The sequence below is a fragment of the Allochromatium vinosum DSM 180 genome, assembly GCF_000025485.1.
Taxonomy (GTDB): Bacteria; Pseudomonadota; Gammaproteobacteria; order Chromatiales; family Chromatiaceae; genus Thermochromatium; species Thermochromatium vinosum.
The window spans coordinates 2,772,018-2,828,943 of record NC_013851.1; the positions used below are offsets into that span (position 1 = coordinate 2,772,018).

Below are 56,926 nucleotides of genomic sequence, written 5' to 3' on the forward strand. Positions count from 1 at the left end.
GGAAGACCCGCGCCCCTGGCACGCGATCCTCGACCAATGGCGTCTGACACATCCACTCATGGGCCAACTGCCGCGCAAGTTCAAGATCGGCATCCACGGGGCGCGCACCGATCGCGTCACCCTGGCGGCGCAGGATCTGGGGCTGGAACTGGTGCGCGATGCGCGCGGTGAGCTGGGCTTCCGGGTGCTGGTCGGCGGCGGACTGGGACGCGGACCGCGATTGGCCCAGGAGCTGACGCCCTTCGTTCACTGGCCGCATCTGCTGACCTGGATCGAGGCGATCCTGCGCGTCTATGCGCGCGACGGGCGGCAGCCCGATCCCTACAAGTCCAGGCTCAAGAATCTGGTCCAGCGGCTGGGTCTGGTCGAGTTCCGCGCTCAGGTCGAATCCGAATGGGCACACCTGCGCGATGGACCGGCCACGTTGACCAAAGCCCAGGTCGAGCGCGCCGCGCGCCCGTTCGTCGAAGCCCCAACGGACGATACGGTATTCGCCGCAACGACGGTTCCGGCCCCCGCGCCCAATGAACCACCTGAATATCTGCTGTGGCGGCATCAGAACGTGCAGCCCCACAAGCGCGCCGGTCACGCCATCGTCACCCTCTCGACCAAGCGCCTCGGCACGGCGCCCGGCAATCTGAGTCCGGAACAGCTGGAGCGGATCGCCGACTGGGCGGCGACCGAGAGCCGCGACGCGGTGCGTCTGACGCCCAATCAGAACCTGGTGCTGACACAGGTGCGTGAGGACCGTCTGTTCGCCCTCTGGGAGGACGTGCGCGCCTTCGGTCTGGACGGTCCCAATCGCGGTCTGCTCACCGATCTGGTCGCCTGCCCCGGCGCGCGCGAGTGCGATCTGGCGCACGGCGATTCGCTGGGACTGGCCGCCGCCATCCAGGCCCGCTTCGCCGACGCCGATGACGTGCGCGATATCGGCCCGCTCGATCTGCGGATCTCGGGCTGCGTGAACGCCTGCGCCCATCACAACCTCGCCGCCATCGGCATCCGGGGGCTGCGCAAGCAGGGCGAATCCCGCTACCAGATCCTCATCGGCGGGCGCTCGGGCCGCGAAGCACGGCTGGCCGAGCCGCTCGGCCCCTCGTTCGCCGCAGACGAGGTGCCCGAGGCGGTCGCAGGTCTGATCGCGCTCTATCGCCGACACCGGCAGACGGGTGAGACCTTCGACGCCGCCGTGCAGCGACTGGGCGCCGAACCCTTCAGAACCATCGTGACCAGGGCGGCGGACGCCGCCCCTCAGGAGACACCCCATGACTGAACGACGTCAGCCTTCCCTATCGACCGACACCCTGCCGACCCGTGAAGCCGCCGCGATCGAACTCCTGTCCCAGGTCTGCCGCGAGCTGGATTCCATCGTGTTCGCCACCAGCCTCGGCGCCGAAGACATGGTGCTGACCGAGATCATCCGGCGCGAACGCCTGCCGATCCGCATCTTCACTCTCGACACCGGACGGCTGCCGACCGAGACCCTGGAACTCATCGAGGTGGTCGAACGCCACTACGGGACGCGGATCGAGCGCTACGCGCCGCACCCGGACGCCATCGCCGATTATGTGAGCCGCTACGGTCTCGACGGTTTCTACGACTCGGTGCCCGCGCGTCAGGCCTGCTGCCGGGTGCGCAAGCTCGAACCCCTGAAGCGTGCCCTGGCCGGTCAGTCGGCCTGGGTCACGGGTCTGCGCGCCGAGCAGTCCGTCACCCGCGCCGAGCTGCCGGCGCGCGAATGGGATGCCGCCAACGGTCTGGAGAAGATCAACCCGCTCGCCGACTGGAGCGAGCACGAGGTCTGGGCCTTCATCCGGCACCATCGGGTGCCCTACAACCCGCTGCACAACCAGGGTTATCCCAGCATCGGCTGCGCCCCCTGCACCCGCGCCATCACGGTCGGCGAGGACGTGCGCGCCGGGCGCTGGTGGTGGGAAAACCCCGAGACCAAGGAATGCGGACTACACCGGCGTGAGTTCGCGCCGCGCCAGCCGTCCGCCCATCCAGCGATCGAACGCGACAGGAGCGCCGCATGACCCGACTCGACACCCTCAGCCATCTCGACTGGCTGGAGGCCGACGCCATCCACATCCTGCGCGAGGTCGTCGGCCAGTGCGCCAACCCGGCGCTGCTGTTCTCGGGCGGCAAGGATTCGGTGTGCCTGCTGCGGCTGGCTGAGAAGGCGTTTCGTCCCGGCGCCCTGCCCTTTCCGCTGCTGCACATCGACACCGGGCACAACTATCCCGAGGTGATCGCGTTCCGCGACCGGCGCGCCGTCGAGCTGGACGCACGCCTCATCGTGCGCTCGGTGGAGGACTCGATGGCGCGCGGCTCGGTGGTGCTCAGGCATCCGCACGAATCGCGCAACCGGCATCAGTCGGTGACGCTGCTGGAGGCGATCGCCGAATTCGGTTTCGACGCCTGCATCGGCGGGGCGCGGCGCGACGAGGAGAAGGCGCGCGCCAAGGAGCGGATCATGAGCTTTCGCGACGCCTTCGGGCAGTGGGATCCCAAGCACCAGCGCCCGGAGCTGTGGAACCTCTACAACGCCCGCGTCCATCCGGGCGAGAACATCCGCGCCTTCCCGATCAGCGACTGGACCGAGCTGGATGTCTGGCACTACATCCAGCGCGAGGGTCTGGAGCTGCCGTCGATCTATTTCGCCCATCGCCGTCCGGTGGTGCGCGCCAACGGCCTGCTGCGCCCGGTCACGCCCCTGACCCCGGCCCGGCCGGGCGAGACGGTCGAGGACGTGCGGGTGCGTTTTCGCACCGTCGGCGACATCACCTGCACCGCGCCGGTCGAGTCCGAAGCCGACACACTCGACGCCATCCTGGCCGAGACGGCGCTCACGACGCTCAGCGAGCGCGGCGCCACCCGGCTCGACGACCACGCCAGCGAGTCCTCGATGGAGGACCGCAAGAAAGCCGGTTATTTCTGAGAGGACAGGCCCATGTCATCGCTACACGAATTCCCCGCCATCGATCATGGCCTGCTGCGGTTCCTCACCTGCGGCAGCGTCGACGACGGCAAGAGCACCCTGATCGGGCGTCTGCTCTACGACACCAAGGCGATCCTTGCCGACACCCTGCACGCCATCGCCGCGACCTCGCAGCGCCGGGGTCTGAGCGAGCTGGATCTGTCGCTCCTGACCGACGGACTCCAGGCCGAGCGCGAACAGGGCATCACCATCGATGTCGCCTACCGCTATTTCTCGACCGGCACGCGCAAGTACATCATCGCCGACGCGCCCGGGCACGAGCAGTACACGCGCAACATGGTCACGGCCGCCTCGACCGCCCATCTGGCGATCATCCTGGTCGACGCGCGTCGGGGCGTGCAGACCCAGACGCGCCGGCATTCCTATCTGGCCCATCTGGTCGGCCTCCCGCATCTGGTGGTGGCTGTCAACAAGATGGATCTGGTGGACTACGATCAGGCGGTGTTCGAGCGCATCCGCGCCGAATATCTCGACTTCGCCGCGCGGCTCGGGATCGAGGACGTGCGGTTCATCCCGCTCTCGGCGCTCCACGGCGACAACGTGGTCGAGCGCGGCGAGCGGCTCGACTGGTACGACGGCCCGACCCTGCTGGAACTCCTGGAGACGACGCCGGCCGCCCACACCGAGCGTCCCGAGTCCTTCCGCTTTCCGGTGCAGTACGTGCGCCGTCCGCGCGACGCGGCCAATCCCGATCTGCACGACTATCGCGGCTACATGGGGCGGGTGGAGTCGGGCGAGATCGCCATCGGTGATCCGGTGCTGGTGCTGCCCTCGGGACGCCGTAGCCGGGTGCGCGACATCCAGGTCGGCGGCGTCAGCCAGCCGAGCGCCATGCACGAGCAGTCGGTGACGCTGCTGCTGGAGGACGAACTCGACATCTCGCGCGGCGATCTGCTGGTCCGCCCGGACGAGGCGCCGCCGACCGTGCGCGAGCTGGAGGCGCATGTCTGCTGGCTCGCGGAGACACCGCTCTCACCCGCGCGCACCTATGTGCTGCGCCATACCACGCGCGAGGTCCGGGCCAGGGTCAAGCGCATCGCGTATCGGCTGGATCTCAACCGGCTGGAACGCGAATCCGCCGTCCAGCTCGACATGAACGACATCGCCCGCGTCAGCCTGTCGCTCGCCCAGCCGATCTGCCCCGATCCCTATGCGCTCAACCGCGCCACCGGCGCTTTCATCCTCATCGACGAGAGCACCAACGATACGGTCGGGGCCGGGATGATCGTCGAAGCTAGCGCGTCACCATCACCCTGATCCCCGTCTCGTCCGGCTCCAGCATCCGCCCGATGTGACGGGCCACAATGCCCTGAGCGCTGAGTTCGGCCAGGGCCGCGTCCAGCCGCTCGGGCGGAAAGGCGATCAGCAGACCACCCGAGGTCTGCGGATCGGCGAGCAGGAGCGACTGCCATTCGGCGAGCGCCGGATCGATCCGGGTCTGTTCCAGACAGGCTTTGAGGTTGTTGCGTGCACCGCCCGGAAAGACACCGGCCTCGGCCAGTGTCCGGGCCTCGTCCAGGATCGGGATGGCCGGCCAGTGCAGTTCGGCGCTCAGATCCGCCCCGCGCGCCATCTCCAGCAGATGACCCAGCAGACCGAAGCCGGTGATGTCGGTGGCCGCGTGGACACCATGACGGACCATGACTGCCGCCGCGCGGTCGTTGGGCGTCAGCATCAGCTCGGTGACGCGCGCGACTCCCTCGGGCGCGAGCCGTTCGTTCTTGAGCGCCGTGGTCAGCACCCCGATGCCGAGCGGCTTGGTCAGCACCAGCACATCCCCTGCCCGCGCGCCGCCCTTGATCACCAGTCGATCCGGATGGGCGATGCCGGTCACGGCCAGCCCGAACAGCGGCTCGGGACTCTTCACCGTATGCCCGCCCACCACAGGCACCCCACAATCCGCCGCCCCGGCGATCAGTCCGCGCAGGATCTCGGTCAGCACCGCGAGCGGCAGGCGCGTATCCGGAAAGGCCGCGACCGAGACCGCCGAGACCGGGCGCGCGCCCATGGCATAGATATCCGACAGACTGTTGATCGCCGCGATGCGTCCATAATCGAAGGGCGAGTCGACCACGGGCGTGAAGACATCCACGGTGCTGACCACCGCCAGCTCGTCCGACAGGCGCACGACGCCGCAGTCGTCCGGGTGTTCCAGGCCGACGATGACATCCGGATGCTGGGTCAGCGGCAGTTCGCGCAGAACCTGCGACAGCTCGGCGGGGCCGAGTTTCGCCGCTCAACCCGCACAGGCGGCGAGCTGGGTGAGTCTGATGTCCATGAGGCACCGAGTGGAAATGGAACGATGGGGGTCGATCTTAGCCATCCGAAGGGAAAAAGGCGACCACTGATCGTGCGGTAATGGACATTTCATCCAGTCTGCGTTATCAGTGTCGCGTCGATCGAATGATCGGCCAAGTGATTGATTCGCATATCAGAATAAAGGTGTTTCAGCGATTTCTGATGGAAGATCGCCGAATCGCCACGGCGACGCGATCGCCATCGACCACCCGGAGCAAAGGAGCGGATGATGACTCTATCCAGACGGCAATTCTTCAAGGTCTGCGCCGCCGGCGCGGGCACCACCAGCCTGGCGCTGCTGGGCTTCTCGCCGGATCAGGCGCTCGCCGAGGTGCGCGCCTTCAAGCTGGCGCAAGCGACCGAGACCCGCAACACCTGCCCCTATTGCTCGGTGGGCTGCGGCGTCCTCATCTACACGCTCGGCGACGGCTCCAAGAACGTCCGTTCCGAGGTCATCCATGTCGAGGGCGACCCGGATCATCCGGTCAATCGCGGCACGCTCTGCCCCAAGGGCGCGGGCCTCAAGGACTTCATCCAAAGCGAGGGCCGGCTGCTCTATCCCGAATACCGCGCGCCCAACTCGCGCGAATGGCAGCGGATCTCCTGGGATGAGGCTTTCACCCGCATCGCCCAACTGATGAAGGAGGACCGCGACGCCAACTTCATCGCCGTCAACGAGGCCGGTCAGACCGTCAACCGCTGGCTGACCACCGGGATGCTCGCCGCCTCGGCCTCCAGCAACGAGACCGGCTATCTGACCCACAAGTTCGCCCGTAGCCTGGGGATGCTCGCGTTCGACAACCAAGCGCGTGTCTGACACGGCCCGACGGTGGCAAGTCTTGCCCCGACGTTCGGCCGTGGCGCCATGACCAATCATTGGGTCGACATCAAAAACGCCGATCTCGTCCTCATCATGGGCGGCAATGCCGCCGAGGCCCATCCCTGCGGCTTCAAATGGGTCACGGAGGCCAAGGCCCAGCGCAAGGCCCGACTGGTCGTGGTCGATCCGCGTTTCACCCGCTCTGCGGCGGTGGCCGATTACTACGCCCCGATCCGCGCCGGCAGCGACATCGCCTTCCTCGCCGGACTCATCAACTATCTTCTGAGCCACGACAAGATCCATCACGAGTACGTGCGGAACTACACCGACTTCAGCTTCCTGGTGAAGACGGATTTCGCGTTCGAGGATGGCCTCTACAGCGGCTATGACGCCGAGACCCACAAGTACGACCGCTCGACCTGGGGCTATCAGCTCGGCGAGGACGGCTATGTCGTCACCGATCCGACGCTGCAAGACCCGCGCTGCGTCTACCAATTGATGAAGGCGCACTATGCCCGCTATACGCCCGAGATGGTCGAGAGCATCTGCGGCACGCCGCGCGACGCCTTCCTCAAGGTGTGCGAGATGATCGCCGAGACCTCGGCCTCGGATCGCGTCATGACGATCATGTACGCGCTCGGCTGGACCCAGCACTCACAGGGTTCGCAGATCATCCGCACCGGGGCCATGGTGCAGTTGCTGCTCGGCAACATCGGCAAGCCGGGCGGCGGCATGAACGCCCTGCGCGGTCACTCCAACATCCAGGGTCTGACCGACCTGGGCCTGCTGTCGAACCTGCTGCCGGGTTACATGACCCTGCCGGGCGAGAAGGAACAGGACTTCACGGCCTATCTGGAGAAACGCTCACCCAAGCCGCTGCGGCCGGGTCAGATGAGCTACTGGCAGAACTATCCCAAGTTCTTCGTCAGCACCATGAAGGCCTGGTTCGGGGACGCGGCGACCGCCGACAACGACTGGGGCTATCACTGGCTGCCCAAGCTCGACAAGACCCACGACATCCTCCAGGTGTTCGAGGACATGAACGCCGGCCGGATGAACGGCTACATCTGCCAGGGCTTCAACCCGCTCGCCTCGGCGCCCTGCAAGATCAAGGTCTCCAGCGCCCTGTCGAAGCTCAAGTATCTGGTCGTCATCGATCCGCTGGCCACCGAGACCTCGGAGTTCTGGCAGAACCACGGCGAGTACAACGCCGTCGATCCGACCAAGATCGCCACCGAGGTCTTCCGGCTGCCCTCGACCTGCTTCGCCGAGGAGGACGGCTCGCTGGTCAACTCGGGCCGCTGGCTCCAGTGGCACTGGCAGGCGGCCAAGCCGCCGGGCGAGGCGCGCCCCGATCCGGAGATCATCGCCGGGATCTTCCTCAGGCTGCGCGAGCTGTATCGCAAGGACGGCGGCGCCCTGCCCGATCCGATCCTGAATCTCGCCTGGCGGTACAAACAACCGCACTCGCCCGCACCGGATGAGCTGGCACGCGAGTTCAGCGGCCGGGCGCTGGCGGACGTCACCGACCCCAAGGACGCGACCAAGGTGCTGGTCAAGAAGGGCGAGCAGCTCAACGGCTTCGCCGAGCTGCGCGACGACGGCTCGACGGCCTGCGGCTGCTGGATCTTCGCCGGGGCCTGGAGCGAGAAGGGCAACCTCATGGCCCGACGCGACAACTCCGACCCCTACGGGATCGGGCAGACGCTCGACTGGGCCTTCGCCTGGCCGGCCAACCGCCGGGTGCTCTACAACCGAGCCTCCTGCGATCCGGCGGGCAAGCCCTATGATCCGAGCCGGATGCTGGTCGCCTGGGATGGACTCAGCGGGCGCTGGAGCGGGTCCGACATCCCGGACTTCAAGGCCGACTCCAACCCGGCCGACGGCATGGGACCGTTCATCATGAACCCGGAGGGCGTGGCGCGCTTCTTCGCCCGCGACATGATGGCGGATGGTCCCTTCCCCGAGCATTACGAGCCGCTCGAATCCCCGCTCGCCAAAAATCCCATGCACCCGGACAACCCGCTGGCGCGGTCCAATCCGGCGGCGCGGGTGTTCGAGGGCGACCGGGAGAACTTCGGCAAACCGGACCGCTTCCCCTATGTGGCGACCACCTACCGCCTCACCGAGCACTTCCACTACTGGACCAAGCACTGCCGGTCCAACGCCGTGGTGCAGCCGGAGCAGTTCGTCGAGATCGGCGAGGCGCTGGGGGCCGAGCTGGGCATCCGCTCGGGCGATCCGGTGCGGGTGCGCTCACAGCGCGGCTTCATCGTCGCGGTGGCGGTCGTCACCAAGCGGCTGCGCTCCTTCGTCATCGAGGGTCAGCCGGTGCATACGGTCGGCATCCCCATCCACTGGGGCTTCACCGGGGTGGCGCGAAACGGCTATCTGGCCAACACCCTGACGCCCTTCGTGGGGGACGCCAACACCCAGACGCCGGAGTTCAAATCGTTCCTCGTCAACGTCGAAAAGATCCAGCGCGTCGTCTAGGAGGCGGACATGGCACTGCAATCACTCGATATCCAGGCCCGTTCCGCCACCACCACCGCCGTGCCTGGGGTGCGTGAGACGCTGGACGTGGCCAAGCTGATCGACATCTCCAAGTGCATCGGCTGCAAGGCCTGTCAGGTCGCCTGCATGCAGTGGAACGACTTGCAGGGCGAGATCGGGCACAACCACGGCGACTATCAGAACCCCAGGGATCTGAACGACACCACCTGGACCCTGATGCGCTTCTACGAGGTCGAGCCCGAACCCGACCGGCTGGAGTGGCTGATCCGCAAGGACGGCTGCATGCACTGCGCCGATCCCGGCTGTCTGGCCGCGTGCCCGGCGCCGGGGGCGATCGTGCGTTACAGCAACGGCATCGTCGACTTCCATCAGGAGCACTGCATCGGCTGCGGCTACTGCATCACCGGCTGTCCCTTCGACATCCCGCGACTCTCCAAGAAGGACGAGAAGGCGTACAAGTGCACGCTCTGTTCGGATCGGGTCGCGGTCGGGCTGGCGCCGGCCTGCGTCAAGACCTGTCCGACCGGGGCCATCACCTTCGGCGGCAAGGCTGAGATGATCCACTACGCCGGGACGCGGGTGGCCGATCTGCGCGAGCGGGGGTTTACCGAGGCCGGGCTCTATGACCCGCCCGGCGTCGGCGGGACGCACGTCCTGTACGTCCTGCAGCACGCCGACCGGCCCGAGCTCTACGGACTGCCCAAGGATCCGGCCATCAGTCCGCTGGTCGAGCTATGGAAGGGCGCGGCCAAGCCGCTGGCGATCGCGACCATGGCGCTGGTCGGTCTGGCCAGTCTCTTCCACTATGTCACCAAGGGTCCGAACGCGGTCTCCCGCGAGATCGAGAAAGAGATCGAGCACGAAGAGGAGGAACAGGCATGAGACGCGACCCGCGAGATCTGGTCCGCTACACCGCCGGCCAGCGTGCCGTGCACTGGATCGTCGGCATCAGCTTCATCCTGCTCGGGATGTCGGGGCTGGCGCTGTTCCATCCGGCCTTCCAGCCCTTCAGCCTGCTGTTCGGCGGCGGCACCTGGACGCGCATCCTGCATCCCATCATCGGCGTGGTGATGGCGCTCGCCTTCGTGGTCATGGTGATCCGCTTCACCCGCTACAACCTGATGCGTCGGGTCGACTGGCAATGGATCGGGCGCATCGGCGAGATGGTCAACGGCAGCGACGAGACGATGCCGGCACAGGGCAAGTACAACGGCGGGCAGAAGCTGCTGTTCTGGCTGCTGTTGATCTGCATGCTGCTGCTGATCCCCTCGGGGATCGTCCTCTGGCGGGCCTATTTCGATTTCCCGGTCGAGTGGGTGCGCTGGGCGGCCGTGGTGCATTCGGCGACCGCCGTGGTCATGATCTGTCTGATCTTCGTGCATGTGTATGCCGCCATCTGGGTCACGGGCACCATCCGCGCCATGTGGTACGGCACCGTCACCCGCGCCTGGGCCAAGCAGCATCATCGGACCTGGTACGAGGAAGTCACCAAGCCTTGACGGGGACTCGCCGTCGGATACGGCACATGCAGGAGCCACAGCGCGGGTGATGGCTGTGGCTCGTTTTTGCGTTCCGCTCGTGTAGACTTCGATGGTCGCCGGTCTCCCGGCCCGACTCCTGGAGTCCCTCCTGTCAACGGCCTCGGTTCGAGCGAGACCGGGCCACCCGTGTCAATGATCGATGCACAAAAGGCGCAGGATTATGCTGATGAAAACACTCTCGATCAGATCCAAGATCTTGCTGGTTTCGATTACTCCGATACTCGCCGTCGGCGGCGTCCTCCTGACCCAGACGATCACCAGCCAACGGCAGGCGGGGGCCGAACGCATCGAGAGTACGCGCGCACTCCTCATGGCCGAGAAAGAGGCGCAGCTGAAGCACTATGTCCAACTGGCCACCAGCTCGATCAAGACACTCTATGACCCGGCCGGCCCCAACGATGCCGCCGCCCAGGAGCATGCCAGGACGATCCTGCGTCAACTCGATTACGGCCAGGACGGCTACATCTTCGTCTACCGCTACGATGGCACCTGCGAAGTGCTCGGCCCCAAACCCGAGCTGGAAGGCCAGAACGTCATCGACATGCAGGACAAGGACGGAAAACCCCTGATCCGGTCGCTGATCGAAACGGCGCGCGCCGGCGGGGGCAGCTACAGATATAAATGGGACAAGCCCTCGACGGCCAGTCTGGTGGACAAGCTGAGCTATGTGGAGGCGCTGGACAAATGGCAATGGGTGGTCGGAACGGGTTTCTATATCGATGACATCGACGAGGTGATCGACCGGATCTCCACGGAAGTCGACGCGGAGATCACCTCCCGGATCCTCGCGGCAGCACTGATGGCGGGTCTGCTGATCGCCCTGTCCACGGTGGCGAGCGTCTGGCTCTCGCGCCGCATCAGCGGTCCCCTGGTGCACACCTCCGACGCCCTGCTCGAGATCGCCCATGGCGATGGCGACCTGACCCGGCGTCTCGTCGCGGAAAGCGCCGACGAGGTCGGCAAGCTCTCGACTGGATTCAACACGTTCGTCGGCAAGATCCATGGCATCATCCAAAGCGTCGATGCCGCCACCGGACGCCTGATCGCCGCTGCCGAACAGATGCTGGAGAACGCCAATCAGGCCAACACGGCGGCGCGGGGACAACGGCAGGGGACCGATCAGATCGCCGTCGCCATCAATCAGATGACCGCAACCGTCCAGGAGGTGGCGCGCAATGCCGCTGATGCGGCCCAGGCAGCGCACATGGCTGACACGCGCGTGCAGGAAGGCATCTCGACCGTGGACGGGACCATCACCTGTATCGGTGAACTGGCGCGACTGTCGGACGACGCGGCCGAGCTGGCGCAGCGTCTCGCCGCCGACAGTGCCAGTATCGGCTCGGTGCTGGACGTGATTCGCGGCATTGCCGGTCAGACCAACCTGCTCGCCTTGAACGCCGCGATCGAGGCGGCGCGTGCCGGTGAGCAGGGACGCGGATTCGCGGTGGTCGCCGACGAGGTGCGCACCCTGGCGAGCCGCACGCAACAGTCGACCCTGGAGATCCAGGACATGACTGTGCGCCTGCAGAACGGCACCAGGGCCACGGTCGAGATGATGAACCTCAGCGCGGAACAGACCAAGCAGGCGGTCGAGGTCGCGCAGCGAGCGGGCGACAGCCTGCGCGCCATCTCCGAAGCGGTCGGGACCATCACAGCGATGAACTCGCAGATCGCGACCGCCGCCGAGGAACAGGGCGCGGTCGCCGAGGAGATCAATCGCAATGTCACTCATATCTCAGACATCGCCGATCACTCCGAGCACGCCGCCAGAAGTTCGGCCGATACCGCGCACGAAGTGACCGAGCTGGGTCACAACCTCAGTGCCCTGGTGGGGCAATTCAAGGTCTAGTCGTCACGGCCCGTTTGATCGCATCCAGACTGATACCAGGACCAGCCATGTCATCCACCCGCATTCTGCAACCCGGCGAGATCGAGTCCTTCTCAGCCGAGATTCCGCGTCTGCTGCGGCCCGACGCTCAACTCTTCACGACCCGTGCCGAGCGTCTGCGCCGGATCGCGCCTGGACACAGTCTCGGCGACTATCTGACCTTCGTCGCCGCCATCGCCGACTGGCAGCAGGAAGCGCTCGCGATGCCGGCCGATCGCCCGGCCTCGGTGGACACGGCCCATCCGGCACGGTGCGCCGAGCAGGGCACCCCACCGCTCGCGCCCCAGGGCCTGATCCGCGATCCGGGCTGGCGCGATCAGGTCCGCGCCCTGGCCGAACGGCTCGCCCCGACGGCGCCCGCCCAGGCGCAAACCGTTCTGGAGCGCCTGCGCACCGGCCACGACGACTGGCTGGAAGCCCAGGCCGAGGCTCTGCTCACGCTCGATCCGGCGAATCTCGACATCGCCGCCTCGGCCCTCCTCGCCGCCGTGCTCCAGGTCCAGTGGACGCGGCTGGCCCGGACGCTCGATCCATCCCGAATCGCCATCCAGCCGACCGAGCGCCATCTCTGCCCGGTCTGCGGCTCGCATCCCAGCGTCTCGGTGGTGCGCACGGACGGGGCGAGCGACGGACTGCGCTATCTGGTCTGCTCGCTGTGCGCCTCGCAGTGGTATCTGGAGCGGACCAAATGCAGCAACTGTGACAACATGCGCGCCATCGGCTATCACACCGTCGAGAACCCGGACTCGGCCATTCGCGCCGAGTCTTGCCCCGAGTGCCGGACCTATCTCAAGATCCTCTACCAGACCCTGAACCCGGATCTGGAGCCGACGGCCGACGACCTGGCCTCACTGGCGCTCGACTGGCTGATGAGCGAAGAAGGCTACGGACGCAGCGGGATGAACCTGATGCTGTTGCAGAGCTGAGATCCACCAAGGAACGTCATGCAGATCGTCACGACCCATGTCAATTCGGACTTCGACGCCCTGGCCTCCATGGTGGCGGCCTCCTTCCTCTATCCGGGCGTAACGCGGATGGTGCCGAGTCAGGTCCAGCCGGCGGTGCGCGAATTCCTGACCGTGCACTGGGATCTGCTCCAGCTCAAGCCGCGCCGCGCCATCGATCCGGCGGCCGTCGAGCGGCTGATCGTCACCGACACCGGCAGTTGGGAGCGCCTCGACGATCTGCGTATGCTCGCCGAACGGGCGGACCTGGAGACCATCGTCTGGGATCATCACATGGCCCCCGGCTCGATCCGGGCCGGTGAGCTGCATCGCGAGGAGGTCGGCGCAACCGTCACCCTGCTCCTGGAGCGCATCCAGGAAATGGATCGCGCCTTCGCCCCGATGCACGCCACCCTGTTCCTGCTCGGAATCTATGACGACACCGGCGGTCTGACCTACCCGTCTACCACGGCCCGCGATGCGCGCATGACGGCCTATCTGCTGGAGAACGGCGCCGACCTGAACGTGGTGGCCGCCTATCTGGACAGTGCCCTCGACGAGCGTCATCTCGAACTCTTCAACCGGATGCTGTCGGACTCGGAACAGTTCGAGATCGAGGGCGTCCACCTGGGACTCTGTGTGCAGGACGCCGACAAGGGACTCAACAACCTCGCGCGCGTCGTCAGCAAATTCCAGGAGATCAAGGGGCTGGACGTGGCCTTCGGCATCTTCCCCATCACCGCCAACAAGACAGTGGTGGTCGGACGCGGCAATCCGCGCCTGTTCGACGTCGGCGCCCTGGTGCGCCAGCTCGGCGGCGGCGGACATCCGGGCGCCGGCTCGGCGGTGCTCAAGGCTCCGGCCGCGGAGGCCCGCGCTCGGGTGCGGGCGCTCATCGCCCAGGCCGAGCCGGAGAGCGAGCGGGTGAGCGACCTGATGTCGCCGGTGCGACTCGCGCTCGCGCCCCAGGACAGCCTGCGCGAGGCCGCCGGGCGTCTGCGCGACAGCCATCGCTCGGTCTTGCTGGTGCTCGACGACCAGGGCGGCGTGCTCGGGGCGCTCGGCGAGGAACAGTTGGCCAAGGTCCGGGACGACGCCGGTTGGGAGCATCCGGTCAGCGCATTGATGCGGCGCGATCTGGACGTGGTCACGCCGGAGCGCACCACGCGCGAGGCGCTGCGGATCATGACCCGCGCCGATGTCGGCGTTCTGCCGGTGATGGAGGATGGCCGTGTCGTCGGCGAGATCACGCGCGCGGCCATCATGCTCAGTCTCTATGATCTCTGACCCGGACGGAGGGTCTGCGATGAAAACACTCAAGTGGCCGCTGATCGGTTTTGGCGCCACCATTATCCTGGCCGTCGTGATGGCCGGTTCCTGGAGCCTCACCGAGCGCGTCATCCAGGCCACCTCGGACGAGACCTTCTGCGGCCTCTGCCACTCGATGCGGCCCTTCGCCGAGACCCATGCGCTGGACGTGCATGGCGGACACAACCCCGGTGGGGTGAGTGCCGCGTGCGCCGACTGCCATCTGCCGCACGACAGTCCCTGGGTCTATCTGGTCGCCAAGGCTGAGACTGGGATCAAGGATCTGCTGGCCGAGCCGGTCGCCTTCTTCCGGGAACCGGACTGGATCGGCCGACTCGAACAGCGTGAGGGCTATGTGTATGACTCGGGCTGTCTCACGTGCCACAAGCACCTCGAACGGGCGATCGACCAGACACCAGAGGCGCGCTTCGGACATCAGACCTATTTCGCGGGCGTGGAGACGGGAGCCCGGATGCAGTGCGTGACCTGTCATATCCATGTCGGGCATCGGGATCTGCTCGCGCGTCTCTCGCCGACTGAGGCAACGGACCCCGGCACCGCCGAGGTCCGCGAACCAATGGCGCCAGCGGACGCCGGGGAGTCAAAACCATGAAGACGATCATCGACCGTTGCGGCATGCTCCTGTTGTCGGCGAGCCTGCTGATGACGGCGACCGGGTTGCGGGCGGCTGAGGCCGACGAGGCCATGCGCGCGCGCGGCCAAACCCTCTACACCGAACAGATGTGCAACCTCTGTCACACCCGTGACGGCGAATCCGGCCCCATGGCCCATGTCGGCGGATCGCTCGACGGACTCGCTGCCAAGCGTGATGCCGCCTGGATCGAGCGCTATCTGCGCGATCCACAGGCGGTCATCCCCAGCTCCCAGATGCCCAAGAGCACCCTGACCGATCAGCAGCTCGCCGAGCTGATCGCCTTCCTGCTCGGCTCCTGATGGTTCGAACCGGCGACCGAGTGGCAGCCACGACGCATCTCCAATTCCATCATGCATTTCGAGCCCATCGGCCATATCCGCTCGCCCTACACGGACAAGTTCGGCATCCCGCGTCAACCCGGACTGGTGACGGCCGCCGAGGCGCGGCTGGAACTCCGGCCCGAGTTCGCGCGCGAGGAAGCCTTCAAGGCACTCGACGGCTTCTCGCACGTCTGGATCCTGTTCGTCTTCCATCAGGATTGTCTGACGGCCGGCTGGAAACCGACGGTTCGGCCGCCGCGACTCGGTGGACGTGAATCGGTCGGGGTCTTCGCCAGCCGCGCACCCTATCGGCCCAATCCGATCGGACTCTCGGCGGTCGAGCATCTGGGGCTGATCCGGGACGAGCGCGGGCTGGCCCTGCGCCTGCGCGGCGTCGACATGCTCGACGGCACGCCCGTGCTCGACATCAAGCCCTATGTGCCCTATGCCGATGCGATCCCCGAGGCACGCGGCGGCTTCGCCGTCGCACCGCCCGCCGATCCGCGCGAGGTGCGTGTCAGCCCGACGGCCGCCGCCGACCTGGAACGCTTCGACCCCGACGGCGCCCGCGCCCTGCGCACGCTCGTCATGCAGGTTCTGGAACAAGATCCGCGCCCCGGATACATGGACCGCTACCCGGAGCGGCGCGAATTCGGTCTGCGCCTCATGGAGTTCGACATCCGCTGGCGTCTGGAGGCCGGCTACATCGAGGTGATCGGGCTCCGCCCCGCCCCCTGAAACCCAGACGCCGCGTGAAACCGTCTGGCGCACCCAGCGCGGACCATGCGACCATTCCAACGACTGGTCTGGGTTATATTAAGAAGACACTGCGACGTATTTTGTAAAACCATGGGCACACACAACCACTCACTACTCATCGTTGACGACAGCCGGATGTCTCGCATGATGCTGAACCGCCTGATCGCGGATCTGCGTCCCGACTGGCGCATCACCGAGGCGGCGAGCGGAGCCGAAGCCCTGGAGATGATCGAGCGCGATCCGCCGACGCTGGTCAGTCTGGACGTCAACATGCCCGGCATGAGCGGACTGGAGACGGCCGGACGCATCCGGCTCCACAATCCCGACATCCGGGTCGTCATCTGCACCGCGAACATCCAGGACTATGTGCGCCAGGCGGCCGAGAAGGCCGGCGTGCACTTCGTCTCCAAGCCGATCACGCCCGAGTCCGTGGCGCGCATGGTGGCCTTCTTCGAGGAATAATCCGTGTCCGAACTCAGCGAGCTACATCGCGACGCACTCGGTGAACTCTTCAACCTCGGGGTGGGGCGCGCGGCGCACAGCCTCAGTCAGATGGTGCGCGACGAAATCGAACTGTCGGCGCCCTTCGTCGATCTGATCCAGGCCCATGAAGTGAGCGCAACCCTGATCGGCTCGGAGTTCAGAGAGCTGAGCATGGTGACGATCGACTTCGAGGGTCCGTTCGTCTCCAAGGCCATCCTGCTGTTCCCCGAACGCAATGCGCTCGCCATCCTCAGCAACATGCTCGATCCCGAACTGACGCCGGAGGAGGTCTCCGAGTTCGAGCAGGAGGCGATGTGCGAGATCGGCAACGTCATCCTCAACGCCTGCATGAGCGCACTCGCCGACGAATTCGGCATCGAGCTGCACGGCGGTCTGCCCGAGCATTACTTCAGCGACACCGACTCGTTGCCGATCTTCGCCGACGGCGACCCCGAGCAGCTGCTTCTCCTGCTTCAGATCCAGCTCACCATGCGTCAGCAACTGATTCAGGGGCATCTGGTCTTTCTGCTGGGCGTCGGCTCGCTGCTGGATCTGCGCAATTGTCTCGATGCGTATCTCGATCGGCTTGGAATACGCTGATGGACATCGAACTCGGCGCGCAGCTGATCGACAGCTTGCGGATCGGACTGATTCTGCTCGATCACCGGGGACGCGTGGTGTCCTGGAATGGCTGGATGAAGCGCCACAGCGGTCTTGGACTCGCCGATGTCGCCGGTCGGCAACTCGCGGAACTCTTCCCCGAGGTGAGCGGCAGCCGCCTGGAATCCAGCATCTCGGACACGCTGCGCTTCAAGCTCTCATCCATGCTGGCGCCGAGCCTCAATCCGAGCCTGCTTCCGCTCTACCATCGACCGACTGATCGCCAGCGCGACCAGCGCATGCAGCAGCTCATCTATGTCAGTCCGCTGCGTCACGATCACTGCGCCTGCCTGATCCAGATCCATGACATGACGTCCGCTCTGCGCCGCGAGCGGCGTCTGCGCGCCCAGTCGACACGGTTGATCGAAAGCAGCTATCAGGATCCGCTCACGGGTGTCGGCAACCGTCGCCGCTTCGATCAGGATCTGGCGCAGCGTTTCAGACAGGCCAAAGACAGGCAGCGTTCGATCGCCATGCTCATGATCGACGTCGACAACTTCAAGGCCTACAACGATCACTTCGGCCATCAGGGCGGCGACGCCTGCCTGATCCAGGTGGCGCGGACACTGCGCGACGGTTTGCGACGCGATGGCGATCGGGTCTCGCGCTATGGCGGCGAGGAGTTCGCGATCCTGCTGACCGACACCGATGGACCGTCAGCCTGCGCGGTCGCCGAACGACTGCGGCTGGCCGTCGAACAGCTCGACCTCCCCCACCCCGCCGCTCCCGGCATCGGCCGGGTCAGCGTCAGTATCGGCATCGCGGCCATGGTGCCGAGCGACGAGCAGCTCTGCTACATCCTGGTCGCTCAGGCCGATCTGGCGCTCTACACGGCCAAGGACGCCGGACGCAACGGCTGCATGTGGTACGACGCCGAGAGCGGCGTTGCCCGCCCCCTGCCCGCCTCCAAAACGTCTTGAGGTCTTCTCGGGCGTTCCATTCCAGGAAGCCGGGACGCACCCGACCGCCCCGGCTTCTTGAAAAAACGCATACAGGTTCAAGATTCAGCGGACCCAAAAGCGAACAGCACGGAACCCTGATCTGCATCAGTGAATCCTCGGGGCCCCAGACGTTAAGATCCTGATCAGCCGGATTGCTGGCCTTGCCTGCCCCACGCGAGGCTTCGTCCATATCAAGGGCCATCCACTCGACCTCCACCGAAGGACATTGCCATGGCACTCGTGAAAAAGACCTCCAGTTCTTCCGCCGCCGCAGCCGGCGAGGCTCGCACCAGTGCCGCCACCGCGCGCGAGGCCGAGGCCCAGCGCAAGCGCGCGCGTACGCTCGCCAAGCAGCAGCAGGCCGCCGAGCGCGTGGCCTCGGCCACGGCGCAACTGGCCTCGGGCATCAACGAAGCCGCCTCGGCCGCCGAAGAACTCAAGCGCTCCGCCGATCAGATCGCCACCGGCGCTGAGGAAGCCTCAGGCGCCGCACAGGAGTCGCTCGCCGCCTTCAAGCAGGTCAATGCCGCGCTCGGGCGTCAGCTCGAGAGCGCCAGGAATTCGCAGGTCAAGGTCGAGGCCTCGCAGGCGCTCATCCTCCGGGTCAGCGATGACGTCGCCGGGCTCATCGGCAATGTCGGGATCGCCGCCCAGCGTCAGACCGACTCAGTGAAGATGGTCGCCGAACTCGAACAGCAGGCCGCCAACATCGGCGACATCGTCAAGGCCGTCGCCCGCATTGCCGACCAGACCAACCTGCTCGCCCTCAACGCGGCCATCGAGGCCGCGCGCGCCGGCAAGCACGGCAAGGGCTTCGCGGTGGTCGCCGACGAGGTGCGCACCCTGGCCGAGACGTCCGAGAAGAGCGCCAAACAGATCCAGGATCTGGTCGGCCAGATCCAGACCGAGGTCAAGACCATCTCCGACGGCATCAACGACTCGGCCGAGAAGGTCAAGAGCGAGGTCGAGAACGGCAAGACCATCAACACCCAGCTCGAACAGATCCGGGTCGACGTGATCGAGATCACGCGCGGCATCCAGGATGTCGCCGCCGGCGCCCAGCAGTCGAGCGCCGCCGCACTCCAGGCGCTCAAGGGTACCGAGGAGATCGCCGCCGCCGCCGAGGAGCAGTCGGCCGCATCCGAGGAAACCGCCAAGACCGTCGCCGAGCAGACCCAGGCGCTGGCCGAGTGCGAACAGGCGGCGCAGAATCTGTCCGAACTGGCCGAGGAACTCAAGAACTCGACCGACATCGCCAAGAGCGCCGAGGAAGTCGCCTCGGCCGCTGAAGAACTGTCCTCGGCGGTGCAGGAGATCAACCGCTCCGGCGCCCAGGTCATGGCCGCCGTCGAGCAGATTCGAAAGAGTGCCCAGGTCCAGGCCTCGGCCACCGAGGAATCCGCCGCCGCCATCGCCCAGATCGAGAAGGGACTGGAAGTGGCGCTACAGCGCGCTCAGAACGCCGGCGAAAAGGTCAAGGCCATCAGCGCCCTGCTCGGCACCAACAAGCAGAGCGTCGAATCGCTCATCGAAGGGGTCGCCGACTCGGTCACGGCCTCGCGTTCCAGCCTCAGGCAGATCAAGGATCTGGAACTGGTCTCGCGGCGCATCGACAAGATCGTCGATGCCATCACCACGGTCTCGATCCAGACCAACATGCTCGCCGTCAACGGCTCGATCGAAGCGGCGCGCGCCGGCGAGTTCGGCAAGGGTTTCGTGGTCGTGGCCACCGACATCCGCAACCTCGCGCACGACTCGGCCGAAAATGCCGACCGCATCAAGGACTTGGTGAAGGCGGTCCAGGATCAGATCGGCATAGTCGGTCGCGATCTGGAAGAGATCATGTCTGCGGCCACCAGCGAGGCCGAGAAGGCCAAGGCCATTACCGCCGGTCTGGACACCATCGAGGCCGACATCGGTGTGGTCGACAAGGGCACCGCCGAGATCCTGGCCGCCGCCAGCGAAATCGCCTCGGCCGTCGCCCAGATCAAGACCGGCGTCGATCAGATCTCGGCGGCGGCTCAAGAAGCCGAGAAGGCGTCCACCGAAGCCGCCTCCGCCGCCAAGCAGCAGGCGCAGGGCGCCGAGGAGCTGGCCGCCGCCATCGAGGAGATCGCCTCGCTCGCCGATGAGTTGCAGAGCGCCTGAGTCCGAACGCCAGCGAGCGGGAGAACACCATGACCAACGAACAGGTCGAGCCACTGGACGTCGAACCCAACGCGCCCGCCATTGCGGTGTCTGCGGGTGACGCCGGTGCGGACGACGCTCTCGCCGGGCGCGAGGGCGACATCCGTCAATTCGTGATCTTCATCTGCGGCAGCGAAGTCTTCGCCGTCGACATGGCCCCGGTGCAGGAGATCATCCGCGTGCCGGATGTGGTGCGGGTGCCACTGGCGCCCGCCACGCTGGAGGGGCTGGCCAATCTGCGCGGCAAGGTGCTGCCGATCATCAGTCTGCGCCGGCTGTTCGGCTTCCCCGAGCGCGAAGACGACGACGCCACGCGCGCCCTGGTCATCGACCTGGGCCAGCCGCTCGGCTTCGTCGTCGATCGGGTCAGCAGCGTGGTCGGCGTCGAGCCGGGGCGCATCGAGGACGTCGGCTCGCTGACCACCACGGTCAAGACCGAACTGCTGGCCGGGCTGCTAAAGGAGGTCGGCGGTTTTCCGATGGTGATGGTGCTCGACTTCGAGCGTCTCATCAGCAACGAGTTCGCCGCCATCGCCCATCTGGCGCGCTCCAGTGCCGCCGGGACACTCGATGCGCTGGGGTCCGAGGACGAGCACGACGACGAGGCCGGCAGCGACGAGCTGCAACTGGTCAGCTTCGAGGTCGCCGAGCAGGAATACGCCATCCCGATCGAAAACGTGCAGGAGATCGTGCAGTTCCCCGAGCAGGTGGTGCGGGTGCCGCGTTCCGAGGCGCATGTGCTGGGCGTGATGACGCTGCGCAACCGGCTGCTGCCGCTGGTCTCGCTGCGCTGTCTGTTCGACCTGGACGCGCGTGCGGCCGACGAGCGCAGTCGCATCCTGGTCATCCGGCTCGGCGACATGGCCGTCGGGCTGGTGGTCGACAGCGTCAACGAGGTGCTGCGGGTGCCCAAGTCCGCCGTCGACGCCATGCCCAAGCTGCTGGCGCGACACGGCGACCTGTCGGATATCGCCGAGATCTGCCGGCTGGAGGACGGACACCGGCTGGTCTCCATCATCTCGACCGACAACCTGTTCCGCCATTCGACCATCCGGGAGGCCCTGACCAACGTGGACCAATTGCGCGAGGACGACCGGCTCGACGACGACACCGACGCGAGCGACGAGGACAACGACGACGAGGAACAGGTGGTGGTGTTCCGGCTCGACAAGGAAGAGTTCGGCGTGCCGATCGAGAGCGTGCAGGAGATCGTGCGCGTACCGGATGAACTGACCCATGTGCCCAAGGCGCCGGAATTCGTCGAGGGCGTGATCAATCTGCGCGGCTCGGTACTGCCGGTCATCGACCAGCGCCGGCGGCTCGGCATGGCCACGGTCGCGCGCAACGACCGTCAGCGCATCATGGTGTTCCTGCTCGACGGGGTGCGTACCGGCTTCATCGTCGACTCGGTGGCCGAGGTGCTCAAGATCCCCAAGGCATCGATCGAACGCTCGCCGCGACTGTCGCTGGAACAGGCGCGTCTGATCGCGCGCGTGGCCAATCTGGAGCAGCACAAACGCATGATCCAGCTCATCGACCCGTCGCGCCTGATCGCCGACGAACAGCGCGAGGAACTGGCCGCGCTCACCGAGGATTGATTCGCCTTGATCAAACTGCTGATCGTCGACGACTCGGCGCTGATGCGCCGCCAGCTCAACGCCATCTTCCAGGCCGAGGGTGACTTCGAGATCCGTCTCGCGCGCAACGGACGCGAAGCGGTCGAGGAGAATCTGACCTTTGAGCCGGACGTCGTCACGCTCGACATCAACATGCCCGAGATGGACGGTCTGACCGCGCTCTCGCTGCTGATGGCCCAGCGTCCGGTGCCCGTGGTCATGGTCTCCTCGCTCACCGAGAAGGGAGCCATGGCCACGCTGGAGGCGCTCAATCTCGGCGCGGTCGACTATATCCCCAAGCCGGGCGGCACCATCTCGCTGTCGATGGTCGAGATCGAGGCCGAGGTCATCGCCAAGGTGCGCGCGGCCGCGCGGGCACGGCTCAAGACCGCGCGCGGGCTGGCGGCGCGCATTCGCAGCGGCGTATCGCCGAGCCGCCCCAGAATCCAGGTCGAGCCAAGGCGTCCGACCATCCGCCGCGCCGGTACGCGCGGCGATGGCGTGGTCCTGATCGGGGTCTCGACCGGCGGACCGCGAACCTTGGAAGACATCCTGCCGCTGCTGCCGGCCGAGTTTCCCTGGCCGGTTCTGGTCGCCCAGCACATGCCGCCGAGCTTCACCAAACCCTTCGCCGAGCGCATGAATGGGTTGTGCGCGCTGGAGGTCTCCGAGGTCAGCCGGCCCACCCCGGTGGAGCCGGGTCACATCTACATCGGCAAGGGCGGCGCGGACATGGTGCTGGCGCGGCGTGTCGGCAAGCTGACCGCCCTGCCCCGGCCCGAGAATCCGGATGTTCTCTGGCACCCCTCGGTCGAGCTGCTCGGGCGCTCGGCCCTGGAGCACTGCGATCCGGCCAACGTCATCGCCGTAATGCTCACCGGCATGGGGCACGATGGGGCCGATGCCTTCGCCGAATTGAAAAAACGCGGCGCGCGCACCATTGCCGAGTCTGAGGAGACCGCCGTGGTCTTCGGGATGCCGGCGGAGCTGATCGAGCGCGGCGGGGCCAATCTGGTGCTGCCGGCCGAGCGTATCGCCGATCAGATCCAGATCTGGGTCGAGCGTTCCTAGCCAGGAGTCATGACCGCATGGGACTGAAGAAATCACACGACGCCCCGACCGCCAGCGAAGACGAGCGCCGTCTGCCGCGCGACCTGCCGGGTCTGCTGACCGCGCTCGCCGACGACGATCCGCTGGCCCGGCGCTGGGCGGCGCGCGATCTGGCGCAATATCCCGAGTCCTCGCGCGCGCTGGTCGAGCGGCTGAGCATCGAGACCGAGCCGAGCGTGACCGCCGTGATCCTGACCAGTCTCACCCTGATCGGCGACGAGATCGCGGTCGCGGGGTTGACCGAGTGTCTGCGCAGTGAGGATGCCATGCTGCGCAACGCGGCCATCGAAGCCATGAAGCAACTGCCCGACGAGGTTGCGCCCTGGATGGGGCGCTTGCTCGAAGACCTGGACCCCGATGTACGCATCTTCGCCGTCGATGTGCTCGAGTCCCTGCGCCATCCTCAGGTCGAGGACTGGCTGATCCGCGTCATCACCCAGGATGCCCATGTCAACGTCTGCGCCACGGCGGTCGATCTGCTCGGCGAGGTCGGATCGGAGCGCGCCAAACCGGCCCTGCTTGCGCTCAAGCAGCGCTTCGCCGACGAGCCCTACATCCAATTCGCCGCCGATCTGGCGCTCAAACGGATCAGCGCGGGCTGACGCCACCATGACCGAGCCGCGCCAGATCAGCGACGAGGACTTTCAGAAATTCCGCGAATTCTTCTATCGCAAGACCGGCATCCTGTTCGAGGACAGCAAACGCTATTTCGTCGACAAGCGCCTGCTCGACCGCATGGAGGCAACCGGCAGCGAGACCTTCCGCGCCTATTTCACCACGCTGCGCTTCCAGGCCTCGGGCGAGGAGCTCCAGTCGCTCATCAACGCGATGACGGTCAACGAGACCTACTTCTTTCGCGAGGAATATCAGTTCGAGTGTCTGGTCAAATCGATGCTGGAGGATCTGGTGGCGCGGCGCGCGACGGATTCCAAGCCGCTGCGCATCTGGTCGGTACCCTCGTCCTCGGGCGAGGAACCCTATGGCATCGCCATCTATCTGCTCGAACACTGGCCGCGCATCAACCAGCTCGATGTCGAGATCATCTCTTCCGACATCGACACCGACATCCTGGCCCAGGCACGCCGCGGGCGCTACAGTCCGCGCGCCGTGCAGCATCTGCCGGCGCCGCTGCTGAAGAAATATTTCGTCCGGGTCGGCGAGTTCTACCAGATCGACGACAGCCTGCGCGAGGCGGTGCAGTTCACCCGTGCCAATGTCACGGACCCGGCCGACATGCGGCTGCATCGCCATTTCGATGTCATCTTCTGCCGCAATCTATTGATCTATTTCGACGATCTCTCGCGCAAGCGCACCGCCGAGTCCTTCTATGACGCGCTCAATCCGGGCGGATTCATCTGTCTCGGACATTCGGAATCCATGAGCCGGATCTCGTCGCTGTTCCAGGTGCGCAAGTTCCCCGAGGCCATCGTCTATCAGAAACCCTGGGAGGCGCGATGAAACGGATCCTGGTCATCGACGATGCGGCCACGGTGCGGCTCTATCACCGTGGCATCCTGGAGTCGGCCGGCTTTGAGGTCAGCGAGGCGGTCAATGGACTGGAGGCGCTGGAGCGGGTCGTCGAGGGACCGTTCGACCTCTATCTGGTCGACATCAACATGCCCAAGCTCGACGGCTATGGATTCCTGCGCGAGCTGCGCGCCAAGGACATCCCGCAGGCGCCGGCGATCATGGTCTCGACCGAGGCCGAGGACAACGATCAGCGTCTCGCCTATGCCTGCGGGGCCAATCTCTATCTGATCAAGCCGACCAAACCGGCACAACTGCTCGCACACGTTCAGACCCTGCTCGGCGCGAGACAGCCGTCATGAGTCCCTTGCTGAACCAGTTCCTGACCGAGGGACGCGACTTCCTCGAAGCCATCGGCGCCAAGCTGCTCGAACTCGAGCGCGCGTCCGCGTCCGAGCAGGAGGCGCTGATGGTCGAGCTGTTCCGGCTGGTGCACACGCTCAAGGGCAACTCGGGGCTGTTCGACATCCCCGAGATGACGCGCGTGCTGCATGCGGCCGAGGACTTGATGGACGCGGTACGCGACGGGCGGGTCGCATTCAGCCGCGAGCTGGCCGATCACCTGCTGGAGGCGATGGACTTCGTCTCGCTCCTGATCGACGAGATCGCCGAGGCGGGCGAGGACGGTCAGCCGCCGAGCACCAGCGGTCATGCTCGGGAGGCGGTGCGGCTCGGCGAAGCGTTGCGCGCCCTGATGGCCGAGAGCGTTCGGTCGTCGGCCTCCGGCGATCGGTCTGAAGCCGCTTCGACCTCGAACGGTGCCGGTGCAAACTCTGCTTCGGAAGCGAGCGGTCGGCTGGGCGACCTGCCGGAGTCCGTGCGCGACGATCTCACCAAGCGTCTCGCCTCCGGCGAATCGCTGTGCCGGCTGCGCTATCGTCCCGAGGAAGAGTGCTTCTTCAAGGGCGAGGATCCCTTGTTCCAGCTCACCCAGCTTCCCGAACCGATCTGGCGACGGGTCAGCGCGCGCGAGGACTGGCCGCCGCTGGCCGAACTTGACGCCTATCGCTGCGTGCTGGACTTCGAGCTGATCCTGAGCACGGACGCCGCGACGCTCGCCGAACATTTCCGTTATGTACCGGATCAGATCGAGATCCAGCCGCTGTCGGCGGCGATGCTGGAGGCCGGTACCGCTGGCGCATCGACCACGCCCGAAACCGATTCCACTGCATCCGAGCCACCCTGGGCCGATCTCAGCCCCGAAGCGCTCGAATCCATCCGTCTGGCCCTGGACGCCCAGCGCGAGATCCTCACCCTGGGCGACAGCCCGCTCTGGCTCGGCGGACGCCTGCGCGCCGTGGGCGCAACCCTGGCGGCGATCCTGACCAGTCTGGGCCGAGATCCGGCGACGAGCGGACTGGAGAAGGCCCTGGAAGCGGCGCTCGCCACCGACTCGGGCACCTATCTGCTGCGCTGGCTCGATCATCAGACCTGGCCCGAGGCCAGGCCCGCCGCGACCGAAGCGAGCGCCAGGCCGGTGCGCGAGGCGATCGTGGCGCCCGCGCCGTCGCATCCGGCAGGCACGTCACAGGCCACAGCGACCGCATCCGACGAACCGCCCAAGTTCGGCCGCCGCGCCGAGGACCAGCTCGCCAACCTGCGCACGCTCAAGGTCGATCAGGCCAAGATCGACCGGCTCATGAACCTGATCGGCGAGATGGTGGTGGCCAAGAACGCCCTGCCCTATCTGGCCGCGCGCGCCGAGAATCTGTACGGCGTGCGCGAACTCGCGCGCGAGATCAAGACCCAGTACGGCGTCATCAACCGCATCGCCGAGGAGATGCAGGACGCCATCATGCAGGTGCGGATGCTGCCGGTGTCCTTCGTCTTCCAGCGCTTCCCGCGTCTGGTGCGCGACACGGCGCACAAGCTCGGCAAGGAAGTCCATCTGATCATGGAGGGCGAGTCGACCGAGGCCGACAAGAACATCATCGAGGCGCTCGCTGATCCGCTCATCCATATCGTGCGCAACAGTCTCGACCATGGCCTGGAGTCGCCCGCCGAACGACGTGCCGCCGGCAAGCCGCCCGAGGGTCGTCTGACCATCAGCGCCCGTCAGGAGTCCGACCGCGTCCTGATCGAGATCAGCGACGACGGTCGCGGCATCGACCCCGAGGTGATCCGGCGCAAGGCGTATGAAAAAGGGATCATCGACGAGGCCGCGCTCGAACGGCTCAACGATCAGGAAGCGGTCAATCTGGTCTTCGCCGCCGGCTTCTCGACCGCCGAACAGATCAGCGACCTCTCCGGGCGCGGCGTCGGGATGGACGTGGTGCGCAACGCCATCGCGCGCGTGCATGGCTCGATCGACCTGCGCAGTCGTGTCGGCGAGGGCACGCGCCTGCGCCTGTCGCTGCCCTTGTCGATGGCCGTCACCAACGTCATGATCATCGAGTCGGCCGGACAGCGCTTCGGCGTGCCCATGGAGGCCGTGGCCGAGACGGTGCGGGTGGCGCGGCGCGACATCCGTGTCATCAAGAAACGTCTGACCACGGTGCTGCGCGGACGGCTGGTCCCGCTGGTGTCGCTCAACGACCTGCTGGCGCTCGACGCGCCACAACGCGCCAACGACGACGATGAACTGGCGGTGCTCGTAGTGCGGATCGAAAAGGAATACTTGGGTATCATCGTCGATGACTGCCGCGAGACGATCGACATCATCCTCAAGCCGCTGGCCGGCTTTCTCGGCGACCTCACCGGCTATTCCGGCTCAGCCCTACTCGGGGACGGCTCAGTGCTCCTGATCCTCAATCCACGTGAATTGCTCTGACCGGGAAGGACCGTCCGATGCCGATCGAAATCCGTGACAACACACTCGTGGTGCGGGAGCTGCTCAGCGTCGAGGACGCCGAGCGTCTGCTCGACTGGCTGATCCAGCATCCGCGCGGTCGGCTCGACCTGGCCGACTGTACTCATCTACACGCCGCCAATCTCCAGGTGCTGATGGCGGCCCAACCCAAGATCGCCGCCTGGCCGAGTCGCGACGCCCTCGCCGACTGGCTGCGGGCGGCTTTGATTCAGGAAGACAAGATCCATGTCCAAGACGATTCTGGTGGTCGATGATTCGGCCACGATGGTGATGAGCCTCAAGGCCAGCCTGGAAATGGCCGGGTTCAAGGTCGAGACGGCCGGCGATGGCGTGCAGGCGCTCACCAAGCTCAAGTCCGGCGTCAAGCCCGATCTCATCATCACCGACATCAACATGCCCAACATGGGCGGAATGGACTTCATCCGCAATGCGCGCGTCCTCCCCGGACTGCGTTTCACGCCCATCCTGGCGCTGACCACCGAGAGCCAGCAGGCCAAGCGCGACGAGGCCAAGAAGCTCGGCGCCACCGGCTGGCTGGTCAAGCCGGTGGGCGGCAGCGATCTGATCAAGGTCATCAAGCAAGTGCTGCCGGGCGCCTGAGGATCGCGTCTCGATGCCCTTCGTCAAACCGCGTCATTCACTGGTCGAGGCGACCCTGGCCCAGTCGCGCGCACTGCGCCGGATCATGGCGGCGCTGACCCTCATCGGCACCCTGGTGCTCTCGCTCCTGGTCTATCAGACGCACGACCGGATCGCCTTCAAGGCTGCGCAACACGGCATCGACGAGGGACTCCTGGAAGCCCTGCTGGTCGGCGGAACCCTGCTGATCACCAACTTCCTGGTCGGCTGGTTCGTGTTCCGGCTCAACTTCAGGACCACGGGAGCCATGAGCCAGGCGCTCGACGGTTTCGACGCGACGTTGCAGTACAACGAGCAGATGCATCAGGCCGGCGCCGCCGCACTCCTGCAGACGGCCACACTCGACCAGGCATTCGATGAACGCATCAGCGAAGCCATCCACGACAGCGAGACCTCGGCGCTCGACGTCATCGAGCGTGCGACACGCCTGAACGATTCGGCGAGCACCCTGCTCAACTATCTGCGTCATTCCAACCTGGATGCCAACGCCATGGAGCAGGACATTACCCATGGCGTCGACGACATCAGTGAGATAGCACGCTTCGTCCAGGAGCTGCCGGCCAAGATCCATAACGACATGGCCGCCATCCAGGCGATCGTCAAGGACATCGGCCAGTTGGAGGGGTTGGCCACCTCGATCAAGGACATCAGCAAGCAGACCAATCTGCTGGCGCTCAATGCCGCCATCGAGGCCGCGCGCGCCGGTGAGGCCGGACGCGGCTTCGCCGTGGTCGCCGGCGAGGTACGCGCCCTGGCCAGCCGTGCCACCGTCGCGGCCGACACCATCGAGGCCGGACTCAACCAGGCACTGGGCGCGGCCGAACGCAGCATGCAGCTCAATTTCCTCAGCGATTCGGACCAGCAGCTCGAACAGGCCACCCATGTGGTCGCCTCCGTGCATCGTCTGCGCGACAACTACGAAGACATGCGTCAGTTCTACAAGACGCTGTTCTCGGTCGTCACCCAGCACAACACCAGTCTGGCCGAGCAGATCGCCGACATGTTGGGAATTCTGCAATATCAGGACGTGGTCGGTCAGCGTCTCTCCCGGCTCCAGGCAACCATGCGCCAGCGCGCCGACCTGCTGGTTGCGGCGGGCGTCCCCTCCGACAGTCTGATGCAACTGGCCGACGCGCTGAGTCAGCTGCACGTCGACTATCTGGAAAACGAGTCACGGCACGCGCGTCCGGCGATCGGTTCGGGCACCTCGGCCAGCGCCGGACCGCCCAGCATCGAGCTGTTCTGATCGCCGGGGCGCACCGGCGATCGGAGTCGGATGCCAGATACGCACTCCGGCACAATGGTCTAACATGGCAGTCATACATGCGGTGAACCGCGCAACGTGGCCGGGCGATCTGCTCGCTTCGGCAAGGAATACAGCTCCCTGATGAATACAGCCTTCCAACGCCTCCAGCGCGACCGGCGTGGCGAACTTCTCGCATCCTGGTTGCAGCATCTGACTGCCACCTTCGATCGCCATCACCCCCATCCGCCGAGTCTCGATGTCCAGCGCGAGGTACTCTTCGACGCACTCCTCAGCACGCTTACCAGCGGCGCGCCCGAGAACGACTTCAGAGTCGATCCGGAGACCGATCTGGCGCGACACCTGAACCGACTCATCGCCGAACAGGCCCGGCAGCTCGCCAATCCGTCCGATACCATCGGCGCCCTGCTCGCGCTCAAACAGCTCGTGGCGCGCGCCCTGATCGACATGAATCCGCAAACGCCGGTGATCGAGGATCTGCAATGGCTGGACCGGGTGTTCGACGGTCTGTCGCTGTTCGCCTTCAAGTCCTTCGTCGACATCCGTGAACGGCTCATCGCCGAGCAGAGCCTGTCGCTGCTCGAGCTCTCCACGCCCGTGCTCCGAGTCTGGAGTCAGATCCTGCTGCTGCCGCTGGTGGGCGTCATCGATACCCAGCGCGCGCGCCAGATCACCGAGCGTCTGCTGGAGGCCATCGCCCTGCACGAGGCGCGCGTCACCATCCTGGATCTGACCGGCGTGCCCGTGCTCGACACCAGCGTGGCCCAGCATCTGATGAAGACCATCGACGCGGCGCGTCTGCTCGGCAGCCGGGTCGTGATGACCGGCATCAGCCCCGAGGGCGCCCAGACGCTGACCAAGCTCGGTATCCGCTTCGCCGATGTCATCAGCCGCGCCACCCTGCGCGCCGGTCTCGCCGAGGCCCTGCTGTTGATCGACCGCCGCATCGCCCCGATCGACGAGGCACGCCCATCATGAGAATCCCCATCCTGCAACTCGATCGCATCCTCCTGGTCTCGATCCAGGTCGATCTCACCGACAACGACGCCATGCAGTTCCAGTCCGATCTGGTCGAGCGCGTGGCCGCGATCGAGGCGCTGGGTGTGGCCATCGACATCACGGCGCTCGACGTGGTCGACTCCTACATGGCGCGCGTCATCAACGACACGGCCAACATGGTGCGACTGCTCGGCGCCGAGGTCGTCATCTGCGGCATCCAGCCGTTCGTCGCCCTGACGCTGATCGAGATGGGTCGCGGGCTGCTCGGCGCCGACTGCGCCTTCAACCTTGGCCAGGCGCTGGAGGTGCTCAAGGGGCGGATCGCCAAGCGTGGCGACACCCGCTTCGTCGGGGACGAGGATGTCTGAACCGCTCGATCCCGAATGTCTGCCGATCCGCTCCACGCTCGACATCGTCACGGCGCGTCATGCCGCACGTGCGCTCTGCGAGCGGCTTGGATTCGGCAAGGCCGATCAGACCCGGCTGGCCACGGCCGTCTCGGAACTGGCGCGCAACGTCATCCAGTATGCCGGAGAGGGTTCCTGCCTCATCGAGGATGTCTCGGACGCGCGCGCTCGTCGCATCCGGGTGCTGATCCAGGACCAGGGTCCGGGCATCCCCAACCTGGATCTGGCCCTGACCGACGGCTACAGCACCAGCGGCGGACTGGGCGCCGGACTGCCGGGGACGCGCCGGCTGACCGATGAGTTCCAGATCGAATCCATGCCCGGATCGACCCGTGTGACCATCGCGCTGGTCAAACCACGATGAGCGCCGTCCCAACGCCGCCCCCCTCAACCGCTGTCGCCGGGGAATTGGCCGCCGAGGGTGTGCGCGTGCTCATCGGCTCCGAACCGGATGTCATGGCCGCCAGCCGTCAGGCGCGTCTGCTGGCCGAGCGGCTGGGTTTCTCGCGCAGCTCGGCCTACCATGTCGCTACGGCGGCCTCGGAACTCGCCAACAATCTGCTGACCCACGCCGGTGGCGGACTGCTGTGCGCCAGTCCGCTCGCTGGCCGTTCCGGTGCCGATCAGATCGGGCTGGAGCTTCTGGCCGAAGACGAAGGACCGGGCATCGCCGACCCGGAGCTGGCACTGACCGAGGGCTACAGCACCGGCCAGGGGCTCGGTTGCGGACTGCCGGGCGTGAAGCGTCTGATGGACGAGTTCAGTCTGGAATCGCGCCCTGGCGGCGGCACGCGGGTCAGGGCGGTCAAATGGCGTTGAGGCAGACTGTGCCGGAGCTCGCCCCACTGGACGGTATCCGTGCGCGGATTGGTCAGGCGCTGCGCCCCATGCCGGGCGAGACCGTCAGCGGTGATCAGCTCGGCTGGTGGACACGCCCCGACCGCTGGCGTCTGGCCGTGGCCGATGGACTCGGCCACGGCGCTGCGGCCCATGTCGCCGCCGCCACCGCCATGCATCAACTGGCCAACGACGACGAGCCGCACCTGACCGAACTCTTCGCCCGCTGCGACCGGGCCTTGATCGACACCCGTGGCGTGGCGCTGTCCGTGGTGGACATCCTGCCCGCCGAGTCGATCATCGTGCAGGCGGCGGTCGGCAACATCCGTACTCTGCTGATCCAGGCATCCGGCACCAAGCGTCTCGGCAGCGCGCGCGGGATCGTCGGCGCCGGTTTCGACGGACTGCGCCCGGAGCGCTGGCCGATCGCACCGGGCGACTGGCTGCTGCTGTTCTCCGACGGCCTGCCCGAGAACGCGGGTCTGGCCCAAGCCCTGGGCGACGTCCGGCCTTCGGACGCGCTCGCCGAACGTCTGCTCAACGACTGGGCCGGCGATCACGACGACGCCGGTCTGCTGCTCTATCGTCATGCTTGACCCGACGGCCTCCACCTCCTCCACCAGCGACATCGCACGGCTCTATGCCGAGGTGCTGCAACGGGCGGTCTTCGCCCGGGATGCACTGGCGCTGGAGATGGCACTGACCGAAGCGTCGGATCTCGGGCGTGACCTGATCGCCCTGGAGATTCCGCTCGAAGAGGTGGGTGAACTCCATCACGAAGCCCTGATGCGCCTGTCGCGCGCCAATCCGGATCTGCCACTGAGCCAGATCGCCGCGCGCATCACCGCGCCGCTGATGGAGGCGACCATGGCCTACAGTCTCGCCTTTCGCGAGCAGCTCGAACGCCGGGCCTCGGCGCTGGTCAACGCCCGTCTGGAGCAGTCGCGCCGGCTGGAGGCCGTCGGCACGCTCGCCGCCGGGATCGCGCACGATTTCAACAACATCCTGGGGGCCATTCTCGGATTCAGCGAATTGCTGGAAGACGAACTGGCGCCGGAGTCGGCCGGGCGGCACCATCTGGCCTACATTCAGCAGGCGAGCTTTCGCGCACGCGATCTCATTGCGCGTATGCTGACCTTTGCGCGCGATCTGGCCGACTCGCCCGTTCCGGTCGAGGTCGTGGCGCTGGTCCGCGAGACCCTGGCCCTGCTGCGGGCCTCGCTGCCTGCGGGGGCGCGGGTCGAGTTCACCCCGGCGGTCGATGAAGCCTGGGTGCTGGCTGAGCCAAGCCAGATCCAGCAGATCGTCATGAATCTCTGCATCAACGCCGCCGATGCCATCGGTCAGGCACAGGGCCGCATCGAGATCGGGGTCGAATGGGTACGGCGTCCAGAGGGCACACCGGCCGCGCGTGCGGATCTCGTCCGTCTGAGCGTGAGCGACGATGGCGAGGGCATGACGCCTGAGGTCCGCGAACGGGTCTTCGACCCCTTCTTCACAACCAAGGCGCCCGGCAAGGGCAGCGGTCTGGGGCTGTCGGTCATCCATGGACTGGTCGGCAAGCTCGGCGGACAGATCCGGATCGAGAGCGCGCCGGGCCGGGGCAGCCGGTTCGTCATCGAGTTGCCACGACTGATCCAGGGGGCGGACACCGCCCCGGACAGTGGCGCGAATCACAGCGAGAGATCGACATGACCAAGGTACTGATCGTCGACGACGACGAACTCTTTCGGGCCATGCTCACCGAGATGGTCCAGCGCGAAGGCTATCAGGTCAGCACGGCGACCAATGGTAACGAGGCGCTGGCGGCGATCGAGCACAGTCGACCCGATCTCGTCATCACAGATATCCTGATGCCCGAGAAAGACGGTATCGAACTCATCATGGAACTGGCGCAGCGCGAATCGAGGATTCCCATCATCGCCGTCTCGGGCGGACGGCGCTCGATCAGTCTGGAATTCAATCTGGAGTCGGCCAAGCTGATGGGCGTGCGCGCCACCCTGCCCAAACCCTTCACACGTGAGGATCTGCGTCGAGCGATCACCGAAGCGCTGGACTAGAAGACCGCGCCCTTCAGTCGGCCGGATCAACCGGCGTCGAGTACCTGCTCGGCCCAGTCTCCCAGGGCGTCGAGGATCGCCAGTCTGGCAGGATCGTCATCGTGGACCCCGGCCAATTCGGCGAGCCGCGCCTCATACCCCTCGATCTGGAGACTGGCCCCGCCGTCGGGGTCGGTGAGGCGCATGAAGCGGTAGGCGTCCCAGTCCTCGCGCTCCTCCGGGGTCAGAGTCTCGGGCCAGTTGCGGGCGCGATAGCGGAACAGCAGTGTACCGAGACGCGGATCGCTGAAACGCGGCGGCGCTGTCGCCAGTTCGGCGGGGTTCGAGCGCACGACCTGATCGCAGGCGCGCCGGTCGGCGTCCGAGAGGAAACCACCCGAATAGAGCATCAATTCGGGGTCGGTCTCGACCGGGAGCGGACGCTCATGCACGGCGCGCACACGCGACTCGATCGCGATGGACGAAGCCGCGATCCACTGGGCGTGACGCACAACGCGCGCCGGATCGATGCTCCAGCGCTCGGCACGCTCCGGCGTCAGGGTTGCCAGCGGCGCGAGCATGGGAACGTGATTGACATGCACAGTTTTGAGCGGCACGCGCTCGACACCCGCCGGCAGATCTTCGCTCGGCGTGAAGAGCCGACGGCGGATCTCCTCCACCGACAGCTCCAGCAGTTGGGACGGGTCCGCGCGCAGATCGAAGCAGATCACGCCATTGCTGTTGGTGGGATGGGCGGCGACCGGACAGATCGGCGCGATGCAGCCGAGCGCCGCCGGAAAGCGCGCCGAGACATGCAGCAAGGGACGGCGCTCATCGAGCAGAGCGCGCACCCGGCGCTTGTCGCGCAGCGTCAGCGCATAACTGAACAGCCGGGGCTGGATGTCACGCAGCCGGCGCGCCAGTGCGATGGTCGCGCGCACGTCGGCGAGCGCGTCATGGGCCTGACCATGGTCGATGCCGTTGGCCACGGTCAGCTGCTCCAGCCGGAACGAGGTCGTACCCTCGTCGTTGAGCGGCCATTCGATCCCCTCGGGACGCAGCGCATGGGCCAGCCGCAGTACGTCGATCAGATCCCAGCGCGAGTTGCCGGAGCGCCATTCACGCGCATAGGGATCGAAAAAGTTGCGGTAGAACAGATGCCGCGTGACTTCGTCGTCGAAGCGCAGACTGTTGTAGCCGACGCCGCAGGTTCCGGGCCGGCTCAGCTCAGCGTGGATGGCGCGCGCAAACTCGGCCTCGACCACCCCCTCGCGTGCGACACGCTGAGGCGTGAGACCCGTGACGAGACAGGCATCCGGATGCGGGAGCAGATCGTCCGACGGACGACAGAAGAGAACGAGCGGATCGCCGACCTCGTTGAGATCGGCGTCGGTGCGGACTCCGGCGAACTGACAGGGACGATCGCGGCGCGGATCGGCGCCCCAGGTTTCGTAATCGTGCCAGTAGAAGGTGTCGGACATGGGCCGAACCTCCAGTGCCGGACGCTGGCCGCCCTGGTCCGGACGGCCGGAACGGCTCAGACCTTCTCGCGGATGCGAGCGGCCTTGCCGGTGAGATTGCGCAGATAGTAGAGCTTGGCGCGACGCACGTCGCCCTTGCGCTTGACCTCGATGCCGGCGATCGCCGGGCTGTAGGTCTGGAACACGCGCTCCACACCCTCGCCATGCGAGATCTTGCGCACGGTGAAGGCCGAGTTCAGACCGCGACTGCGGATGGCGATGACGACACCCTCGAACGCCTGGAGACGCTCGCGATCCTTCTCCTTGACCTTGACCTGGACGACGACGGTGTCGCCTGGGGCGAAATCCGGGACTTCGCGGGACATTTGCTCTTGTTCGAGCTGCTGAATGATGTTGCTCATGGTTTCCTTGGCTCCTGTTCTCAGCCGGCGCCACCCTCGCGATGGGCCAGTATGAATTCATCGAGTAACGTGCGCTCGGCCTCGCTGAGCCCGCGGCGCTCGAGTAGATCCGGACGGCGCTGCCAGGTCCGTCCCAGCGCCTGCCGCAGCCGCCAACGCTCGATGGCGGCATGGTCGCCACCGATCAGCACGGACGGGACCGAGCCTTCCTCGATCCGCTCCGGGCGGGTGTAATGTGGGCAATCCAAGAGCCCATCCATGTGCGAATCCTGTCGCGCCGAGTCGGCATGACCGAGCGCGCCCGGCAGCAACCGGATGACCGCATCCATGACCACCATCGCCGGCAACTCGCCGCCGCTCAGGACATAGTCGCCGATCGACCATTCCTCATCGACGTGGGTCTCGATCAGACGCTCGTCGATGCCTTCATAGCGTCCGGCGAGCAGGATCCAGCCGGAGCGCGCGGCAATCTCCAGCATCGCGGCCTGATCCAGCACCCGACCCTGCGGTGACAGATAGGCGACCCGACTCCTGGGCGCTGCCGCCCGCACGGCCTGGAGCGTCTCGCGCAGCGGCTCGACTTTCATCACCATCCCCGGACCGCCACCATAGGGACGGTCGTCGACGGTGCGATGGGCGTCGTGCGTGAAGTCGCGCGGATTCCACAGATGCAGCTCGGCCAGCCCACGGGCCACCGCCCGTCCCGTCACGCCCTGATCCGAGAGGATACGAAACAGATCCGGAAAGAGCGTGATGACGTCGAAGCGCATTGGAAACCGCGTCCCGTACCGATTCGCGAACCGTGATGCCTGGAATCCGGCCGCCCTGATCGAGAACGCATCTCTGGGCCGACGCGGACTCAGAACTCCGGATCCCAGTCGACCCGAATCAGGCGCTGGTCGAAATCCACGTCCAGGATCACGTCGCCCCAGACGAAGGGAATCAGACGCTCGCGTTCGCCCTGGACCACCAGCACGTCGTTCGCGCCGGTCGAGAACAGGTGCGAGACCCGACCGAACTCGACACCGGCTTGGGTGACGACGGCCAGACCTTCTAGGTCGATCCAGTAGAATTCGTCCGGGCGCGGCGGTGGGAGCTGATCGCGTCGAATCGCGATCTCCTGGCCGATCAGCGCGGCGGCCTGATCGCGGTCCTCACAACCGTCCAGGCGGGCGACGAGGCCCTTGCCGTGCATCCTGCCTTCGGCCACGCGACGCGCGACGCCATCAGGCCCCAAGAGCCAGGGCGAATAGCGCAGAATGCCTTCGCGCGGATCGGTCTCGGAATACACCTTGACCCATCCTTTGACGCCGTAGAGCCCCGACACGCGCCCGAGCACGATCCGAGCAGACTGAGGTTCCCCGGACATGCTGACCGAGCCTGGCGACTGAGTAGAACTCAAGCCGCCGCAGCGGCCTCGCGCGTCGCCTGCTTGATCAGCTGCTTGACACGATCGGTCGGCTGCGCACCCTTACGGATCCACTCCTGTGCCAGCGCGGTGTCGAGCCGCAGCGGAACCTCGCCGCCACGCGCGTTCGGGTTGAAGAAACCGAGACGTTCGATGTAGCGACCATCACGCTTGGAGCGGATGTCGGCAACGACGATCTGGTAGAAAGGGTTCTTCTTGGAACCACCACGTGACAAACGAATCGTGACCATGTGCTGTCCTGGCTCAAGAGCTGGATAGGGAGGCTCGCGGAAGGCCCGCGGGTAAACGCACAAATATACAGAATTATGCGCGAAATGGAAGACCGAATTTGATCTGTCCACGAATCTCCGATGAAATCGCGCACCTGAAAGGCTCTCGCCAATTCTTTACCGGGGTCCGATTCGACTCAATGCAGCTCGACATCGACTGTCAGCCGCTCGTCGTTACCCACCAGTCGTGACCGCACCGCCTCGACTTCGATCCGGCTACCCGGCTCGGCATCGAGCAGGACCAGCCGGATATCGGCATAGCTGGTGATCGGTTGGCCACCGACCTGGATGAGTCGGTCGCCGATTTGCAGACCCGCCGTCTTCGCGCCACTGTCTTCGGCAAAACCTTCGATCGGCATTCCGCCGGCGGCGGCTGGTTGGCCGAGCATCACGCCGAGCTTGCCCGTGGGCGGCAACTCGACCGCCTCCGGATAGAGGAAGAAGTCGGCGACCATCGGGTCGGGTGTGCGTCCCTGTCCGTTGAGCAGGGTTGCCATGGGCACGGGCAGACGGCGCGCGATTCGCTGCGGGATGCCCTGGCCATATTCGATGTGACCGCTGCCGGCGATGACCACCAGCGTCGAATCCGGGTGCTCGACCAGATGGCGCGCGGCACGCTCGGCCATCCCCTCGTCCCAGAGGAGCTGGACTTCCAGGAAGTGTTCGAAGTTACCCTGCTGCTCGGCTGGATGCTGCTTGAAGATCGCCTCCAGCCGCGCGCGATGGTCCGCGTCCGAGCGGTCGATTTCGGGCAGACGCGCGCGGTCGGCTTCACTCAGGCTCGCGATGCCGCCGTCGCCGACCTGACGCGTGAGTTCGGATTCGAGGTTGAGCGCAATCACCGGAATCCGATGCGCGCGCGCCAGACTCAGGATGGGCCGATAGAGCCGGTAGTCGAAGCGCCAGCGGTCGAAATACTGGGTACGGCGCAGCAGTTCGGCCTCGTCGATCTCACCGGCGACATAGGCGTCGAGTGCAGGCTGGTAGGGCTGCTGGAACATCTCCATCCCGATCGCCACCGAGCGTCCGCGCGCCAGCAAGCCCTCAATGAGGGCGGTCTGATTGAGATGATCCTCGTAGCGGTCGTGCTGCTCGCCGACGAAGATCACGCGCCGGTCGGCCAGACGCGCAATCAGTGCCTCCATGTCGGTCAGATACGCGCTTTCCAGCACGCGCGTCGGGTTGTTCACCAGAGCGCTGGCCCCATCTGTGCGCGTGACCGACGACGCGGAAGACGCCTCGCTCCCGGCCGGAATCAGTGCACTGATGGTCACGAGCATGGCCACCAGGTTCAGTCTGCTATAGATTCGATGCGACATACGCTTGTCCTGTCACTTCAACTCGGGTTTCCGATGATCACGATCCATGACCGCTCACAGCGGCCCGCTTGGCCGGCCCACGATACCATGCACCAGACCGGCTCAGCCGGCGTTTGGGCGCTGGTCGTGCTGGCGGCACTGCTGTGGCTCGACAGTCCGCGACTCCTGGCCGATCCGGCGCACTCCGCGCCGCCCCTGATCCGGCATCAGCTTGAGGTCCGGCTCGACCCCGAGTCGGGGCGGATCGAGGTCAGGGACCAGATGCGGCTTCCCGAGTCGAAAAGCCAGTGGTCGCTGATCCTGCATACCGGGCTCGAACCCAGACTCATCGACGGCGAGGCGACCCTGACGCACGTTTCAGCGTTCGGGCATCTGGCCGAATATCGCTTGCATCTGAAGACGCCCGGAGCCGTGACGCTCGCCTATGGCGGGCGCATCCGTCACGACCTGGAGCGGATCGACGAAAGTCTCGGTCGCGCGCGTCAGTGGTCGCGCGGGACCATCGCACCAGCCGGCGTCTTTCTCGACGGCGGCAGCGGCTGGTATCCGCGTATTCCAGACAGCCATCAGAGCTTCTCGCTCGATGTCCGGCTTCCCGAGGGCTGGTCGGCGATCACCCAGGGCACGGGCACGACCGACCCAGCCACGGGCCAGTCACACTGGTCCGAGTCGCAGCCGCAGGACGACATCTATCTGATCGCCGGCCGTTTCCACGCCTATCACCAACGCACAGCGGGCGTACAGGCCGAGGCCCAGGTCTATCTGCGTGAGCCGGACACCGCGCTGGCCAAACGCTATCTAGACGCCACGCTCGACTATCTCGCCCTCTATTCCGACCTCATCGGCCCCTACCCCTTCGCCAAGTTCGCCCTGGTCGAGAATTTCTGGGAGTCGGGCTATGGCATGCCCTCCTTCACTCTGCTCGGCCCCAGGGTCATCCGCCTGCCCTTCATCCTCCAGACCTCCTATCCGCACGAGATCCTGCACAACTGGTGGGGCAACGGGGTCTATGTGGATTATGAATCGGGCAACTGGAGCGAGGGGCTGACCAACTATCTGGCCGACTATTGGCTCATGGAGCGTGCCGGACGCGGGGTCGAGGGTCGGCGCGACATGCTCAAGAGCTTCGCCGACTATGTGCGCCGGGGGCGGGACTTTCCGCTGGCCGAGTTCGTGCAGCGGCATGGGGCGGACAGTCAGGCCATCGGCTACAACAAGGGTGCCATGGTCTTCCACATGCTGCGGCGCGAACTCGGCGATGAGACCTTCATTCAGGGGCTGCGGCGCTTCTATGCCGACAACCGCTTCCGGGCGGCCGGCTATGCCGATCTGCGGCGCGCCTTCGAGCGCGTGAGCGGGCGGAATCTGGGCGCCTTCTTCGCCGCCTGGGTCGAGCGCGCCGGCGCCCCCCATCTGGCACTGGAGGATGTCGAGACACGGAGCACACCGGAGGGCTATCGAATCAGCGGACGGATTCGACAGACTCAGCCCGAGCCGCCCTTTCCGCTCAGTCTGCCGGTCGCCATCGATCTCGACTCAGGCCAATCCGTGATCGAGCGAATCGTCAGCCGCGAGCGTGAGACCCGATTCGACATCGCTCTCCGATCCGCGCCCGTGCGTCTGCGAATCGACCCGGACTTCGAGGTCTTCCGCGCTCTGGCTCCAGGCGAGTTGCCCGTGACCCTGAGCAATCTCTTCGGTGCCGACCAGGGACTCATCCTGATTCCCGCTGACGCACCCGACGCGCTCCGGTCGGGCTATCGCCGCCTGGCCGAGACCTGGCGCGCGGGACACCCGGACTGGCGCGTCGCCGAGGATCGGGAGTTCGATCACCTACCGGACGATCGACCCATTTGGCTGCTTGGCTGGGAAAACCGTCATCTCGCGACCTTTGCCCGTGATGCCGCCGAGTTCTCCCTGACCCTGGACATCCAAAGGCTCGCGCTGAGTCAAGCATCCGAGCCGAGTTTCGTGAACACGGATCTCGCCCCCGAGACCGACAGTGCGGTGCTGACACGCCGGATCGAGGATCGCCCGGTTGCCTGGCTGGCCACGCGCGATCCAGGCGCCCTGCCCGCCCTGGCCCGCAAGCTGCCGCACTATGGCCAATACAGCTATCTGATCTTCAACGGCCCGGAGGCGATCAACCGGCTCAAGGGACAATGGCCGTCAGGCGACTCGGCGCTCAGTCATCGGCGATCGCCCTCAACAGTTCGCGCTGTGCCAGTTCAGCCTCGATGATCGCCGGCTCCAGCTCCGACGCGGGACAATCAGCGTGTATCCCCTTGATCAACTCGACCATCGAGGACTGGATGCGCATCAGGCCGAGGGTGCCGGACGCTCCCTTCAGGGTGTGCGCTACCCGATAGGCTCCCTCGTAATCGCCTGCCATGACGAGTGCGCGTAAGCGTTGCACATCGTCGGCATGATTCAGCGCATACTTGCCGAGTATCCGTGCATAGAAACTCGCTTCGCCACGCAGCAGCTTGAGTCCGAAATCCACATCGACACCCGCCAGCCCACGCAAGCGCTCGACGAGCGAGGAAGACCCCGGCCCTGGCGACTCGTCAGGTTTCACGGATCCGGTCTGGATCTCGGCCGGCGGTCGGCGTGCAAGCCACTTGAGCAGGACGGCATAGAGATGCGGCGGATCCACCGGCTTGGGGATATGGTCGTCCAGTCCTTCACGCAGATACCGACGACGTTCGTCCTCGAAGACGTTCGCCGTCATCGCCAGGATCGGACAGGACAACCAGTCGACCCGCTCGCGCAGCCGGCGCGTGGCTTGCACACCATCCAGCTCCGGCATCTGGATGTCCATCAGAATCAGGTCGTAACGATCGCGACAGGCCATCTCGATGGCTTGCTCGCCTGAACTGGCGAGATCGACCCGGAGTCCAACGATTTCTAGCAGATTGCAGATGACCTCCTGGTTGATCTCGTTGTCCTCGACGACCAGGATGCGTGTCCCCGTGAAGCCCTCCCTCAGTCGCAGCTCAGCCTCCGCCTCGCGCGCCACCGAATTCACGGCGAGTTCGTCGGAACCGAGGCTCTTGCCCAGCCGCACCGTGATCCAGAATCGACTCCCCTGCCCGACCTGACTCTCGGCCCCGGTCTCGCCGCCCATGAGTTGAGCCAGCCGATGCGTGATGACGAGCCCCAGGCCAGTTCCCTCGAAACGGCGCGCCACGGAATTGTCGACCTGCGAGAAGGGGCGAAAGAGTTGCGCGAGGTCTGCCGGAGCGATCCCGATACCCGTGTCGTAGACATCGAACCGCACCAGGAGATCGGTCGCCGTCTCGTCCAGAATCTCGGCCACCAGTTTGATCTCGCCGGCCTTGGTGAATTTGATGGCGTTGGAGAGATAGTTGAGCAAGGCCTGACGCAAGCACGCCTGGTCGCCGTGCAGTAGCGGCGGCAAGGCATCGATGCACCGGATGAACCTCAATCTCTTGGCTGCCACCTGTCCCAGCACGAGCGAATCGAGCTGCTCGAACAGATCCTTGGTCGAGAAGTCCTGAGTGTGCAGGGTGAACTTGCCGGCCTCGATCTTGGAGACGTCCAGGATGTCGTTGATGATCGAGAGCAGGTGATTGGCCGAATGCTCGATCTTGGTCAGGATATCGCGCGATCTCTCCGAAGAGGACTGGTCGCGGATCAACAGATAGGTCAGCCCGAGGATGGCATTCAGCGGGGTGCGGATCTCGTGGCTCATGTTGGCCAGGAAGGCGCTCTTGGCCTGATTGGCCGTCTCGGCCTGAGCACGCGCCTCAGACAACTGGGCCGTGCGCTCTGCGACCAATTCCTCCAGATGAGAACGATACCCCTCCAGCTCTTCCTGGATGCGCTTGCGCTCGGTCAGGTCGACATCGACGCAATACATCTGCGACTGACCATCGGGGCCGCGCAGCATGACGTGACTGGAGAAGACGTGGACCGGTGAGCCGTCGGCACGTTTGAGCGTCAGCTCACCGGCCGAGATCTGCTCTCCACCATTGACCCAGGAGTCGACGGCAGCGATCATCGATTCGCGCATGGCCTCCGGGATGATCAACTCCTCGAGCTGACGCCCAAGCGCCTCTTCGGCGCGATAGCCATAGAGCGCTGTACTCGCCGGATTCCAGTAGATGACGCGGCGGTAGCGGTCGTAACCCTGCACCGAGATCGCCTGGATGTGCTCGAAGAGTGCGTGGAAGCGGGTTTCAGTGTGCCAATCGTCTGCGTGCTGATTCAACCTGATCTGGGTCGAATTTCCGTTCATGACCGCCCCCTGATCGCTTGGAGCCGAAAACGGCTGTCGCTGTCATGCCGCAAAGATTAGAACATGGGGCTTCCGCTATCCAGAGGACAAGGGGCGCAAGAAACGATCACGCGCCCCAATAGGAGCCGAGACTCAAGCCACAGATTGATAATAGAGATTCTGCGGATGGCGCGCCTCGGCGAAGAATGACCAGCGCTCGATCAGCAACCCCGCGAACTGGACGAAGAAGGCGATGATCGGCAGATTCGACGAGCCGATGAGATAGGACAGCCCGATCAGTAGCACCGGGATCGGAAAGACCAGCACCAGATAGACAGTGCGTAGCCGTTCGAGCAGCGACTGACTGCGGCCATGGAAGAACTCACGGGTGTTGAAGCTGCCGCCTGTCGCACCCTGCGCCTTCTGGACCACGCTCGCATGACGCACGCCGATGGCGGTCTGAACCGTGCTCTTGTGCTTGAGCCGGGCGTTGCGGCGCAGATGCGCCAGACGCGAGGCCAGACCGACCAGGGTCAGGATCACCGCCCAGGTGCCGTAGAAGGTCACCAGCGGATTGCCGATGTAGGCCGAATAGGCCGCCGCCAGCATGAAGCCCGAGGCCGCGCCCAGGAACAGGAAGTTGCTGACCGTGAGCGGCGTATGCCATTCCTGCAAAAACCGCACGGCCGCATAGATCATGGCCGTGCAGACGAAGAGCGCCAGACTGGCGATCGTCCCGAGCACGCCGAGCAGCAGGGTCAGATCGACCTGGAGCGCCGCGCCGACCTGGAACAGCGGCTGCGTCCACTCGAACCAGTGCGCCACGCCATAGGCGAACACCAGCGCCATGACGATCGGCAGCACGATGACCTCGCGCGACAGCCAGGAGGTGCGCCACATCGCCGCCGCGCGCCAGGCCCGTTCCGGCCGTCCGAGATGGAAGAAGGACGCGCCGAGTCCCGCGATCAGGAGCAGCAGCGCGACCAGACTGCCGACGGCATAGAACTGGTCGGCCTGAGCGGGCAGGAAACGGGCGACGGCATAGAGTTGCCCCGTGACCATCGCCAGATAGAGACCCTGACCGGCACCGAGCAGCGTGGTCAGAAAGATGACTGAGAAAGCTGGATGCATGGGATTCGATCCTGCGGTAGCGGATTACCAGGCCACGTCGTCGAGGGTTTCCTCGCCGGTGTAATCGGTGAGGTCTTCCTTGCGCCAGGGGTTGTCGACACGCGTGAGTTCCTCGGGATCGATGTGCATCCGGGTCTTCCGGCGCGGCAGATAGTGATTGGCCGGCTTGGTGCCCCACTCGGGCATGAGCTGATAGCCGCCGCGCTCGCGGATGGCGATCGAGACCTCGGAGTCGGGATCGTGCACGTCGCCGAACAGACGCGCATTGGCCGGACAGGCCAGCACGCAGGACGGCTTGCGATCCCGTTCGGAGAGCTTGGCGTCGGTGATGCGGTCGATGCAGAGCGTGCATTTCTTCATCACCTTCTGCTGCGCGTCGAGTTCGCGCGCGCCATAGGGACAGGCCCAGGAGCAGTATTTGCAGCCGATGCACTTGTCATAGTCGACCAGCACCACGCCGTTGTCCGGACGCTTGTACGACGCGCCGGTCGGACACACGGGCACGCAGGGCGGCTCTTCGCAGTGCAGACAGCTCTTGGGGAAGTGCACCGTCTCGGTATTGGGGAAGGTACCGATCTCGAAGGTCTGCACCCGGTTGAAGAAGGTGCCGGTCGGCGACCCCTCGTAGGGGTTCTGGTCCACCAGCGGACCGGCCCAGCCGGAGGTGTTCCACTCCTTGCAGGAGGTCACGCAGGCATGACAGCCGACGCAGACGTTGAGATCGATGACGAGGGCGAGTTGAGTCATGACGCTTGCTTCCCGAAGATACCGGCCACATAGGCCTGCCACTTGCCGCGCTTCTTCTCCTGACCGGGCAGACGCGGCATCGGCTTGAACTGGGGCGACGTGACCTCGGGTTCACCCGCCTCGGCCTTGTAGACACGCACCCGCACGTCGAACCAGGCCGCCTGTCCGGTCACGGGGTCGGAGTTGGAGAGATGCTCGCCGGCCTCATGCGCCGGCAGTTCCTCGGCGATGACGTGGTTGAGCAGGAAGCCCTTGCGCGCCTCGTCGGCATTGGGCGCCAGACCCCAGGCGCCCGCGCCCTTGCCGATGGCGTTCCAGGTCCAGACGGTGCCCGGCTCCACGGCCTCGGAGAAGCGGCACATGCAGCGCACCTTGCCGTGCGGCGACTCGACCCAGACCCAGTCGCCGTCGGCGAAGCCCTGGGCCAGACCGACCTTCGGACTCAGGAACAGATAGTTGTGGCTGTGGATCTGCCGCAACCACGCATTCTGGCTGTCCCAGGAGTGGTACATGGCCATCGGGCGCTGGGTGAGCGCGTTGAGCGGATAGCGCTGGGTGTCGGTGAAGCGCGACTCCAGCGGTTCGTAATAGAACGGCAAGGGGTCGAAATAGGTCTCGACCCGTTGGCGCAACCGCTCGGGCGGCTGACGGCCGGGACGCTTGCCCTGAGCCGCGAGCCGGAAGCGCTGCAACACCTCGGAATACAGATGCAGGGTGATCGGCTCGGCATAGCGGATCATGCCGTGCGCGCGCGCCCAGTGCAGATAGCCCTTGTTCCAGTTGCGCATGTACTGATAGCTGCGCGGCAGCTCGTGGTGGTAGACGCAGTTGTTCTGGGCGTACATCTCCCACTGATGCGGATTGGGCTCGCCTTTCAGGAACTGATCGCCGCCCTTGCCGCGCCACCCGGCCAGGAAGCCGATGCCCGACCCCGGCGAGGTCTCGTAGTTGACGATGAAATCCGGGTAGTTGCGATATTTGCGACTGCCGTCGGCATTGGTGAAGGCCGGCAGCTTGAGGCGCGAGCCGAGTTCAACCAGCACTTCCTGGAACGGCTTGCACTCACCCTTGGGCGGCAGCACCGGGATGCGCACCGAGTCAACCGGACCGTCGAATTCCGAGATCGGGCGGTCGAGCATGGAGAGCACGTCATGGCGCTCCAGATAGCTGGTGTCCGGCAGCACCAGATCGGCGAAGGCCACGGTCTCGGAGGCGAAGGTGTCGCACACCACCAGGAACGGGATCTTGTAGTCCCCGTTCGGGTGCTTGTCGACCAGCATCTTGCGCACCTCGACCGTGTTCATGGTCGAGTTCCAGGCCATGTTCGCCATGAACAGGAACAGAGTGTCGATCGGATAGGGATCGCCGCGCCAGGCATTGGTGATGACGTTGTGCATCAGGCCATGCACCGAGAGCGGATACTCCCAGGAGAACGCCTTGTCGAGCCGCACCGCCTCGCCCTCGGCGTCGACGAACAGATCCTCAGGCTTGGACGGCCAGCCGAGCGGCATGCCGTCGAGCGGCGTATTGGGCTGCACTGCTTCCGGGCCGTGCGGCGGCTTGGGACAGGGCGGGATCGGACGCGGATAGGGCGCCTTGTGCCGGAAGCCGCCCGGACGGTCGATGGTGCCGAGCACGGTCATCAGCACACCGAGGGCGCGGATGGTCTGGAAGCCGTTGGAGTGCGCCGCCAGTCCGCGCATGGCATGGAAGGCGACCGGATTGCCGGTGACGGACTCGTGCTCGTCGTCCCAGCAATCGGTCCACTTGATCGGCAGCTCGATCTTCTGGTCGCGCGCCATGACGCCCATCTCGTGGGCCAGACGGCGGATGGTGTCGGCCGGGATGCCGGTGATGGGCGCGGCCCACTCGGGGGTGTATTGCTCCAGACGCTCCTTGAGCAACTGGAACGAGGGTTTGACCGGGGTGCCGTCGGGCAGGACGTAACGGCCCATCAGACGCGGATCGGCGCCGGGCGTATGGGTGCTGATCGGACCGTCGATGTCGCGATCCCACCACAGCTTGTTCTGCGGATCGAAGCAGTCGGGTTCGACGTGCATCTCGGCGCGATAGAACAGACCGTGATCGTCCCGGCTCGGGTCGTCGATCACCAGCTCGGCGGCATTGGTGTAGCGCACCAGGAAGTCGCGGTCGAACAGCCCTTTGTCCAGGATCTCGCGGGTGATGGCCAGCAGCAGCGCGCCATCGGTACCGGGCTTGATCGGCACCCATTCATCCGCCACCGCCGAATAGCCGGTGCGTACCGGGTTGACCGAGATGAAGCGCCCGCCGCGCCGCTTGAACTCCGAGATCGCCATCTTGAGCGGGTTGGAATGATGGTCCTCGGCGGTGCCGATCATCACGAACAGCTTAGCGCGCTCCAGATCCGGGCCGCCGAACTCCCAGAACGAGCCGCCGATGGTGTAGATGAGACCGGCGGCCATGTTGACCGAGCAGAAGCCGCCATGCGCGGCATAGTTGGGCGTGCCGTACTGCTTGGCGAACAGACCCGTGAGCGCCTGCATCTGATCGCGGCCGGTGAAGAGCGCGAATTTTTTCGGATCTTCGGCACGCAGCTTGGCGAGCCGCTCTTCGAGCATCGCGAAGGCTTCATCCCAGGAGATGACCTCGAAGGCGCTCTCGCCGCGCTCGGCGCCGGCTTTGCGCCGCAGCGGCTGGGTGAGTCGACCCGGAGAGTACTGCTTCATGATCCCCGAGCTGCCCTTGGCGCAGATCACACCCTTGTTCAGCGGATGATTGGGGTTGCCGTCGATGTAGCGCACCTCGCCATCGCGCAGATGCACCCGGATACCGCACCGGCACGCGCACATGTAACAGGTCGTCTCCTTGACCTCGACGCGACCGACGAGGCTGTCCGAATGACTGGCTGGATCCTGCATGGGGGTACCTTTCGCGGGGGATGACGGACGAGACAATCGCTGCATTCTAATATTCAAACGTCCGTGGTTTCAAACCGGCTCAATACTCAGTATTTCGAGCGCGCAATGAAAAGGCCGCACGCGGCGGCCTGTTTCGAGCGGAGGAAGCGGAGGCGATGGAATCAGGCGGCGGCGCGGTACTCGGCGGGCAGCCAAGCGCTCAGACGCTCACGCTCCTGCTGGACGTCGACGGTGAAGAAATGATTCAGGACTTCCAGCGCCTCGGTCAGATCCTGGCAGGGCCACTCGCTGGTGACGGTGCGGCAATTCCAGTCCTCGACATGAAAGCAGTAGTGACCGCCCTTGGCCGCTCCCTCGGCGTCGAAGCGTAACTGATAGCCGGTGGAGGTCTCGGGATCCCACTTGTAGCGGATCGTATTTTGATTGGATTCAAACATGTCCTGGCCTTCGTCGAGAGATAAATGTATGAAGATGACTGCTGCCATACACGAGCGAACCATGCGCCGGGGTTCGTCGAGCTGAAATCGAGTCATACCCGCAACAGCGATTGTGTCATTTCAGCCGCATACAGCAATCTGTAACTTCATTCTAGTACATGGATGCAACAACCAACAACCGCCGTCGGTCCGGAATTTGTGCAAAAAACGTGATCTGTTAGGCCATTTTGAAATTCAGAGCGCACTGTGCGGAATTTGCCAAGATGCTCGCCCCATGGAAATAGGTGATTTATTTTTACAACAAATCAGGCTGTTCAACAGTAAGGAAAGCGACGCCAACACAGATGCGGATGCTCGACATGGGCCTGGCGAACGCTTTCCGTGGCAAAAATCTCACAGACATCACGCACGACTCAGCCGCAACACAGCCCGAGCGGATCATTCGGATCGATGCCCGCCATGAACGTCTGACGACGATCATGATGCGTGATCTGATAGATCAGCCCCATCCAGTTGCCGATGACGCCCTCGGCCGTGTCGTGCCAGGTGTTGTGCAGCGCGGCGGCGATGAGCCGTTCCGGCAGCTCAGGTGGTTTCCGGCCCTGGTCGAGCGCCCGGATGACGCACTCACGATGCTCATTGAGGATGGCCCGCGTCTGGAGACCGAAGTAGTTGTCCGGAAACGGCGGATAGTCGGACCGCGCGCCGGCGGCGAAGCGCCCGACCTCACGCTTGTATTCCTTGAGCAATGAAATGGTGTCGTACTCGGGATGCCCCTGGAAGAACACCTGCCGGAAGCCGTCCGGACTGACAGCCAGATGCACCCCCGCCTCCTCGCTCTCGACCAGTACATGCAGACCGGCTCCGACGAACTGCGCGTGACTGATGTCGTTGAAACGCGAATGCGGCACATCGAAGCAGGTATTGACGTCGGCCACCAGCGGATGGGTGCGCGCCAGCACCCGATGCGGAAACACCCCCCAGCGCTTGGCCGGCAGACGGCGGCGCCGCTCGCCATAGCGGAACTGCATCACCGCATGGGTCGCCAGACAGGAGCAGAGCGTCGAACAGACGTTGTCGTAGGCCCAGTCGACCACCTCGATCAGCGGCTCCCAGAACGGCTCCAGCGCCAGATCCGGCCCGGTGACGTTGGCGCCGGTGATGATGAGTGCATCCAGGCCATCGGCGCGGATCTGGTCGAACGACTGGTAGTAGCGTTCGACATGAGCGCGCGCCTCGGGGCCGCGCTCCAGCTCCTTGAGCGTGAAGGGATGCACGTAGAACTGCGCGATCTGGTTGCTCTCTCCGATCAGGCGGAAGAACTGGCGCTCGGTCGCCGCCAGGGCCGCGTCCGGCATCATGTTGAGCAGGCCGATGTGCAGTTCGCGGATGTCCTGATGGAGCGCGAAATCCGGGTCGAGGATCTGCTGCCCCTCCTCGCGCAACCGGGCGAAGGTGGGCAGGTCATTGTGGGCGACGATGGGCATAACAGCGGCGTTCAGTCAGTGGCAGTCATTCACAGCGCTCGGTTCGACAGGATCGCTCGGCACCCGGTCCTGTAGGTTCAGCAACGATTCTGTCGATCCCGTCCGTTTTCAAGCACTCCGCGCGATGGCCGACTCGACCAGGGCGAGGAAGTCGGCCTCGTCGCGCACCTGGGCCACGTCTTCCGAGGAGACGGTATAGCCGTGCGGCTGGGCGATGGCCTCATAGCGCGGCACACGCGAGTGGAACAGACGCGGGAAGACCCAGCGCGTGAAATCGTCCGGCTCGATCTGGGCCACATAGTCGAGTTGGCGCAGTTCCAGATAGTCCTTGACCGCCGTTTGCAGGAACTCAGGTCGATAGTAGAGCGGCTTGGGATCGGCCTGGGCGCGCTCGATGAGCTTGATCTCGTCGGCCTCGGGCACGCGGATGTAGAGGATCAGACTATGCCGGGCGAGCATGTCGATGACACGCGGCTCTTCGAGCTCGCACAGGCTGCCGCCGACATCGTTGACCAGATGGGCGTAGCCATAGACCTCCTGGGCCTTGCGCACGAACTCGGGCAGATCGAACATGGCCGCGATCTCGGCCTCGCGATAGAGCGCCTGACGACGGCTAAACTCGTCGAGCGGCAGTCCGCCCTGCTCCGGATTGCCGAGCTTGCCGATGAAGCTCAGCACCGGCCCGAGATCATTGATCTTGATGACATTGCGGATGGTGATCCAGTCGCGGCGCAGCAGATCGCGCAGGAAGGGATCGCGCATGGCGCGCGACTTGATCAGATCCAGGATCGGCTCGTCCAAATAACGGGTGCCGATGCGGTAGTCGCCCGAATAATGGAACCAGTCGTGACGGCGCAGCAGGCCCGAGAGATGGGTCTTGCCGACCCCGGACATGCCGAGCAGGGTCACGCATTTACGCTTCCAGGCGCGGAATTCATCGACCGTGAATTTCAATGGATCTACTCCGAAATGGATGGATGTGGATGTTCTTCGATCAGGTGCCTCACTCGCGCGCGGCCAGTGCCTCCCAACGCGCATAGGCCGCTTCCAGCTCGGCGTCGACGGTCTCCAGACGCGCCTTGACGGTCACGACCTCGGCGCCGTCGCCCTGATAGAGCGCCGGATCGGCCAGACGTGCGTGCAGAGCGCCCTGCTCCTGCTCAAGCGACTCGATACGCTCCGGCAGTTCGGCCAGTTCGCGCGTCTCCTTGAAGCTGAGCTTGTCGCTGGTGCGCTTGGGTTTGGACTTGGGTTCGGCCGCCTGAGTCGCGGGCGCGCTCGATTTGGGCGCCGGGGCCGGTTCGACCGGACGCGGACGTTGCCTGAGCCAATCCTCATAGCCGCCGACATAGTCGCGCACGATGCCATCGCCCTCGAACACGAGCGTGCCGGTGACGACATTGTCGAGCAACGCGCGGTCATGGCTGACCAGCAGCAGCGTCCCCGAGTAGTTCAGCAGCAGTTCTTCCAGGAGTTCCAGCGTCTCGGTGTCGAGATCATTGGTCGGCTCGTCGAGCACCAGCAGATTGGCCGGACGGGTGAAGAGCTTGGCCAGCAGCAGTCGATTGCGCTCGCCGCCCGAGAGTGCCTTGACCGGCTGGCGCGCGCGCTCCGGCGTGAACAGGAAGTCTTTGAGATAGGACAGCACGTGACGGCTGGCGCCTTCGATCTCGACCTGATCGCTGCCGCCAGCGACGTTGTCGCGCACACTCTTCTCGGGATCGAGTTGGGCGCGCATCTGGTCGAAATAGGCGATCTGGAGATTGGAGCCGCGCTGGATACGCCCCTGTTGCGGTTCCAGCTCGCCGAGCAGGAGCTTGAGCAACGTGCTCTTGCCCGCGCCATTGGGTCCGATGATGCCGATCTTGTCGCCGCGCAGGATGAGCGTCGAGAAATCACGGATGACGGTCTTGTCGCCCCAGCGGTGCGTCACGCCTTCGGCCTCGACCACCAGCTTGCCCGAGCGATCCGACTCGCTCAGCCGGATGCGCGCCGAACCCTGGAGTTCGCGCCGCTCACGACGCTCATCGCGCATGGATTCGAGCGCGCGCACCCGACCCTCGTTGCGGGTGCGCCGCGCCTTGATGCCCTGCCGGATCCAGACCTCTTCCTCCGCGAGCTTGCGGTCGAAGTGCGCATTGGCCTGCGCCTCAGCATGCAGCCGTTCCTCGCGCCGGCGCAGATAGTTGGCGTAATCGCCCGGCCAGTCGGTCAGCCGGCCGCGATCGAGTTCCAGGATGCGCGTGGCGACCCGCTGCAAGAAGCGCCGGTCGTGGGTGATGAACAGCAGTGCGCCCTGAAAACCGACCAGAAACTCTTCCAGCCAGGCGATGCTGTCGATGTCGAGATGGTTGGTCGGCTCGTCGAGCAGCAGCAGATCCGGCTCCACCACCAGGGCCCGCGCCAGCATCACCCGCCGCTGCATCCCGCCCGAGAGCGATTTGAGTTGCGCCTCGGCATCGAGTCCGAGCCGCGAGATGACGCGCTCGGTGCGTTGCTCGATCTCCCAGCCGCCCTGATCCTCCAACTGATGCTGGAGTTCGGCCAGCCGCGCCAGATCCTGCTCGCTCGCGTCCGCGCCGAGCGCGTGCGAGCGGGTGAAATATTCGTGCACCAGGGCCCCCAGCTCGCCGAGTCCGGCGGCGACCACCTCGAAGACGCTGGCATCGACATCCCCCGGCACCTCCTGCGCCAGCCGCCCGATCCGCAACCCCTGACCGGCGTGCACCCGACCGCTGTCGGGCTGGACATCCCCGGCGACGATCCGCAGCAGTGTGGACTTGCCCGCCCCATTGCGCCCGATCAGACAGATCCGCTCGCCGCGCTCGATGGCGAAGGAGACCTCGTCGAGCAGGGGCGGCAGGCCGTAGGAGAGACCGATCGAATCGAGACTGAGCAGGGTCATGCGTTTTCCAGGGAATCACGGAGGATGAATGTTGTCGGAGCAGGCGCCGGTGCCCATATCGCGACCGCGTAGCGAGCCAACGGCGACACAGGCACTCGATTGCGCTTTATCAATGACACGCCAGGGCCGCCTGGATCACCGACTTCGAGTAATATTCTAACTTCGATCGCTCCAACCGCGTCGATTCGAGATGAATCCGGCGCGGATGGAGACAGACCCCAGGCAGTGAGCCGCGCTCCCGTGGACGCGGACCGATTAGGAGTCCATCGCTACCGATGACGAAAACAGTCTCTCTCCGTGAGGCCTGGTCCGGCGAGGCCAATTGCCTCAATTGCGCGCTACGGACCTCGGTGCTCTTCTCCGGCCTGCAGGAAGCGGACTTCGAACACATCCATGAGCCGATCGATCAGTTCACGCTCAAGCCGGGCGCGCATCTCTATCTGGCGGGCGACACAGGCGAGTACCTGTTCACCATCCGTTCCGGGATGCTGAAGCTGGTTCAATATCTGCCGGACGGCAGCCAGCGCATCGTTCGCGTCGCCCGCTCCACCGATGTGCTGGGTCTGGAGTCACTGCTCGACGATCGCTATCAGCACGACGCCATCGCGCTGCATCCCACTGAGGTCTGTCGTTTCCCGGCGCGTCTGGTGCGCGAACTCGGGCGCGTCAACCCGACCCTGCACCACGAGCTCATGGCCCGCTGGCAGCGCGCCCTGACCGAGGCCGATGCCTGGCTGACCGAACTCTCGACCGGCTCGGCGCGCCAGCGCGTGGCCCGACTGCTGCTGCGTCTGGTGCGCGACCGCGAGACCAGCGAGTGCCCGCTCTTCAGCCGTGAGGACATGGGCGCCATGCTCGGCGTCACCACCGAGACGGCCAGCCGCACCATCGCCGAGTTCAAGCGTCAGGGGCTGCTGGTGGAGACGGCGCCCAATCTCTTCCTGCTCGACATCCCCAATCTGCGACGGCTGGCGGAGGATTGAGGCGAGGCGTGCTCGCCGGTCCGCTGAGTTTGACTAATTTCAATGCGTTGCGCCTGATCTCAAGGTTACGCTTGCGCCATTCCGTCGCCCATGGCCAGGATCTCCACGCCCGATGAAAACATCACTCTCATTCGCCGAATATCCCATCTACTCACTGGAGATCGGGCGCGAGGAGACGCCATTCGATTCGGTCGAGGCCATCTGCGGCTATTTCCGCGCCTGCATCGAGTCGCATCGTAGCGCGGTCTTCATCGCCGAGTTCGACCACTACGCTCATACCCAGTCACTGCCCGAAGGACACATCGGCGAGGGCATCCGCGCGGCCAGGAATCTGGTGTTCTGCTTCGGCATCTCGCTGCCAAAGCCCGAACTGCTGGCCTGCCGACCGCGTTCGATCGGGATCGCCGAGACGGATCAGGGGTTTCTGATCACCTTCATGGAAACGCCCATGCCGGTGGCCAACGCCGTCATGGAGGACTGGGCCATGGGTTTGTGCAAGAGCCAGTGCGAAGCGGCCTGAGCGCGACGCGATATCCTCCATCCATCAACTTCGGAAACCAGTATGCGCATCGCCGTCACCAGTCAGAATTTCCGCACCATCACCGGACATGCCGGTAAGACCCGGCGCTTTCTCATCCTGGAGGCCGATGGCCAGGGCGAACCGGTCGAGGTCGAGCGCCTGGATCTGCCCGCCGGCTTGTCACTGCACGATCATCACGGCGACGACCATCCGCTGTTCACACTCGGACTCGATGCCATCCTGACCCAGAGCGCCGGCCAGGGGTTCCGGACCCGTCTGGCCCGCCACGGCATCGCCGTCCATGCCACCAGCGCCACGGATCCCATGAGCGCCGCAGCCGATCTCGCCGCCGGTCGAACGCTTGCGACACCGGCTCCGCACGACGACGATCACGCCCACGGACACGGCCATGGCCACGCCTCCAGCACGGAACGCGCTCAGGTTCGACTCCAGGTCGGGTCTCTGAAGTAAATCCGCTCACCCGCCCCCACATCCGCGTAAAGCGGCCCCGTCGAGCGACAACCTGACTCAGATCATTTCCGATAAGCGCGATCCGGTTTAGTCTCTTGCCGCTGGCGCGGCTCGCCGAGGATCTCCCGACCCGGCGAGCCAAGTGCCGAGGTAGCAACCCTCCGTGACACCTGGTCCCGGACTTCAGGAGACTCGCTCATGCTCGACAGTACCATGGTCGAACTCTCGCGATGGCAATTCGCCATCACGGCGATGTACCACTTTCTCTTCGTTCCACTGACGCTCGGACTCTCCTGGATCCTGGTGATCATGGAGAGCGTCTATGTCATGACCGGCCGCGAGATCTACCGGGACATGACCAAGTTCTGGGGCAAGCTCTTCGGCATCAACTTCGCCCTGGGTGTCACCACCGGCCTGACCATGGAGTTTCAGTTCGGGACCAACTGGGCCTATTACAGCCACTACGTCGGCGATGTCTTCGGCGCGCCCCTGGCCATTGAGGGTCTGATGGCCTTCTTCCTGGAGTCGACCTTCATCGGACTGTTCTTCCTTGGCTGGGAGCGGCTCTCCAAGCGCCAGCATCTGACCGTCACCTTCCTGACCGCGCTCGGCTCCAACCTCTCGGCGCTGTGGATCCTGGTCGCCAACGGCTGGATGCAGAATCCGGTCGGCTCGGAGTTCAGCTACGAGACCATGCGCATGGAGATGACCAGCTTCACCGAGCTGCTGCTCAATCCGGTCGCTCAGGTCAAGTTCGTGCACACGGTTGCCGCCGGCTATGTGACCGCCTCCATGTTCGTGCTCGGCATCAGCGCCTGGTACATGCTCAAGGGACGGGATCTGGCCTTCGCCAAGCGATCCTTCTCGGTCGCGGTCGGCTTCGGTCTGGCCTCCATCCTCTCGGTCATCCTGCTCGGCGACGAGTCCGGCTACGAGGTCGGCGACGTACAGAAGGTGAAGCTCGCCGCGATCGAGGCCGAATGGCACACCGAACCGGCCCCCGCCGCCTTCACGATCTACGGCAACCCGAGCAACGAGGACGAGGAAACGCACAACGCGGTCAAGGTGCCCTGGCTGCTGGGACTCATCGCCACCCGTTCGCTCGACACCGAGGTAGCGGGGCTGAAGGATCTGATGCGCGAGCACGAGGTGCGCATCCGCAGCGGCATGATCGCCTATCAGTATCTGGAGCGTCTGCGTGGTGGCGAGGACACGCCCGGCAACCGCGCCGTCTTCGAGGAACACAAGAAAGACCTCGGCTATGGCCTGCTGCTCAAGCGCTATACCGAGAATCCGGCCGAGGCGACCGAGGAGCAGATCCAGCTGGCGGTCAAGGACTCCATCCCCGAAGTCGCTCCCTTGTTCTGGACCTTCAGGATCATGGTCGGGGCTGGGGTCTGGATGCTGGTGCTGCTGGTGCTGGGTTTTTACTTCAACGCCAAGCGCGTCATCGAGGAGAAACGCTGGTTGCTGCGACTTTTTCTCTACAGCATCCCGGCGCCCTGGATCGCGGCCGAGACCGGCTGGTTCGTCGCCGAGTTCGGGCGACAGCCCTGGGCCATCGGCGAGGTGCTGCCGACCTCGATCGCCGTCTCCAGCCTGACGGCCAACGACATCCTCATCAGCCTCTCGGGCTTCATCCTCTTCTATACCCTGCTGTTCATCATCGAGATGTATCTGATGTTCAAGTTCGCGCGCCTGGGGCCGAGTTCGCTGCACACCGGCCGCTATCATCACGAGCGCGACACCGGCCACGCAGGCGGCATGACCCCGGCCACGGCTCCGCAGAAACCGCTCGATTAGGAGGGAGACTCGATCATGATCCTCGACTATGAAACGCTGAAGTTTGTCTGGTGGGTGTTGGTCGGTGTGCTCTTCATCGGCTTCGCCGTCACCGACGGGCTGGACATGGGCGTCGGCGCCCTGCTGCCCTTCCTCGGTCAGAACGACGAGGAGCGGCGCGTCATCATCAACACCGTCGGCCCGCACTGGGACGGCAATCAGGTGTGGCTGATCACGGCCGGCGGGGCCATCTTCGCCGCCTGGCCGCTGGTCTATGCCACGGCCTTCTCGGGCTTCTACTTCGCGATGCTGCTGGCGTTGTTCGCGCTCTTCTTCCGGCCGGTCGGGTTCGATTACCGCAGCAAGATCGCCGATCCGCGCTGGCGCAATGCCTGGGACTGGGGGCTGTTCGTCGGCGGCGCGGTGCCGGCGCTGGTGTTCGGCATCGCCTTCGGCAACCTGCTCCAGGGCGTGCCCTTCCATCTCGACGACCTGCTGCGGCCTTACTACAGCGGCAGCTTCTTCGGGCTGCTCAATCCGTTCGCGCTGCTGGCCGGGCTGATCAGTCTCGGGATGCTGGTCATGCACGGGGCCATCTGGCTGCAACTGCGCACCGCCGAGCCGATCTCGGGTCGGGCCAAGGTGGTCGCGAAGAAGGCGGGACTGGCGACCATCGTCGCCTTCGCGCTGGCCGGGGTATGGCTGACGATCGGCGTGGACGGCTACACGGTGGTCTCGATGCCGGCGCTGGATGCCGTGCCCAATCCGCTGACCAAGGAGGTGGTACGCGACGGTGGCGCCTGGCTGGCCAACTACGCCGCTCACCCCTGGACACTGCTGTTCCCGCTACTCGGCTTC

Annotated in this window: 54 protein-coding genes (2 of these 54 only partly in view); 39 read left to right on the plus strand and 15 right to left on the minus strand. The window is 65.3% G+C overall.

The window, feature by feature from the left end:
* The 4 genes in view from ALVIN_RS12215 to cysN are tightly spaced (at most 12 nt apart) and all read left to right on the plus strand, a layout consistent with a single transcriptional unit that may run on beyond the window.
* Positions 1–1,273, plus strand: the 3' portion of a protein-coding gene (locus ALVIN_RS12215; protein ID WP_012971628.1) for a nitrite/sulfite reductase. 416 nt of this gene lie to the left of the window's left edge; the window shows 1,273 of its 1,689 coding nt (coding positions 417–1,689); its start codon lies beyond the left edge, outside the window; the stop codon is at positions 1,271–1,273.
* Positions 1,266–2,036: a phosphoadenylyl-sulfate reductase gene (locus tag ALVIN_RS12220; RefSeq protein ID WP_012971629.1), complete on the plus strand. Its 771-nt coding sequence runs from the start codon at positions 1,266–1,268 to the stop codon at positions 2,034–2,036. Before ALVIN_RS12215 ends, ALVIN_RS12220 begins: the two co-directional genes overlap by 8 nt.
* On the plus strand, positions 2,033–2,941 hold the full coding sequence (gene cysD / locus ALVIN_RS12225; protein WP_012971630.1) for a sulfate adenylyltransferase subunit CysD: 909 nt from the start codon (positions 2,033–2,035) through the stop codon (positions 2,939–2,941). The genes ALVIN_RS12220 and cysD overlap by 4 nt, the downstream gene beginning before the upstream one ends.
* 12 nt (positions 2,942–2,953) lie before the next feature.
* Positions 2,954–4,258, plus strand: coding sequence for a sulfate adenylyltransferase subunit CysN (gene cysN, locus ALVIN_RS12230; RefSeq protein WP_012971631.1), 1,305 nt, complete (start codon positions 2,954–2,956; stop codon positions 4,256–4,258).
* On the opposite strand, the gene selD is transcribed toward cysN, so the two are convergent.
* A complete protein-coding gene (gene selD, locus ALVIN_RS12235; protein WP_407637039.1) occupies positions 4,236–5,279 on the minus strand; it encodes a selenide, water dikinase SelD in 1,044 nt (347 codons plus the stop codon). The two genes, cysN and selD, sit on opposite strands and share 23 nt — an antisense overlap.
* Before the next feature lie 249 nt (positions 5,280–5,528).
* On the opposite strand from selD, the gene fdnG reads away from it, so the two are divergent.
* From fdnG to ALVIN_RS12385, 29 genes are all read left to right on the plus strand, one after another.
* Positions 5,529–8,612: a formate dehydrogenase-N subunit alpha gene (gene fdnG, locus ALVIN_RS12245; RefSeq protein ID WP_148217510.1), complete on the plus strand. Its 3,084-nt coding sequence runs from the start codon at positions 5,529–5,531 to the stop codon at positions 8,610–8,612.
* Positions 8,613–8,621: 9 nt separating this feature from the next.
* Positions 8,622–9,515, plus strand: a complete 894-nt coding sequence (gene fdxH / locus ALVIN_RS12250; RefSeq protein ID WP_012971635.1) for a formate dehydrogenase subunit beta — start codon at positions 8,622–8,624, stop codon at positions 9,513–9,515.
* Complete coding sequence (locus ALVIN_RS12255; RefSeq protein WP_012971636.1) at positions 9,512–10,132, plus strand: formate dehydrogenase subunit gamma; 621 nt, start codon at positions 9,512–9,514, stop codon at positions 10,130–10,132. The genes fdxH and ALVIN_RS12255 overlap by 4 nt, the downstream gene beginning before the upstream one ends.
* A gap of 208 nt (positions 10,133–10,340) precedes the next feature.
* Positions 10,341–12,023 carry a methyl-accepting chemotaxis protein gene (locus ALVIN_RS12260; protein ID WP_012971637.1) on the plus strand — a complete coding sequence of 561 codons (1,683 nt, stop codon included), beginning with the start codon at positions 10,341–10,343 and terminating at the stop codon, positions 12,021–12,023.
* Between the two features lie 47 nt (positions 12,024–12,070).
* Entirely contained in the window at positions 12,071–12,988 is a 918-nt protein-coding gene (fdhE, locus tag ALVIN_RS12265) for a formate dehydrogenase accessory protein FdhE (RefSeq protein WP_012971638.1), read from the plus strand.
* A gap of 18 nt (positions 12,989–13,006) precedes the next feature.
* Positions 13,007–14,293, plus strand: coding sequence for a CBS domain-containing protein (locus ALVIN_RS12270; protein WP_012971639.1), 1,287 nt, complete (start codon positions 13,007–13,009; stop codon positions 14,291–14,293).
* A gap of 19 nt (positions 14,294–14,312) precedes the next feature.
* Positions 14,313–14,927, plus strand: coding sequence for a cytochrome c3 family protein (locus tag ALVIN_RS12275; protein WP_012971640.1), 615 nt, complete (start codon positions 14,313–14,315; stop codon positions 14,925–14,927).
* Positions 14,924–15,268 (plus strand): c-type cytochrome, encoded by a 345-nt coding sequence (locus ALVIN_RS12280; protein ID WP_012971641.1) that lies wholly within the window; start codon positions 14,924–14,926, stop codon positions 15,266–15,268. The genes ALVIN_RS12275 and ALVIN_RS12280 overlap by 4 nt, the downstream gene beginning before the upstream one ends.
* Before the next feature lie 51 nt (positions 15,269–15,319).
* Positions 15,320–16,027 carry a tRNA (N6-threonylcarbamoyladenosine(37)-N6)-methyltransferase TrmO gene (tsaA, locus tag ALVIN_RS12285; RefSeq protein WP_012971642.1) on the plus strand — a complete coding sequence of 236 codons (708 nt, stop codon included), beginning with the start codon at positions 15,320–15,322 and terminating at the stop codon, positions 16,025–16,027.
* A 111-nt stretch (positions 16,028–16,138) separates the two neighbouring features.
* Positions 16,139–16,510 carry a response regulator transcription factor gene (locus ALVIN_RS12290; RefSeq protein ID WP_012971643.1) on the plus strand — a complete coding sequence of 124 codons (372 nt, stop codon included), beginning with the start codon at positions 16,139–16,141 and terminating at the stop codon, positions 16,508–16,510.
* A gap of 3 nt (positions 16,511–16,513) precedes the next feature.
* A complete protein-coding gene (locus ALVIN_RS12295) occupies positions 16,514–17,131 on the plus strand; it encodes a chemotaxis protein CheX (protein WP_012971644.1) in 618 nt (205 codons plus the stop codon).
* The gene (locus ALVIN_RS12300; RefSeq protein WP_012971645.1) at positions 17,131–18,111 is read left to right on the plus strand and encodes a GGDEF domain-containing protein; all 981 of its coding nucleotides are present in this window, start codon (positions 17,131–17,133) and stop codon (positions 18,109–18,111) included. The genes ALVIN_RS12295 and ALVIN_RS12300 overlap by 1 nt, the downstream gene beginning before the upstream one ends.
* 252 nt (positions 18,112–18,363) lie before the next feature.
* Positions 18,364–20,280 carry a methyl-accepting chemotaxis protein gene (locus ALVIN_RS12305; RefSeq protein WP_012971646.1) on the plus strand — a complete coding sequence of 639 codons (1,917 nt, stop codon included), beginning with the start codon at positions 18,364–18,366 and terminating at the stop codon, positions 20,278–20,280.
* Between the two features lie 29 nt (positions 20,281–20,309).
* On the plus strand, positions 20,310–21,917 hold the full coding sequence (locus ALVIN_RS12310) for a chemotaxis protein CheW (RefSeq protein WP_012971647.1): 1,608 nt from the start codon (positions 20,310–20,312) through the stop codon (positions 21,915–21,917).
* Between the two features lie 6 nt (positions 21,918–21,923).
* Positions 21,924–23,006 (plus strand): chemotaxis-specific protein-glutamate methyltransferase CheB, encoded by a 1,083-nt coding sequence (gene cheB, locus ALVIN_RS12315; protein ID WP_012971648.1) that lies wholly within the window; start codon positions 21,924–21,926, stop codon positions 23,004–23,006.
* 17 nt (positions 23,007–23,023) lie between these two features.
* A complete protein-coding gene (locus ALVIN_RS12320; RefSeq protein WP_012971649.1) occupies positions 23,024–23,647 on the plus strand; it encodes a HEAT repeat domain-containing protein in 624 nt (207 codons plus the stop codon).
* Between the two features lie 7 nt (positions 23,648–23,654).
* Positions 23,655–24,503 carry a CheR family methyltransferase gene (locus tag ALVIN_RS12325; protein ID WP_012971650.1) on the plus strand — a complete coding sequence of 283 codons (849 nt, stop codon included), beginning with the start codon at positions 23,655–23,657 and terminating at the stop codon, positions 24,501–24,503.
* Entirely contained in the window at positions 24,500–24,874 is a 375-nt protein-coding gene (locus ALVIN_RS12330) for a response regulator (protein ID WP_012971651.1), read from the plus strand. The genes ALVIN_RS12325 and ALVIN_RS12330 overlap by 4 nt, the downstream gene beginning before the upstream one ends.
* Positions 24,871–27,342 carry a chemotaxis protein CheA gene (locus ALVIN_RS12335; RefSeq protein WP_012971652.1) on the plus strand — a complete coding sequence of 824 codons (2,472 nt, stop codon included), beginning with the start codon at positions 24,871–24,873 and terminating at the stop codon, positions 27,340–27,342. Before ALVIN_RS12330 ends, ALVIN_RS12335 begins: the two co-directional genes overlap by 4 nt.
* A 17-nt stretch (positions 27,343–27,359) precedes the next feature.
* The gene (locus tag ALVIN_RS12340) at positions 27,360–27,635 is read left to right on the plus strand and encodes a hypothetical protein (RefSeq protein WP_012971653.1); all 276 of its coding nucleotides are present in this window, start codon (positions 27,360–27,362) and stop codon (positions 27,633–27,635) included.
* Complete coding sequence (locus tag ALVIN_RS12345; RefSeq protein ID WP_012971654.1) at positions 27,607–27,981, plus strand: response regulator; 375 nt, start codon at positions 27,607–27,609, stop codon at positions 27,979–27,981. Before ALVIN_RS12340 ends, ALVIN_RS12345 begins: the two co-directional genes overlap by 29 nt.
* Before the next feature lie 529 nt (positions 27,982–28,510).
* The gene (locus tag ALVIN_RS18330; protein WP_223295305.1) at positions 28,511–29,266 is read left to right on the plus strand and encodes a methyl-accepting chemotaxis protein; all 756 of its coding nucleotides are present in this window, start codon (positions 28,511–28,513) and stop codon (positions 29,264–29,266) included.
* 141 nt (positions 29,267–29,407) lie between these two features.
* Entirely contained in the window at positions 29,408–30,262 is an 855-nt protein-coding gene (locus ALVIN_RS12355; protein ID WP_012971656.1) for an STAS domain-containing protein, read from the plus strand.
* A complete protein-coding gene (locus ALVIN_RS12360) occupies positions 30,259–30,651 on the plus strand; it encodes an STAS domain-containing protein (RefSeq protein WP_012971657.1) in 393 nt (130 codons plus the stop codon). The genes ALVIN_RS12355 and ALVIN_RS12360 overlap by 4 nt, the downstream gene beginning before the upstream one ends.
* Complete coding sequence (locus ALVIN_RS12365; protein WP_012971658.1) at positions 30,644–31,054, plus strand: anti-sigma regulatory factor; 411 nt, start codon at positions 30,644–30,646, stop codon at positions 31,052–31,054. Before ALVIN_RS12360 ends, ALVIN_RS12365 begins: the two co-directional genes overlap by 8 nt.
* On the plus strand, positions 31,051–31,509 hold the full coding sequence (locus ALVIN_RS12370) for an anti-sigma regulatory factor (RefSeq protein WP_012971659.1): 459 nt from the start codon (positions 31,051–31,053) through the stop codon (positions 31,507–31,509). Before ALVIN_RS12365 ends, ALVIN_RS12370 begins: the two co-directional genes overlap by 4 nt.
* A gap of 8 nt (positions 31,510–31,517) precedes the next feature.
* Positions 31,518–32,123: a SpoIIE family protein phosphatase gene (locus ALVIN_RS12375; RefSeq protein WP_012971660.1), complete on the plus strand. Its 606-nt coding sequence runs from the start codon at positions 31,518–31,520 to the stop codon at positions 32,121–32,123.
* Positions 32,116–33,222, plus strand: coding sequence for a sensor histidine kinase (locus tag ALVIN_RS12380; protein ID WP_012971661.1), 1,107 nt, complete (start codon positions 32,116–32,118; stop codon positions 33,220–33,222). Before ALVIN_RS12375 ends, ALVIN_RS12380 begins: the two co-directional genes overlap by 8 nt.
* Entirely contained in the window at positions 33,219–33,587 is a 369-nt protein-coding gene (locus ALVIN_RS12385) for a response regulator (protein WP_012971662.1), read from the plus strand. The genes ALVIN_RS12380 and ALVIN_RS12385 overlap by 4 nt, the downstream gene beginning before the upstream one ends.
* A 26-nt stretch (positions 33,588–33,613) precedes the next feature.
* Here ALVIN_RS12385 and sbcB read toward each other — a convergent pair whose 3' ends face one another.
* The 6 genes from sbcB to ALVIN_RS12415 form a co-directional block, all read right to left on the minus strand.
* Complete coding sequence (gene sbcB, locus ALVIN_RS12390; RefSeq protein WP_012971663.1) at positions 33,614–35,047, minus strand: exodeoxyribonuclease I; 1,434 nt, start codon at positions 35,045–35,047, stop codon at positions 33,614–33,616.
* A gap of 56 nt (positions 35,048–35,103) precedes the next feature.
* A complete protein-coding gene (gene rplS / locus ALVIN_RS12395) occupies positions 35,104–35,448 on the minus strand; it encodes a 50S ribosomal protein L19 (RefSeq protein WP_012971664.1) in 345 nt (114 codons plus the stop codon).
* Positions 35,449–35,468: 20 nt separating this feature from the next.
* Entirely contained in the window at positions 35,469–36,218 is a 750-nt protein-coding gene (gene trmD, locus ALVIN_RS12400; protein WP_012971665.1) for a tRNA (guanosine(37)-N1)-methyltransferase TrmD, read from the minus strand.
* 89 nt (positions 36,219–36,307) lie between these two features.
* Positions 36,308–36,817 (minus strand): ribosome maturation factor RimM, encoded by a 510-nt coding sequence (gene rimM, locus ALVIN_RS12405; protein ID WP_012971666.1) that lies wholly within the window; start codon positions 36,815–36,817, stop codon positions 36,308–36,310.
* Between the two features lie 29 nt (positions 36,818–36,846).
* Positions 36,847–37,107: a 30S ribosomal protein S16 gene (rpsP, locus tag ALVIN_RS12410; RefSeq protein WP_012971667.1), complete on the minus strand. Its 261-nt coding sequence runs from the start codon at positions 37,105–37,107 to the stop codon at positions 36,847–36,849.
* A gap of 176 nt (positions 37,108–37,283) precedes the next feature.
* Positions 37,284–38,465 (minus strand): ChaN family lipoprotein, encoded by a 1,182-nt coding sequence (locus tag ALVIN_RS12415; RefSeq protein ID WP_012971668.1) that lies wholly within the window; start codon positions 38,463–38,465, stop codon positions 37,284–37,286.
* Between the two features lie 33 nt (positions 38,466–38,498).
* Here ALVIN_RS12415 and ALVIN_RS12420 point away from each other — a divergent pair, with 33 nt between their 5' ends.
* Positions 38,499–40,706 carry a M1 family metallopeptidase gene (locus ALVIN_RS12420; RefSeq protein ID WP_148217511.1) on the plus strand — a complete coding sequence of 736 codons (2,208 nt, stop codon included), beginning with the start codon at positions 38,499–38,501 and terminating at the stop codon, positions 40,704–40,706.
* Here the strand turns inward: ALVIN_RS12420 and ALVIN_RS12425 are convergent.
* The 8 genes from ALVIN_RS12425 to ALVIN_RS12460 all read right to left on the minus strand — a co-directional run bounded on the left by ALVIN_RS12425 (position 40,651) and on the right by ALVIN_RS12460 (position 52,312).
* A complete protein-coding gene (locus tag ALVIN_RS12425; protein ID WP_050750330.1) occupies positions 40,651–42,699 on the minus strand; it encodes a PAS domain-containing hybrid sensor histidine kinase/response regulator in 2,049 nt (682 codons plus the stop codon). The two genes, ALVIN_RS12420 and ALVIN_RS12425, sit on opposite strands and share 56 nt — an antisense overlap.
* 159 nt (positions 42,700–42,858) lie before the next feature.
* The gene (soeC, locus tag ALVIN_RS12430; RefSeq protein ID WP_012971671.1) at positions 42,859–43,836 is read right to left on the minus strand and encodes a sulfite dehydrogenase subunit SoeC; all 978 of its coding nucleotides are present in this window, start codon (positions 43,834–43,836) and stop codon (positions 42,859–42,861) included.
* Between the two features lie 24 nt (positions 43,837–43,860).
* Positions 43,861–44,583, minus strand: a complete 723-nt coding sequence (soeB, locus tag ALVIN_RS12435; protein WP_012971672.1) for a sulfite dehydrogenase subunit SoeB — start codon at positions 44,581–44,583, stop codon at positions 43,861–43,863.
* Positions 44,580–47,483 carry a sulfite dehydrogenase subunit SoeA gene (gene soeA, locus ALVIN_RS12440; protein WP_012971673.1) on the minus strand — a complete coding sequence of 968 codons (2,904 nt, stop codon included), beginning with the start codon at positions 47,481–47,483 and terminating at the stop codon, positions 44,580–44,582. The genes soeB and soeA overlap by 4 nt, the downstream gene beginning before the upstream one ends.
* A gap of 161 nt (positions 47,484–47,644) precedes the next feature.
* Positions 47,645–47,920 (minus strand): hypothetical protein, encoded by a 276-nt coding sequence (locus tag ALVIN_RS12445; protein ID WP_012971674.1) that lies wholly within the window; start codon positions 47,918–47,920, stop codon positions 47,645–47,647.
* Between the two features lie 413 nt (positions 47,921–48,333).
* Positions 48,334–49,407, minus strand: a complete 1,074-nt coding sequence (gene metA, locus ALVIN_RS12450) for a homoserine O-succinyltransferase MetA (protein WP_012971675.1) — start codon at positions 49,405–49,407, stop codon at positions 48,334–48,336.
* A 108-nt stretch (positions 49,408–49,515) separates the two neighbouring features.
* The gene (locus ALVIN_RS12455; RefSeq protein ID WP_012971676.1) at positions 49,516–50,361 is read right to left on the minus strand and encodes a hypothetical protein; all 846 of its coding nucleotides are present in this window, start codon (positions 50,359–50,361) and stop codon (positions 49,516–49,518) included.
* Positions 50,362–50,410: 49 nt separating this feature from the next.
* A complete protein-coding gene (locus ALVIN_RS12460) occupies positions 50,411–52,312 on the minus strand; it encodes an ATP-binding cassette domain-containing protein (RefSeq protein WP_012971677.1) in 1,902 nt (633 codons plus the stop codon).
* A 275-nt stretch (positions 52,313–52,587) separates the two neighbouring features.
* Between ALVIN_RS12460 and ALVIN_RS12465 the strand changes: the two genes are divergently transcribed.
* From ALVIN_RS12465 to cydB, 5 genes are all read left to right on the plus strand, one after another.
* Positions 52,588–53,295: a Crp/Fnr family transcriptional regulator gene (locus tag ALVIN_RS12465; RefSeq protein WP_012971678.1), complete on the plus strand. Its 708-nt coding sequence runs from the start codon at positions 52,588–52,590 to the stop codon at positions 53,293–53,295.
* A 112-nt stretch (positions 53,296–53,407) separates the two neighbouring features.
* Entirely contained in the window at positions 53,408–53,815 is a 408-nt protein-coding gene (locus ALVIN_RS12470) for a DUF6858 family protein (protein WP_012971679.1), read from the plus strand.
* Positions 53,816–53,857: 42 nt separating this feature from the next.
* Entirely contained in the window at positions 53,858–54,286 is a 429-nt protein-coding gene (locus ALVIN_RS12475; protein WP_012971680.1) for a NifB/NifX family molybdenum-iron cluster-binding protein, read from the plus strand.
* A 198-nt stretch (positions 54,287–54,484) separates the two neighbouring features.
* Positions 54,485–56,089, plus strand: a complete 1,605-nt coding sequence (locus ALVIN_RS12480) for a cytochrome ubiquinol oxidase subunit I (protein ID WP_012971681.1) — start codon at positions 54,485–54,487, stop codon at positions 56,087–56,089.
* A gap of 15 nt (positions 56,090–56,104) precedes the next feature.
* Positions 56,105–56,926, plus strand: partial view of a cytochrome d ubiquinol oxidase subunit II gene (gene cydB, locus ALVIN_RS12485; protein WP_012971682.1) — the 5' portion only. The gene runs 321 nt beyond the window's last position; 822 of the gene's 1,143 nt are visible here — the first part of the coding sequence; it begins with the start codon at positions 56,105–56,107; its stop codon lies off the right edge, out of view.

Excerpts from the sequence above, each read along its gene's own strand:
- ALVIN_RS12220 (WP_012971629.1), top strand. The coding sequence starts at position 1,266 with ATGACTGAACGACGTCAGCCTTCCCTATCGACCGACACCCTGCCGACC.
- cysD (WP_012971630.1), top strand. The coding sequence starts at position 2,033 with ATGACCCGACTCGACACCCTCAGCCATCTCGACTGGCTGGAGGCCGAC.
- cysN (WP_012971631.1), top strand. The coding sequence starts at position 2,954 with ATGTCATCGCTACACGAATTCCCCGCCATCGATCATGGCCTGCTGCGG.
- fdxH (WP_012971635.1), top strand. The coding sequence starts at position 8,622 with ATGGCACTGCAATCACTCGATATCCAGGCCCGTTCCGCCACCACCACC.
- ALVIN_RS12255 (WP_012971636.1), top strand. The coding sequence starts at position 9,512 with ATGAGACGCGACCCGCGAGATCTGGTCCGCTACACCGCCGGCCAGCGT.
- ALVIN_RS12260 (WP_012971637.1), top strand. The coding sequence starts at position 10,341 with ATGAAAACACTCTCGATCAGATCCAAGATCTTGCTGGTTTCGATTACT.
- fdhE (WP_012971638.1), top strand. The coding sequence starts at position 12,071 with ATGTCATCCACCCGCATTCTGCAACCCGGCGAGATCGAGTCCTTCTCA.
- ALVIN_RS12270 (WP_012971639.1), top strand. The coding sequence starts at position 13,007 with ATGCAGATCGTCACGACCCATGTCAATTCGGACTTCGACGCCCTGGCC.
- ALVIN_RS12275 (WP_012971640.1), top strand. The coding sequence starts at position 14,313 with ATGAAAACACTCAAGTGGCCGCTGATCGGTTTTGGCGCCACCATTATC.
- ALVIN_RS12280 (WP_012971641.1), top strand. The coding sequence starts at position 14,924 with ATGAAGACGATCATCGACCGTTGCGGCATGCTCCTGTTGTCGGCGAGC.
- tsaA (WP_012971642.1), top strand. The coding sequence starts at position 15,320 with ATGCATTTCGAGCCCATCGGCCATATCCGCTCGCCCTACACGGACAAG.
- ALVIN_RS12290 (WP_012971643.1), top strand. The coding sequence starts at position 16,139 with ATGGGCACACACAACCACTCACTACTCATCGTTGACGACAGCCGGATG.
- ALVIN_RS12300 (WP_012971645.1), top strand. The coding sequence starts at position 17,131 with ATGGACATCGAACTCGGCGCGCAGCTGATCGACAGCTTGCGGATCGGA.
- ALVIN_RS12305 (WP_012971646.1), top strand. The coding sequence starts at position 18,364 with ATGGCACTCGTGAAAAAGACCTCCAGTTCTTCCGCCGCCGCAGCCGGC.
- ALVIN_RS12310 (WP_012971647.1), top strand. The coding sequence starts at position 20,310 with ATGACCAACGAACAGGTCGAGCCACTGGACGTCGAACCCAACGCGCCC.
- ALVIN_RS12320 (WP_012971649.1), top strand. The coding sequence starts at position 23,024 with ATGGGACTGAAGAAATCACACGACGCCCCGACCGCCAGCGAAGACGAG.
- ALVIN_RS12325 (WP_012971650.1), top strand. The coding sequence starts at position 23,655 with ATGACCGAGCCGCGCCAGATCAGCGACGAGGACTTTCAGAAATTCCGC.
- ALVIN_RS12330 (WP_012971651.1), top strand. The coding sequence starts at position 24,500 with ATGAAACGGATCCTGGTCATCGACGATGCGGCCACGGTGCGGCTCTAT.
- ALVIN_RS12335 (WP_012971652.1), top strand. The coding sequence starts at position 24,871 with ATGAGTCCCTTGCTGAACCAGTTCCTGACCGAGGGACGCGACTTCCTC.
- ALVIN_RS12340 (WP_012971653.1), top strand. The coding sequence starts at position 27,360 with ATGCCGATCGAAATCCGTGACAACACACTCGTGGTGCGGGAGCTGCTC.
- ALVIN_RS12345 (WP_012971654.1), top strand. The coding sequence starts at position 27,607 with ATGTCCAAGACGATTCTGGTGGTCGATGATTCGGCCACGATGGTGATG.
- ALVIN_RS18330 (WP_223295305.1), top strand. The coding sequence starts at position 28,511 with ATGGAGCAGGACATTACCCATGGCGTCGACGACATCAGTGAGATAGCA.
- ALVIN_RS12355 (WP_012971656.1), top strand. The coding sequence starts at position 29,408 with ATGAATACAGCCTTCCAACGCCTCCAGCGCGACCGGCGTGGCGAACTT.
- ALVIN_RS12360 (WP_012971657.1), top strand. The coding sequence starts at position 30,259 with ATGAGAATCCCCATCCTGCAACTCGATCGCATCCTCCTGGTCTCGATC.
- ALVIN_RS12365 (WP_012971658.1), top strand. The coding sequence starts at position 30,644 with ATGTCTGAACCGCTCGATCCCGAATGTCTGCCGATCCGCTCCACGCTC.
- ALVIN_RS12370 (WP_012971659.1), top strand. The coding sequence starts at position 31,051 with ATGAGCGCCGTCCCAACGCCGCCCCCCTCAACCGCTGTCGCCGGGGAA.
- ALVIN_RS12380 (WP_012971661.1), top strand. The coding sequence starts at position 32,116 with ATGCTTGACCCGACGGCCTCCACCTCCTCCACCAGCGACATCGCACGG.
- ALVIN_RS12385 (WP_012971662.1), top strand. The coding sequence starts at position 33,219 with ATGACCAAGGTACTGATCGTCGACGACGACGAACTCTTTCGGGCCATG.
- sbcB (WP_012971663.1), bottom strand. The coding sequence starts at position 35,047 with ATGTCCGACACCTTCTACTGGCACGATTACGAAACCTGGGGCGCCGAT.
- rplS (WP_012971664.1), bottom strand. The coding sequence starts at position 35,448 with ATGAGCAACATCATTCAGCAGCTCGAACAAGAGCAAATGTCCCGCGAA.
- trmD (WP_012971665.1), bottom strand. The coding sequence starts at position 36,218 with ATGCGCTTCGACGTCATCACGCTCTTTCCGGATCTGTTTCGTATCCTC.
- rimM (WP_012971666.1), bottom strand. The coding sequence starts at position 36,817 with ATGTCCGGGGAACCTCAGTCTGCTCGGATCGTGCTCGGGCGCGTGTCG.
- rpsP (WP_012971667.1), bottom strand. The coding sequence starts at position 37,107 with ATGGTCACGATTCGTTTGTCACGTGGTGGTTCCAAGAAGAACCCTTTC.
- ALVIN_RS12415 (WP_012971668.1), bottom strand. The coding sequence starts at position 38,465 with ATGTCGCATCGAATCTATAGCAGACTGAACCTGGTGGCCATGCTCGTG.
- ALVIN_RS12420 (WP_148217511.1), top strand. The coding sequence starts at position 38,499 with ATGATCACGATCCATGACCGCTCACAGCGGCCCGCTTGGCCGGCCCAC.
- soeC (WP_012971671.1), bottom strand. The coding sequence starts at position 43,836 with ATGCATCCAGCTTTCTCAGTCATCTTTCTGACCACGCTGCTCGGTGCC.
- soeB (WP_012971672.1), bottom strand. The coding sequence starts at position 44,583 with ATGACTCAACTCGCCCTCGTCATCGATCTCAACGTCTGCGTCGGCTGT.
- soeA (WP_012971673.1), bottom strand. The coding sequence starts at position 47,483 with ATGCAGGATCCAGCCAGTCATTCGGACAGCCTCGTCGGTCGCGTCGAG.
- ALVIN_RS12445 (WP_012971674.1), bottom strand. The coding sequence starts at position 47,920 with ATGTTTGAATCCAATCAAAATACGATCCGCTACAAGTGGGATCCCGAG.
- metA (WP_012971675.1), bottom strand. The coding sequence starts at position 49,407 with ATGCCCATCGTCGCCCACAATGACCTGCCCACCTTCGCCCGGTTGCGC.
- ALVIN_RS12460 (WP_012971677.1), bottom strand. The coding sequence starts at position 52,312 with ATGACCCTGCTCAGTCTCGATTCGATCGGTCTCTCCTACGGCCTGCCG.
- ALVIN_RS12465 (WP_012971678.1), top strand. The coding sequence starts at position 52,588 with ATGACGAAAACAGTCTCTCTCCGTGAGGCCTGGTCCGGCGAGGCCAAT.
- ALVIN_RS12470 (WP_012971679.1), top strand. The coding sequence starts at position 53,408 with ATGAAAACATCACTCTCATTCGCCGAATATCCCATCTACTCACTGGAG.
- ALVIN_RS12475 (WP_012971680.1), top strand. The coding sequence starts at position 53,858 with ATGCGCATCGCCGTCACCAGTCAGAATTTCCGCACCATCACCGGACAT.
- ALVIN_RS12480 (WP_012971681.1), top strand. The coding sequence starts at position 54,485 with ATGCTCGACAGTACCATGGTCGAACTCTCGCGATGGCAATTCGCCATC.